Raw genomic sequence first — 57671 nt, 5'->3', positions numbered from 1 at the left:
AGTGCCGACAATCTGACCGCTCGCCTCAATCTGCCGGAAACGCTGCACGCGCCGATCAAGGCAGGGCAGCAGATGGGCACGCTCGAGATCAAATCCGGTGATGAAGTGCTGGGCCAGGAGCCACTGGTGGCGCTCGAGAACGTCGAGGAAGGCAGCATCTTCAAACGCGTGTGGGATTCGATCGTCCTGTTCGTGACCGGGCTGTTCGACTGAGCGCGTCCATCGACGGGTTCGAGCCCTGCAAGCTGAACTGTGGTGCCGCTTGCCGGCGGCGCCCCATTCTCGAGCTTGCCAAAATCCGCCCCGGCTGGCATCAGTTGGTGAGCGGGTTAATGTTGAGTAGAATGGTCGGAAATCGACTGCAGTGCCTGAAATCCCATGACTCGGAAATCCAAGATTCAACAGCCTCAGACCCCAAAAGCCCAGACGCCGAATGATGTCGATCTTCCCCGGCCCAAGGTCGAGTTTCCGTGCGACTACCCGATCCGCGTGGTCGGCGATGCGGCCGAAGACTTCGTCGCGGCGGTCAGCAAGGTGATCGAGCGTCACGCGCCGGGATTCGATCCGGCATCGGTCAAGCTGACCGACAGTCGCAATGCGCGTTTCCAGTCGATCCGGGTCGTCATTCATGCCACCGGGGAGGCGCAGCTGGATGCGCTGTTCCAGGATCTGAAAGCCACCGGCCGCGTCCACATGGTGCTGTGACACCGATGTCGTCACTTCCGCTTTATCGCCTCGGGCGTCAGCCCTACCTGCCGGTGTGGCAGGCGATGTCGCGCTTTACCGACGAGCGTACTGGCGAGACGCCGGATCAGCTATGGCTGGTCGAGCACGAGCCGGTCTTCACCCAGGGGCGGGCCGGCAAGCCGGAACATCTGCTGACCCCGGGAGACATCCCCGTTGTTGCCAGTGATCGTGGCGGGCAGGTGACCTATCATGGCCCCGGTCAGGTCGTGCTCTATCCGCTGCTCGATGTGCGGCGGCGGGGATTGGGGGTCCGAGAACTGGTGACGCTGCTCGAGCATGCCGTCATCGATCTGCTGGCGACACATGGGGTCGACGCCCAAGCCAGAGCGGATGCTCCCGGCGTCTATGTCGGGGCGAGAAAGGTCGCCTCTCTGGGGCTGCGTATTCGGCGCGGCTGCAGCTTTCACGGTGTTGCGCTCAACATCGATATGGATTTGTCGCCGTTCGCGCGAATCAATCCATGTGGCTATGCCGGCCTCGCGATGACCCAGTTACGCGATCAGGTGTCGGGGCCACTGTCATTCGCCCGAGAGGCCGATCGACTGGCGGCGTGTTTCGCGCAGCGGCTGTCCGCGACGCTCGATGTTCAGCAACAGTTGCCACGGGCTTTCGAACCGCCACAGGCTTTTGAACCGTTAGCGACTCTCTAGCTAGCGGCGTTCCACGACTATCAGGAAGGGACCTATGACCGAGACGACCGTCATGCCAACGCCCGAAACCAAGAAGCCGGCCCGCGCCGAGCGCGGCGTCAAGTTGCGGGGTGCCGATAAGGTATCGCGGATCCCCGTCAAGGTCATTCCGACCGAAACGCTGCCGAAGAAGCCGGATTGGCTGCGCGTCCGAATGCCGGTTTCGCCGCAGGTGACCCATATCAAGCAGACGCTGCGCAAGCACGGGCTGCACACCGTCTGCGAAGAAGCGTCCTGTCCCAATCTTGGCGAATGCTTCAGCGGCGGTACGGCGACCTTCATGATCATGGGCGACATCTGCACCCGGCGCTGCCCGTTCTGTGACGTGGCGCACGGGCGGCCCAACGCGCTCAACGAGAACGAGCCCCGCGAGCTGGCCGAAGCCATTGCCGAAATGCGGCTCAACTACGTGGTGGTGACGTCCGTCGATCGTGACGATATGCGCGATGGCGGGGCACAGCACTTTGCCAACTGCATCCGCGAGATTCGCCGTGACAGTCCGAATATCGAGATCGAAGTGCTGGTGCCCGACTTCCGCGGGCGGATGCAGGTGGCTCTCGACATTCTCGAAGGCGAGGCGCCGGACGTCTTCAACCACAACCTGGAAACCGTCCCTTCGCTTTATCGCAAGGTACGCCCCGGGGCGAACTATCAGTGGTCGCTGGACCTGCTGAAAGGTTACAAGGCACGTCGTCCGGAAGTGATGACCAAATCGGGTTTGATGCTGGGGGTCGGTGAAACCGACGAGCAGGTCATCGAGGTGATGCGCGATCTGCGTGCCCACGATGTCGACATGCTGACGTTGGGCCAATATATGCAGCCCTCGCGTAACCATCTGGCGGTCGACCGCTGGGTGCATCCCGATACCTTCGACTGGTTCGCCGAACAGGCCAGGGCGCTGGGTTTCAAGCATGTCGCATCGGGGCCGCTGGTACGCTCTTCCTACCACGCCGACAAGCAGGCGCACGGAGTCCAGGTAAAGTAGACGCCGTGGTCCTGCATTGACCGGAAAACGCGACGGGCCTGCCGAATCACGATCGGCAGGCCCGTTTTGCGTTTGATGGTCATGAACGGACTTCGGGCCAATGCGACCAGGAATGCATCCGATAACGCGCCATCGGCGTATTCATGGAGTCGCTCAGCGAGCGACTCGACGGCTTTTCATTGATCACCCGATGGTTTCCTCGGTTATAAAGAGTTCGCACTATGAATGCACCGGAAATTCCTCGCCAAGAAGCAGAGCGTCTGATCGCCCTGCGGGGTCTGCAGCTGCTCGATTCGAACGCCGACAAGGGGTTCGACCGACTGACCGAGTTGGCGACAAAGATCTTCGATCTACCCATGGCGATGATCACGTTGATCGACGAGGATCGTCAGTGGTTCAAGTCGCATCAGGGGCTCAAGGTCTGCGAGACGCCGCGGCGGATCTCGTTCTGTGGGCATGTCGTCGCCGATGGTCAGCCGATGGTGATCAACAATGCGCTACGGGATCCCCGGTTCTCGGACAACCCACTGGTCACCGGGTCTCCCTTCATCCGGTTCTACGCGGGATTTCCACTATTCGTGGCTCCGGGAGTCTGTGTGGGGACGTTGTGCCTGATAGGGACGCTGCCGCGGGCCTTCGAGGACGCGGAGATGGATCGACTGAGGCTCCTCGCGGCACAGGCCGAAGAGCTGATTGAATTGCATGTACTGCGCGCCCAGGCGCGCCAGCGCGAGACCCTGGCTGGCTCCACCCACTGACGGTTCTCGCTGGCACGGCTTTTTTAACTACCCTCGGCGGGTAGACACAGTAGCGTCGGCGTCTCGATCGGGGCCATCGGTTTGCGGAAGTGCGCGTTCAGTTCCGGCAGCAGCTCGCGTACGAAGCGCAGGAAAAGCTCCGTCACCGGCGTGGGGTAGCGATCCTTGGGGTAGACCGTGCACCACGAGCGTCTCAGCGGGAAGCCGGGAATGGTCGGATTCGCCAGCAGGCCGGATGCCAGCTCCAGTTGCACTGCCAATCGCGGCAATACGGCCACGCCGAGATGCGCCATCACGCCCTGCTTGATGGCCTCGTTGGTACCCAGCTCGATGGTATGGTGCAGGGAAATGCGTTCCCTCGCGGCAAAATCCTCGAACGCCGTCCGCGCACCGGAACCCGGTTCCCGCATCAACAGATAGTGTCGCGCGAAATCCTCGAGCGTCGCCCGATCGGCCGTCACCAGCGGATGGCCCGGCCAGACGACCGGAATCAGCTCATTGTCCAGGATGGGCATGAACACCAGGTTGGGGTCCTCCGGCACCATGCCCATGATCACCAGATCATCCCGCCTCTCCGCCAGCCGTTCCAGGGCCTGGGCCCGATTGCACACGCGCAGCCGAATCTGAACCTCGGGATAGCGAGCCCGAAAGCGTGCCAGGATGTGGGGCACCACATACTGCGCGGTGGAGACGGCCGCCAGGTTGAGCTCGCCGCGAATCGTGCCGGCCAGCTCCGATAACTCCATCTGTAAACTCGAAACCTGTCCGAAGATCGACTGCGTCGACGCCGCCAGCGCGTCGGCGGCCGGCAGGATGTGCAGCGTTTTCCCGGCGTACTTGAACAGCGGCTGGGCGAGTGCCTGCTCGAGCTGTCGAATCTGGGCGCTGACCGCGGGTTGTGTCAGCCCGAGCTGCTCGGCGGCACGCGAGTAGGATTGCTGACGGTGGACGGCCTGGAAGACCTGGAGCTGACGGAACGTCAGTCGATTGAGCAGATTGGGTCGTGACATTCGGCACGCTCTCAGGGACAGGTATAAGGTTGAGCTTATAGGTTGGCAAAGAAATATCAATTTTTCTATTGGATCACGGATGGCTAGCGTAGAAGGAGAGACGAACGACCTGTCCACGCGCAATCCGGAGGCCAAACGGTGTTCAAGAAACTGCTTATCGCCAACCGCGGCGAGATCGCCGTGCGTATTGTACGAGCCTGCGCCGAGATGGGCATCCGGTCAGTGGCAATCTACACCGAGCCCGATCGGTTTTCGCTTCACGTCAAAGGCGCGGACGAGGCCTATTTCATGGGCGACGAGCCGTTGGCGGGCTATCTCGACCCGCGACGCATCGTCAGCCTGGCACGGGAAACGGGCTGTGACGCCATTCACCCCGGCTATGGCTTCCTGTCCGAAAGCGCCGAGTTCGCCCGGATCTGCAGTCAGGCGGGCATCGCCTTCGTGGGTCCCAGCGCCGAAGTCATTGCCAAAATGGGTGACAAGACCGCGGCGCGAGCGGCCATGCGCGAGGCGGGCGTGCCGGTCACGCCGGGTTCCGAGGGGAATCTCGCCGATCTCGACGAGGCGCTGACGGTGGCCGAAGAGATCGGCTACCCGATCATGCTCAAGGCGACCTCCGGCGGCGGTGGGCGCGGCATTCGGCGTTGCGACACGCCGGATCAGCTCGGCCAGGCCTGGGACCGGGTGATTTCCGAAGCGACCAAGGCGTTCGGTAGCGCCGAGGTGTTCATGGAAAAGTGCGTGGTCGACCCGCTGCATATTGAAGTCCAGGTGCTGGCGGACAGTCACGGCGGCGTCATTCATCTGTTCGAGCGCGACTGCTCGATCCAGCGGCGTAACCAGAAGCTGATCGAAATCGCCCCCAGTCCGCAGCTGACGCCTGAGCAGCGCAGCTACGTCGGCAAGATGGCGGTGCGCGCCACCCAGGCCGTGAGTTACGAGAACGCCGGCACCGTCGAATTTCTGGTCAAGGACAACGAAGTCTTCTTCATGGAGATGAATACCCGGGTCCAGGTCGAGCACACCATTACCGAAGCGATTACCGGCGTCGATATCGTCCGCGAGCAGCTGCGCGTCGCCGCCGGGGAGCGCCTGGCCTACCGCCAGGAGGACATTCGGCACCAGGGCTATGCCATCCAGTTCCGGATCAACGCCGAGGATCCCAAGAACGACTTTCTGCCGAGTTTCGGACGCATCACGCGCTATTACGCGCCCGGCGGCCCCGGCGTGAGGACGGATACGGCGATCTATACCGGCTACACGATTCCTCCGTACTTCGATTCGATGTGCCTCAAGCTGATCGTCTGGGGCATGACCTGGGAAGAGACGCTCAACCGCGGGATTCGGGCGCTCAACGATATGCGCCTGCAGGGCGTGAAGACCACGGCACCGTATTATCAGGAAATTCTGCGACATCCCGAATTTCGTGCCGGCCGTTTCGATACCGGGTTCGTTCCCGCCCATCCTGAATTGCTCAACTACTCCGTCAAACGCAATCCGGAAGAGGTCGCATTGGCGATCGCCGCGGCCATCGCCGCCCACGCGGGACTCTGAATCCGTTGAATCACGATAAGCCGAAATCAGAATAGCCGGAATGGACCCGAATCAGGATCAGGAGAAAGACATGAACAACGCCAACGGCTCATCCGTCAGGGTCAGCGACGTCGTCCTGCGCGATGGACATCAGTCGCTGATCGCCACGCGCATGCGAACCGAGGACATGCTGCCGATCTGCGCCAAGCTCGACGCCATCGGCTTTCATTCGCTCGAAGTCTGGGGCGGCGCCACGTTCGACGCCTGCGTGCGCTTCCTCAAGGAGGATCCGTGGGAACGGCTGCAGTCGTTGCGCGAAGCGCTGCCCAATACGCCGTTGCAGATGCTGCTGCGCGGCCAGAATCTGCTCGGCTACCGCCACTATGCCGATGACGTGGTCGAACGTTTCGTGGCCCGTTCGGCCGACAACGGGATCGATATCTTCCGGGTGTTCGATGCGCTGAACGATCTGCGCAATCTGGAAACCGCGATGAAGGCGGTCAAGGCCAGCGGCAAGCACGCTCAAGGCACGATCTGCTACACCGTCAGCCCGGTCCACACGCGTGACATGTATGTGGAGCAGGCCAAGCGGCTGGTCGATATGGGTGCGGATTCTATCGCGATCAAGGACATGGCCGGCCTGTTGACGCCCTACGCCACCGGAGAGCTGGTGGAAGCCCTGGTCGAGGCCGTGGACGTGCCGGTACATCTGCACGCACACGCCACGTCCGGCCTTGCGTCGTTGAGCCAGATGAAGGCGGTGGAGGCGGGGTGCCGGCATATCGATACCTGTATCTCGGCCTTTGCCGGCGGTACCAGTCACCCGTCCACCGAAGCCATGGTCGCGGCGTTCCAGGAAACGCCCTACGACACCGGGCTGGATCTGGTCGCGCTCAAGGAAGTCGGTGATTATTTTCGCGAGGTCCGCAAGAAGTACGCGGCTTTCGAGAGCGAGTACACCCGCGAGGATGTCAGCGTGCAGATCTGGCAGGTGCCGGGCGGCATGATGTCGAACCTGGCCAACCAGATGAAGGAGCAGAACGCGCTGGGCCGGATTCAGGACGTCTTCGACGAGATTCCCAAGGTTCGCGCCGATCTCGGTTATCCGCCGCTGGTCACGCCGACCTCGCAGATCGTCGGGACCCAGGCGGCCATGAACGTGCTGACCGGCGAGCGCTACAAATCGATCACCAATGAGGTGAAGCGTTATCTGCTGGGTGGCTACGGTCAGCCGCCGGCCGCGGTGAATGCGGAAGTGCGGCGCAAGGCGATCGGCAACGAACCCGTGGACGAAGGGCGGCCCGCCGATCAGCTCAAGCCGGAGATGACCAGGCTCAAGGCCGATATCGGCGAACTCGCCAGCTGCGAGGAGGACGTGCTGACATTCGCCATGTTCCCGGACCTGGGACGGGAATATCTGCAAGCACGGCGTGACGGCACCCTGGTGCCGGAGGCGATCCCGGCGCCAGAGGCCGCGGGTGGCGCCAGTCGTCCGGTTTCCGAAGGCGTGCCGACGGAGTTCGTCATCGACGTTCACGGAGAATCCTATGAAGTGCAGATTACCGGCGTCGGCAGCAGCAGTGGCAGCAAGCGTCGCGTCTACCTGACTCTCGATGGCATGCCCGAAGAGGTCGTGTTCGAGGCCAAGGATGAGTTCGTTCAGGAGAACAAGAGCGGTGGACGGGCCAAGGCCAGTTCGCCGGGGCACGTCACCACCTCGATGCCGGGCAATATCGTCGACGTGCTGGTGGCCGAGGGTGACAGCGTCAAGGAAGGCCAGGCCGTGCTGATTACCGAAGCCATGAAGATGGAGACGGAAGTTCAGGCGCGAACCGGGGGCACCGTCAAGGCGGTCCACGTGGCCAAGGGCGATCGCGTCACCCCGGGTGAAGTGTTGATCGAGATCGAATAGTGGGGGGAGACCGAATAGTGGGGGGAGACCGAATAGTGGGGGGAAACCAAAGCACGGGTCGATTCCCCGCTGAGATCGGCGTCATCAGGACAAAAAACGCGGAGCTGGGCTCCGCGTTTTTCGTTTCATTTTATCGTTTCATCGAAGGCCGCCATGGCGCTTACGCTACGGCTTACTCTTCAACCTGAATGATCTTCAGGGTGTTGGTGCCGCCATGGGCGTTCATGTGATCGCCTCGCGTCAGGATGACATGGTCGCCTTTCTTGGCGAGTCCGAGGCTGACCAGCTCCTTGATCGCGCCGGCGTTGATCTCGGTCAGCGGGAAGCGAGAGCTGTCGAAAACCAGTGATACGACGCCGCGATAGAGTGCCATTCGGCGCTGGACCATGGGAGTTTCGGCCAAGGCGACGATGGGTAGCCCGGAACGGATGCGCGAAGCAATCAACGGGGTATAGCCGGAGGCGGTCAAACAGGCAATCGCGACTACGCCTGAGAGGTGGTTGGCGGCATACATCGCCGACAGCGCCAGGGTCTCGTCGACGCGGCTGAAGCCTTCGTGGATGCGGTGCTGCGACTGTTGAGCGGCGCGCTCGCGCTCGGCGCCCAGGCACAGCCGATTCATGGCGCGGATGGTTTCGACCGGGTAGTCGCCGGCGGCGGTTTCCGCCGACAGCATGACCGCATCGGTGCCATCGAGAACCGCATTGGCGACGTCGAACACCTCGGCGCGAGTGGGCAACGGCGACTCGATCATCGACTCCATCATCTGGGTCGCGGTGATGACTACCTTGTTGAGGCTGCGGGCGCGGGAGATGATGCGCTTCTGCACGCCGATCAACTGGGCATCGCCAATCTCGACGCCGAGATCGCCGCGAGCCACCATTACCGCTTCCGAGGCGCGGATGATGTCGTCCAGCGTTTCCGGGTCGGCAACGGCTTCGGCACGTTCGATCTTGGCGACCAGGCCGATCTCCTGACCCGCCTCGCCGAGCAGCTCGCGAGCGTACTGCATGTCGGCGCCGCTACGCGGGAAGGAGACCGCCAGATAGTCGACACCGATATCGATCGCCGTCTTGAGGTCTTCCTTGTCCTTTTCCGTCAGCGCGGCTGCGGAGAGGCCGCCGCCCTGCTTGTTGATACCCTTGTTGTTGGTCAGCTTGCCGCCGACCTTGACCTTGGTGAAGATTTTCGGGCCTTCGATGCGCTCGACTTCCAGGACCAGGCGACCGTCATCCAGCAACAGGGTGTCACCGACGGCGACGTCATCGGCCAGCTCGGCATAGTCGCAGCCCACGCGCTCACTGTCGCCGGCATCGCGATCCAGCGATACGTCGATCAGGAAGGGCTGGTCCTTCTCGAGCTTGACACCGCCTTCGGCGGCAAAGCGGGCGATCCGGATCTTGGGGCCCTGGAGATCGCCGAGCGCCGCCACCGCACGCCCCTGACGTTCCGCGGCTTCACGTACGGCCATGAGCCGGCGACGATGATCTTCGGGATTGCCGTGGGAGAAGTTCAGACGGACGACGTCGACTCCGGCTTCGATGATGGCGTCCAGTACTCCCTCGCGATCCGTGGCGGGACCCAGCGTAGCGACGATCTTGGTGCGACGAATCGGGCCGTGAAACGCTTGCTGCATAGAGATTCTCCTGGTGGCTGAGTGAGTCATCCGGCGCGCCAAAGAAGAGAAATGATCCGCGGCGGAAAGAGGTGGTGATTTTACAACATGGCGATCATCTTGTCCGAAGCGTCACGACTGGTGTGACAGCGATGCGACTGTGGCGCGATGCCGAGGCGACTGCGGTGACAGGGGATCCGCTCAGGTCGTCATAGAGTGATCACGTCAGCATGTCATGCTGATGACGTGCCGTCAGCGGCGCCAATTTAGCCAAGTGTAGCGCGCCTGGCCACGATGTGACATGGACGCAAGGTCGGAGAGGCCCGGGGTCGAGATGCCTTTCCCGGCTTGGAATCTCGGTACAAAGACCCATTATGAAGAGCCAAGGTCGCGCCGCCGCCAGGATCGGGGGAAGTCAAGCTTCGGCTGGCGCGCCGAGAACGGCTAGGGTAGGGTAGGCGCATTTTCCGGCCAGGCTCCGTTTTCTGTCGCCACTTTCCGTCGCTAAACACGTGCCAGCGGCCACTGGCGCCGCATGCTACGAATTTTCGGCACTCAGTGGAATCTGCCGTGTACCCTGTAAAAACACAGTACTTGGTAACATTCGCCGCACTCTATTTATTTAGCCGCACTCTATAAAAGAAGCAGGAGAGCTATGGGCAAGTCACTGGTTATCGTTGAGTCACCGGCCAAGGCCAAGACCATTAACAAGTATCTCGGCAACGATTTCGTGGTGAAGTCGAGTGTCGGGCATATCCGTGATCTGCCGACCAGTGGTTCTTCCAAGCAGGCCAGCGATCCCAAGGAGCGGGCGAGACAGGCGGCGATCACCCGCAAGATGTCGCCGGACGACAAGGCGATTTACAAGAAGCAGAAGCAGTGGGATCAGTTGATTCGCCGCATGGGGATCGATCCCGAGCATGGCTGGCAGGCCAACTACGAGATCCTGCCGGGTAAGGAAAAGGTGGTCGAAGAGCTCAAGAAGCTCGCCGACAAGAGCGACACCATCTATCTCGCAACGGATTTGGATCGCGAGGGGGAAGCGATCGCCTGGCACCTGAAAGAGACCATCGGCGGCGATGACTCGCGCTACAAGCGTGTCGTGTTCAACGAGATCACCAAGAACGCCATTCAGGAAGCGTTCAAGCAGCCCGGCACGCTCAACATCGCCCGGGTCGAGGCGCAGCAGAGTCGTCGCTTTCTCGATCGCGTGGTCGGCTTCATGGTCTCTCCGCTGCTCTGGAGCAAGGTCGCGCGCGGCCTCTCCGCCGGTCGCGTGCAGTCGGTGGCGGTACGCCTGCTCGTCGACCGGGAGCGCGATATCCGCGCGTTCAACCCGGAAGAGTTCTGGGACGTTCATGCCGACATGATCACGCCGGACGGAGAGCCGGTCCGTTTCGAGGTGGCTCGTGAAAAGGGCGAGGCTTTCCGGCCGACCTCCGAGAAGGAAACGCTCGAGCGCATCGCGCCGCTGCGTCGGGAAGCATTCGACGTCACCAGCCGCGAAACCAAGCCGACCAGCTCCAAGCCCAACGCCCCGTTCATTACCTCGACCCTGCAACAGGCAGCCAGTGGCCGCCTGGGGTACTCGGTCAAAAAGACGATGACGCTGGCCCAGCGCCTCTACGAAGGCGGCTACATCACTTACATGCGTACCGACTCGACCAACCTGTCCCAGGATGCGGTCGCCGGCGTGCGTGATTACATCCAGGCGGAATTCGGCGAACGTTACCTGCCGGAGTCGCCGATTCGCTACTCGAGCAAGCAGAACGCCCAGGAGGCCCACGAGGCCATCCGGCCGTCCAACGTCAAGCAGCGGGCCGACGATTTGCCCGTCGAGCGCGACGCTCAGCGTCTCTATGAACTGATCTGGCGTCAGTTCGTGGCCTGCCAGATGGTGCCGGCGCAATATCTCGCCACGACGCTGACCATCGAGGCCGAGGGCTTCGAGCTCAAGGCGCGCGGCCGGGTGCTCAAGTTCGACGGCTACACCCGCGTAATGAAGCCGATGGCGAAAAAGGACGAGCAGGCGCAGCTGCCGGACATCGAGGAGGGCGCGACGCTGCAGGTCGAGCAGATCGATCCGCAACAGCACTTCACCAAGCCGCCGGCACGTTATACCGAAGCCAGCCTGGTCAAGGAGCTGGAGAAGCGGGGCATCGGCCGGCCGTCGACCTACGCGGCGATCATCTCCACGATCCAGGATCGAGGCTATGCCAAGCTAGACAACCGGCGCTTCTACGCCGAGAAACTCGGCGAGATCGTCACTGATCGTCTGGTGGAGTCGTTCAACGATCTGCTCGACTACGGCTTCACCGCCCGGATGGAGGATCGTCTCGATGAAGTCGCCGAAGGACACGAGCAGTGGCAGCAAGTGCTCGACGCGTTCTACGCCGATTTCAAGCAGAAGCTGGAACGCGCCGAGGGCGACGAGGGCATGCGTCCCAACGACCCGGTCGAGACCGATATCGCTTGCCCGACCTGCGGCCGCCCGATGCAGATTCGCATCGCCTCGACCGGCGTGTTCCTGGGCTGCTCCGGCTACAATCTGCCGCCGAAAGAGCGCTGCAAGACCACCATCGACTTGATTCCTGGGGATGAAGCAGTACCGGAGGAGGCCGACGAGGCCGCCGAAACCGACGCGTTGCGCGCCAAGCGGCGCAACCCGAACACCGGTACGGCGATGGATAGCTATCTGATCGACGAGGGTCGCAAGCTCTATCTCAGCAACGATGACGACGGCTATTACGAGATCGAGCAGGGCCGTTTCCGGATCAAGGGCTACGACGGTCCGGTGATCGAGTGCGACAAGTGTGGCTCCGAAATGCAGCTCAAGAGCGGGCGTTTCGGCAAGTACTTTGCCTGCACCAACGAGGCGTGCGGCAATACCCGCAAGCTGCTGAAGAGCGGTGAGGTAGCACCGCCCAAGATGGATCCGATTCCGATGCCGGAACTGGCCTGTCTGAAAGTCGACGATCATTACGTGCTGCGAGACGGCGCCAGCGGCCTGTTTCTGGCCGCCAGCCAGTTTCCCAAGAATCGGGAAACGCGACCGCCGCTGGTGAAAGAGCTCAAGGCACACGCCGATGCGCTGCCCGAGAAGTATCACTTTCTGCTCGAGGCGCCCAGCGAGGATCCGGACGGTCGGCCGGCCCAAATCCGGTTTTCGCGCAAGGCCAAGAGCCAGTTCGTGATGACCGACGAAGCTGGCAAGGCGACCGGCTGGCGCGCGACATTCGAAGACGGCCGTTGGCAGGTGGAGGACAAGCGCAAGTGACGTCTGTGGCCCGTACCAATCAGCTGCTCTACCAGGCTGACCTGTTGCTGGCGCTCGGTGCCGATGCTCGGACCGAGGAGGCGAATCGCGACGAGCATGCGACGGCGCGGCGCATGGCGCTGGAAGAAGCGGCGCTGGGGCAGCTGGAACTGGCCTTGAATGCGCTGCTTCGCGAAGTGACCGAGCATACCGATCTGACTCACGATGATTGGCGAGCCTGGCTGCAGGCCACCTCGGTCCCCGTCGCTGAGCTCGAACGCCTACGCTCGTTGGCCGATGACGCTGAGAGCTGGCTGGCCATGTTGCTGGAACGGTTGCGAGCATTGCATGGTGACGAGGGCGCGGCGCGCCGCGAGGCGCCGCGTCGGCTGATTGCCAGCGCCGGAGAGCCGACGCTCGCCGAGACGTTGCGCTGGTGTCACCGAGAGTTCAGGGCGCTGTTGCCATCGCTGCGTGAGGGCAGCAGCGAATGGTGACCGGCGCGGGGCGGTCGTGCTAGTCTGATCGATAGATGATAACGACCGGGGCTCAGGCTCTGGTCGTTTTTTATTGGTCTCGCCTTTTGCCCGATTCGTGACGGCCAATAGATCGGTGTTTGACTGCCAACGCTCGCTGAGCAACGCGCGGACCGAATAGTACGCAACGAATTTGTCTAGAACGAAACAGCACAGAACGAAAGAGAGAGGTCAGTCGTGTCCGATACCGCGATTCTGGAAATCGTCGAACTTGCCAATGGGGAAGTGGTGCTGCGGCCGGCGGAAGCGACCGGCGAGCCGCTCGTGTCGATCCGCTTTTCCGAAGAGGCCGTCGAGCTGCTGCGCCGCAATCGCTTCGAGGTGGCCCGCGAAATGCTCGATCATGCGATTACCCGCACTCACCTGTGGGAAGGTGATGAAGAGGAGTCGTCGGAAGCCGAATTGGCGACCGTACACTAGCTTCATGACATCCGACGGGACCAGCGAGTCCGGTTCCGTCCTCGAAATGATTTCCCTCCAATTGATTCGATCCTACTCCTCCCGGAGACCCTGCGATGGCTCAGCCGTTAACGACGCCGATCTCGGCCGGTACCATGTCGGATGCTTCCGCTAGCACGGCGTCGGAAGCTTGCGCTAGCACGACGCTCGATCACCGGTCACTGGATAGTGAAGCGATTCGCGAGGCGCGGCGGGATCTCGCCGCCTGTTTCCGGATGGCTGCTGCCCTGGGCATGGGAGAAGGGATCTGCAATCACTTCTCGGTGATGGTGCCGGGATGGAACGATCGCTTCCTGGTCAATCCCTACGGGCTGGCGTTCGAAGAGATCACGGCTTCGAGTCTGCTGATCTGCGATTTCGCGGGGCGGGTGCTCTCCGGGGAGGGGGCGCCCGAGGCGACGGCGTTCCATATTCACGCGCGGTTGCATCTCAACAAGCCCGGCGCGCGGTCGGCGTTTCACACCCACATGCCCAATGCCACGGCGTTGACCATGACGGCTGGCGAGCCGCTGCTGTGGGCGGGCCAGACTGCACTCAAGTTCTATGGTCGTAGCGTGGTGGACGACCACTATAATGGCCTCGCGCTGGATAGCGCGGAGGGCGATCGAATTGCCGCTGCCATGGGCGATGCCGATGTGGTGTTCCTGCGCCATCATGGCGTGATCGTCACGGCGCCGACGATCGCCGAGGCCTGGGACGATCTCTATTTTCTGGAGCGCGCCGCGGAAGTGCAGCTCAAGGCGATGAGTTCCGGCCGGGAAGTGCTGGCGGTGGATCCGGCCGTCGCGGCCACCACGGCGGCACAGATGCGACTGGAAGACCCCGAAAGTGCCCGGCTTCACCTGGCTAGCGTGCGCCGTCGTCTCGAACGTGTCGCCCCGGATTACGCTGACTGAGCGCCACCCCGCAGCGCCAGACCCGCGCTGCAAAAGGCCAGTCCGGCGATCCTACAGCGCCAGACCTGCGATCAGCGCCGCGATCACCGCGATGACAACCGATGTCAGCGCGATCGTCAGCAGGCCGCGCCGGCGTGTAGCGCTGAAGATGAAGAACGTGGGGAAGGCGATGGTCATCGCGAGCATCGAGATTATCCAGGCAAAGTTGGCCATCGAGCTTGCGGCTCCTGCAGCGAAAGGGTGAGCGTCGTTGGGCGGCATTATACAGATCGCGAGCGTCGCTGCGGGTTCTACGTTCACTGACGGTTCGACGGTGCGCGACGTGGGTCGCGGTCAATTCTGGAGGGACACTGATGGCGACTGGCTGGCCAAAGACCGAAAGCGGTGCGCTTCGCCTGTCGACGGCCGTGGCTGCGGCCATTGGCGCGGTGGCGTTGACGGTTTCGGTGCTGTCCGCTTCTCAGGCGATCCTGCTCGATGGCCTGTTCAATGCGATCTACGCCGTGGTCGGGCTGTTCACGCTGCGGGTCGGGCGGCTGGTTATCGCACCGGACGATGACACCTATCCCTTCGGCTATGGCTATTTTGAATCAATGGTCAACGCCTGCAAGGGCCTGCTGATGCTGGGCGTCTCCGCCCTGGCGCTGTTCAATTCCGTCACCGCACTGCTCACCGGCGGCAACACCATCGCCGCGGGTATCTCCATCTTCTACGCCGCTCTGGCGACGGCGGCCTGTACGCTGACGGCTCTCGTGCTGCGTCGAGTCAGTGGTCATGTCCGCAGTCCGTTGCTGGAAGCCGATATCGAGAACTGGCGGGTCAACGCCCTGATCTCGGCGGCGGTGCTGTTGGCTTTCTGCCTGATTCCCGTGGCTCGGGCGCTTGGCTGGCATGCCATCGTGCCCTACGTGGATGCCTGGCTGGTCATCGCCGTCGTGCTGCTGTGCCTGGGGGTACCGGTGCGCGTGGCCAGGACCGCGATTCTGGAGCTGTTGAATCGGTCTCCGCGATCGGCCTTGGTCGATCCCGTGCGGGCGTCGATTTTCGGGGCGTTGGCGCCGCTTCCCACGCGGGCCGTCTATGTCCGCATGGTACGGCCGGGCAGGCTGCTCTATGTCACCGTGCATGTGGTGCTCGACGAGGCCCACCCGTTGACCATCCGGCAGGCGGATGAGTGGCGGGCCACGCTCGACGCCAGGGTACGTGAAGTGTCGGCACCGGTGATCGTCGAGACGCTGTTCACTGCGGAAGAGCGCTGGGCCGCGCCCAGCGCCGGTCACGGTATTGCCGAATCCTGACCCCGTGTCTTCACGCCGTACCGCCCGCTCAGCGCAGTTTGGTCAAGCGTAGCTCGGCGAGCTGGGCCGGGGGCAGAAAGGAGTCCGAACGCGCTTCTTCCCAGTAGTTCTGGAACACCGTGTGCTGACTGTTGCCGTTGAGCAGTTCGTCCGGCTGCAGGAAGGTGAACAGCTTGTCGTAGGACTGGATCTCGTCGGCGGAAACGCGGCGAATGATATGCTCCGGGCCCAGTTCCGATGGATGTTGAAGGCCGGCAGCGGCCAGCATCTCGGCCAGCCCCTTGAGCGTGTTGTGATGGAAGTTGTAGACCCGCTCGGACTTGTCGGCGACGTCCAGGTGACGACTACGACTGGGATCCTGGGTCGCCACGCCGCTGGGGCACTTGTCGGAGTGGCAGTTGAGTGCCTGAATGCAGCCCAGCGAGAACATGAAGCCGCGCGCGGCGTTGCACCAGTCGGCGCCCAGCGCCATAGTGCGGGCGATGTTGAAGCCGGAGGTGATCTTGCCGGCGGCGCCGATCTTGATCTCCTCGCGCAGGCCGGCGCCGACCAGCGTGTTGTGCACCAGCATCAGGGCCTCCGTCAGCGGCACGCCCAGACGGTTGATGAACTCAAGCGGCGCCGCACCCGTACCGCCTTCGCCACCGTCGACGACGATGAAGTCGGGTCGCTGGCCGGTCTCGCGCATCGCCTTGACCATCGCGAACCACTCCCACGGGTGGCCGATCGACAGCTTGAAGCCCACCGGCTTGCCGCCGGAGAGCTCGCGCAGCCGGCCGATGAATGCCATCAGCTCCAGCGGTGTGGAGAAGGCGCTGTGGCCGGCCGGAGAGACCACGTCTTCACCTACCGGCACTTCGCGCGCCTCGGCGATCTCGGCGGTCACCTTGGCGGCGGGCAGGATGCCGCCGTGGCCCGGTTTCGCGCCCTGCGATAGCTTGATCTCGATCATCTTGACCTGTTCGTCGCGGGCGTTGGCGGCGAAGCGCTCTTCGTTGAAGCTGCCGTCGTCATGGCGGCAACCGAAGTAGCCGGAGCCAATCTCCCACACCAGATCTCCGCCGTGAATCCGGTGATAGCGGGAGATCGAACCTTCGCCGGTATCATGATAGAACCGGCCTTTGCGGGCGCCAGCGTTGAGCGACTCGATGGCATTGCCGGAAAGCGAGCCGAAACTCATCGCCGAGACATTGAACACGCTGGCGGAGTAGGGCTGGCTGCAAAGGCTGCCACCGATCTGGACGCGGAAGTCGCTGTCGTCGATGTGGGCAGGTCGTAGAGAATGGTTGATCCATTCGTGGCCCGGGGCGTACATGTCTCTCAGTGACCCGAACGGCTTCTTGTCGCTCTCGTTCTTGGCCCGCTGATAGACCACGGCGCGCTGTTCCCGGGAGAACGGGCGCTCGTCGAGATCGGACTGGATAAAGTATTGACGAATTTCGGGGCCGATCGATTCGAGGATGTAGCGGCAGTGGGCCAGAATTGGATAGTTGCGGCTGACGGTGCGGCGTTTCTGACGGGTATCGTGAAACCCGAGCCATGAAAGACCGCCGAAGACGACGATGCCCCACCACCAGTTCGATGAAAATGCTAGCCCAATCACGGAAACGACCAGCAGGCAGAGGCTGGCGATGAAAGCGGCGTTGCGTAACGGTAGGCGCGAAAGGCCAGTGGCATAGCTCATGCGGACATCGGCTCCAGGCAGGTGAAATCGCGGTGGCACGGGTCGCCACCGCGGCCATGGAGGATAGCGCAACGCCCGGCGTTGCGGCCAACGCCACCGACGGCTATTTTGGAGAGCCGCTTCGGCCTCGCCGAGACATCGCCTTGCGATCGACGCCGCTCGTCGAATGACTCAGCGCTTTCCTGGTTGAGGCACGGGCCGGCCCAACGGATTCCGGCATGCCTGATTTTTCGCCCTTTTGATACTTTGCCCTTTTGATACAAGGAATGCCTGAGCTTGCGACATCACCGATCCTTTCTGCGGTTGCGACTGCTCCTGCTGGTGCTTCACGGCTACATTGGCTGGCGGTTGCTGCCGGACCTGTCGGCGGGAGTCTGGGGCTGGCTGGTCGGCGGCGGCTATTTGCTGGCCAGCGCCATCATGATTCCGCTGGTGGTGAGAGTGACCTGGCTCAACGGGCGCTGGCTGGCGTGGCCCGTGGCACTGATGGCCGGCGTGTTCTCGTTTCTGCTTCAGCTCACGCTGTTGCGCGACATTCTGCTGGTTGGCTGGAGTCTGGTCGCCGCTTTATCGGCGCTGACGGTTCACGTCAGCGTCTGGGTCGTGCTGGCGGCGACGCTTCTGCTCTCCGGCTATGCCCTGTGGCAGGCGAGGCGGGTGCCGCGCACGGTCGAGATATCGGTGCCGCTGGCCGATCTTCCGCCCGCGCTGGAGGGATTCGTCATCGTTCAGCTCAGTGACTTGCACGTCGGTCCGACGATCAAGCGCAACCACCTGCAGCGTATTGTCGAACGGGTCAATTCGCTGGCGCCCGATCTGGTCGCGATCACCGGCGATCTGACCGATGGCCGTGTGGCGGAGCTGGAGAATGACGTGGCGCCATTGGCGAGCTTGAACGCGCGGCACGGCACTTTCTGCGTGACCGGCAACCACGAGTACTACAGTGAAGCGGAGGCGTGGATCGCGGCGTTTCGACGGCTGGGAATGCGCGTACTGATCAACGAATCCGACTATGTCGAGCATGACGGCGCGGCACTGGCCGTCGCCGGTATCACGGATCTGTCGGCGGGTTATTATGTCGCCAGTCATCGAAGTGATCCCGCGGCGGCCGCCCGGGATATTCCCACGGGCATGACGCGGATATTGCTGGCACATCAGCCCAATTCAGCCCCCCAGGCCGCGGAGGCGGGATTCGACCTCCAGCTTTCCGGTCACACCCATGGCGGTCAGCTGTGGCCGTGGAGCCTGCTGGCCCGACGCGCCAACCGATTCCTGGCGGGGCTGGGCAAGGAGGGTCGGATGTGGATCTATACCAGTCGCGGTACCGGATATTGGGGGCCGCCGATGCGCTTTGGCGCACCAGCGGAGATCACCCGGATTCGGCTGACGGCGGCATAGGCCCGGATTCGGGGCAGGTAGACGAGTCCGGATTTCGGCCGTAAAAGGCCGCGATAAAAAAACCAGCGATACGATCGCTGGCTTTCTAATGGTGCCCCGTAGTGACGCTTCAGGCCGCCTTGGCTCTGCGGTTGAGGGTTTCCAGCAACCCGTCGATACGCTTGAGGCGATCTTCTGCTTTCTCCATGTCGCCATGGAAGCGTAGCGTGTCGGCGCCGTCGAGCTTGTACTCGCCGGGATGGCGCTGGATCAGTTCGACCAGCGTCATCGGGTCGACCTGCGGGTCCGGGCCGAAAATCACCCGGCCGCGCTCGGCTCCGGCTTCGAGCTTGGCGATGCCGAGCCGTTCGGCACGCTGGCGCAGTCGGGTCTGTCGGAACAGCGTCTTGAGCGGCGGCGGGAGCAGGCCGAAGCGATCGATCATCTCCACCTGCAGCTCCTTGAGCGCGCCTTCGTCAGCCGCACTGCTGATGCGCTTGTACATGATCAGGCGCTGCTGGATGTCCGGCAGGTAGTCGTCCGGAATCAGCGCCGGCAGATTGAGGCTGATCTCGGTGCCTTCGTCGAGCGGAGCTTCGATATTGGGGGTCTTGCCCGCGCGGATCGCCTTGACCGCGCGGTCCAGCATCTGCATGTAAAGGCTGTAGCCGACGGTTTCCATCTGGCCGCTCTGCTCGTCGCCGAGCAGCTCGCCCGCACCGCGAATTTCCATGTCGTGACTGGCGAGCGTGAAACCGGCGCCGAGATCGTCGCTCTGGGTGATGGCCTCGAGTCGCTTGATCGCATCCCGGGTCATGGCCTTGGGCGGAGGGGTCAGCAGATAGGCATAGGCCTGATGGTGGCTGCGCCCGACGCGGCCGCGCAGCTGGTGCAGCTGGGCCAGACCGAACTTGTCGGCTCGCTCGATGATGATGGTATTGGCACTGGGAACGTCGATGCCGGTTTCGATGATGGTCGAACACATCAGCACGTTGAAGCGCTTGTGGTAGAAGTCGGACATCACCCGCTCCAGCGCCCGTTCGGGAAGCTGACCGTGGGCAACGCCGACGCGGGCCTCGGGCACCAGCTCTCGAATCTTCTCGGCGCTGGCCTCGATCGATCTGACCTCGTTGTGCAGAAAGTAGACCTGACCGCCACGCAGGATTTCACGCAGCAGCGCTTCCTTGACCACCGGCTCGTTGCGCTGCTGGACGAACGTCTTGACCGACAGCCGGCGCGCCGGCGGCGTGGCGATGATCGATAGATCACGAATGCCGTTCATCGCCATGTTGAGCGTACGCGGGATCGGCGTTGCCGTCAGCGTCAGGATATCCACCTCGGCACGCAGCTGCTTGAGGCGCTCCTTCTGAGCGACACCGAAGCGGTGCTCTTCGTCGATGATCATCAAGCCCAGGTTGGAGAGCTTGACCGATCTGGAGAGCAGCTTGTGCGTGCCGATCACGATATCGGCACGACCTTCGGCCATGCGCTTCAGCGCGTCGGTTTCTTCCTTGGCGCCGGTGAAGCGAGACAGCATCTCGATCTGCACCGCGGTGTCGGCGAAACGATCGCGGAAGTTGTCGTAGTGCTGCTGGGCCAGCAGGGTGGTGGGGACCAGCACCACCACCTGGCGGCCGGAATTGACGGCGAGGAACGCGGCGCGCATTGCGACTTCGGTCTTGCCGAAGCCGACATCGCCGCAGACGACTCGATCCATCGGCCGCGGCGCGGTCATGTCGTCGATCACCGCCTCGATGGCAGCGTGCTGATCCGGCGTCTCCTCGAATGGAAAGCTGGCCGCGAAGCGCAGATACTCATCGCCGGGCATATCGCTGGCGAAACCCTCTCTGGCTTCCCGGCGGGCGTAGATATCGAGCAGTTCGGCAGCGGTGTCGCGAATTTTCTCGGCGGCTTTCTTGCGGGCCTTGTCCCAGGTATCCGAGCCCAGTTTATGCAGCGGGGCGAGCTCGTCGCTGGCGCCGGCATAGCGGGAAATGAGCTGCAGATTGTCGACCGGGACGTAGAGCTTGGCGCCGCCGGCGTACTCCAGCGCCAGGAACTCTGCCGCCTGACCGCCGGCAGTGATCATTTCCAGCCCCATGTAGCGGCCGACGCCGTGATGCTGGTGCACCACCGGCGACCCGGGGCGTAATTCGGAGAGATGACGCACGGCCAGTTCGTTGTCGTCGGTTACCTTGGCGCGACGACGCGTCTGGCGCACTACGTCGCCGTAGAGTTCGGTTTCGGTGACGATCGCGACGTTGGGATCGCCAAGCCACAGCCCTTCGTCCAGGGCGCCCTCGGCGATCGCGAAAGACTGATCGCCGTCCAGAAAATCCTGCCAGCCATCGATATGGGGCATATCCCGATGGAGCGGCGCCAGGGCTTCGTCGAGCGCCTCTCGGCGCCCGCGAGACTCGGCGACGAACAGAACGCGCAGATCGCGGTGGGCGTCGAGGAACGTCTCCAGCGTCGCCAGCGGGCGTTGGGCCCGAGCATTGATCGCCACCGCCGGGGGCGGCTGCGTCGCGCTGGCGATGGCGTGACGCGTTTCCGGATCGGTGACGAATTCGACACGCGGGTGCTGCTTGATCGCGGCGAACACTTCGGCCGCGGGCACGAACGCCTTCGCCGGCGGCAACAGCGGGCGAGTGGGATCGACGCCAAGGTTCTCGTAGCGACCCTCGATCGAACCCCAGTGGTGCTCGGCGGCTTCGAACACGTCGGGAAGCATGGCGATGCGGGTCTCGCTGCCTAGATGCTCGAACAGCGTGGCGGTCTCCTCGAAGAACAGCGGCAGGTACTGCTCGAGTCCGGGAGAGGGGATGCCCTTGATCGCATCGACATACAGCGGGCACTGCCGCGGATCGACGTCGAACAGCGTCTCGAAACCTTCGCGAAAGCAGGCGATCGCCGAGCGTGACAGCGAGTACTCGTGCGCCGGCAGCAGGTCGATGCGTTCGATCTTGTCCTGGGTGCGCTGGGTGTCCGGGTCGAAGCGCCGGAGCGTGTCGATCTCGTCGTCGAACAGGTCGATGCGCAGCGGCGCGCTCGTGCCCATGGGGAAGAGGTCGATCAGCGAGCCCCGCATGGCGTACTCGCCGGGTTCGTAGACGGTTTCCACCGCCCGGTAGCCCGCCCGCGAAAGACGCTCGCGAAAGCTTTCCCGATCGAGTCGGTCACCCGTGGCCAGCGTCAGCACGCGACCGGCCACGTATTCCCGCGGCGGCAGGCGCTGCATCAGGGTATTGACCGAAACCAGCACGATGCCCTGGGTGCCCTCCTGCAGTTCCCGCAGCGTTCTGAGGCGCTCGGAAACGATGTCCTGATGGGGCGAGAAGCTGTCGTAGGGCAGCGTTTCCCAGTCAGGGAACGGCATCACCGGCACCCGGGCGAAGAAGCGCAGGTTGCTTTCGAGACGCTGGGCGCTAGCCGTATCCGGGGTGACCACCAGAAGCGGGGCGTCGTCTGCCAGACGTGCCAAGGTCAGCGCGATGGCGCTTCCCTGGGGCAGTTGGCAATAGCGGGTTTCGCGCGTGCCAGTCGGCAGAGGCGGGGTGAGCGGTGTGTAGTGCGACATGAGCCTTTCGAAGAACGAATTTGCGTGAGGGGATGATAGCAGGCTGGGGCTGAGCCGGGGACGTCGCGCCCGATTTCTTGTTGTTGACTCGGCCATTCCGGCTGCCGTCGTGGTTTTCCCGCCGTGGTCGTTCACTTCGACTTTTGTAGTGAAACTACAGCTTCTGCGACTACGGGGAGATTGCGGTGTGTTCTGTAGAGTGCGGATAATAATCGGGTTTTTAGCCAGCTCGACGCTTCCGGCAAGGATTGGTCAACGGCCCGATCGATCAATTCGACCCCCAAAATTCGACCCGCCCATTCGACCAGAGAGGCCCGCTTGTGAGTCAGGAACAGCTCGATAACGTCTTCCAGGAGTGGCAGGACAACGAAGCTCGCGCGGAAGAGATGATTCCGCTACTCGGCAAGCTCTATCGTCAGTACAACGTCATTCCTTCGCTATTCGGACGTTCGTTGATCAATCGCTCCGTCACTCGGATCCTCAAGAATCACCGTTATGTCCGCAAGGTCGAGGGAACCGAGCTCTCCATCGCTGAGACGCTGCCGATGGTGCGCGCCATGAGCGAAATGGAGCTGGGGCCGGCGCATATCGATATCGGTCGGCTGGGCGTGGCGTTCAAGAATTCCGGTGAAACCGACGTCGTGGCGTTTCTCGAGCGCGAGCTGGCCGATATCGTCGGCGGGCACGACAGCGGCGGCATGGGCGGCGAGCCACAGGACGTGGTGCTCTACGGCTTCGGACGTATCGGCCGTATTCTGGCGCGGATCATGATCGAGAAGGCCGGCGGCGGAAATCTGCTGCGGCTGCGGGCCATCGTCGTACGCGGCAGCGGCGACGACCTCGAAAAACGGGCCAGCCTGCTGCGCCGCGATTCGGTCCACGGTCCGTTCTCCGGCTCGATCGATATCGATCATGACAACCACGCACTGATCGCCAACGGCCATTATATCCGGATCATCTATGCCGATTCGCCGGCCGAGATCGACTACACCGTTTATGGCATCGACAACGCGATCGTGGTCGACAACACCGGCAAGTGGCGCGACCGGGAAGGGCTGGCACAGCACCTGGAGTGTAAAGGCGTGGCCAAGGTGCTGCTGACGGCACCGGGCAAGGGCGATCTCAAGAACATCGTTCACGGTATCAACCACCAGGCCATCGGCGAAGACGACCGCATCGTCTCGGCGGCATCGTGCACGACCAACGCTATCGTGCCGGTGCTGAAAGCGATCGACGACGAGTTCGGCATCTTGCACGGCCACGTCGAGACCGTGCACTCCTATACCAACGACCAGAACCTGATCGACAATTACCACAAGGGTGATCGTCGCGGCCGCAGCGCGCCTCTCAACATGGTGCTGACCGAGACCGGTGCGGCCAAGGCGGTCGCCAAGGCGCTGCCGGCGCTGGCGGGCAAGTTGACGGGGAACGCGATTCGGGTGCCGACACCCAATGTCTCGATGGCGATTCTGAACCTGTCGCTGGAGAGGGAGACCGACCGCGTGGCGCTCAACGAGTACCTGCGCCAGATGGCGCTGCACTCGCCGATGCACAAGCAGATCGACTACGTCGATTCGCCGGAAGTGGTGTCATCGGACTTCGTCGGCAACCGTCATGCGGGGATCCTGGACGCCAAGGCGACCATCGCCGACGGCAAGCAGGCGGTGCTCTACGTGTGGTATGACAACGAGTTCGGTTACAGCTGCCAGGTGGTGCGGATCCTGCAGTACATGTCGCGCGTCTGCCACCGGTATCTCCCCGCCACGGCTTGACTCGTCCATTAAACTTTAGTCTAAAAAGTCTCGGCGATGTCGAGACTTTTTCGTTATCTGGCAGCCGGGGTGGCGTGTGGGCGAGTAGTCTTCCGCGGCCCGGATCATTATACTGGTGCGCGTTTTTCGGCGTGGTCCATCGAGTTCCAGGACCATGGAAGTCACCCTTTCTGATAAGAAAAGTCTTCGGATTCCGTGAGGTCTTCTCCTGTTGCCGCTTCCTTGGGTGCCGCTGAGAGGACATGCTTGACGTCCGTCGAACCTTTTTCCTTATTGCCATCAGATTCGACAACTGGGCGAGACTATGATCGAAGTCAAACGAGGCCTGGACCTTCCCGTCGCCGGGGCGCCCGAACAGCGTCTCGACGAGGGGCGCGCCGTGCGCCACGTCGCGCTGCTCGGGTCCGACTACGTCGGCATGAGGCCGACCATGGAGGTCCGCGAGGGCGATCGCGTAAAGCGGGGCCAGGTGTTGTTCAGCGACAAGAAAGTGGCGGGCGTTCGCTTTACCGCGCCGGGCGCTGGAGAAGTGGTCGCCATCCATCGTGGCGAGAAGCGTCGCCTGTTGTCGGTGGTCATCAAGCTCGACGAGGAAGAGCAGAGCGAGACGTTCACGGCCTACGGGGCGGACGGGCTGTCCTCGCTCTCGAGGCAGCAGGTCGTCGATCAACTGGTCGAATCCGGCTTCTGGACGGCGCTGCGCACTCGGCCTTTCTCGCGGGTGCCGGCACTCGACGCGGTGCCTGCGGATATCTTCGTGACCGCGATCGACACGCACCCGCTGGCGGCCGACCCCAAGCTGATCATCGATGCCGACAGTGACGCTTTCCGCCACGGACTCGAGGTGATCCGCCATCTGACGCCGGGCAAGGTTTTCGTGACTCGCCGTGGCAACGCTCAACTGCCGGGCGACGATCTGGAAGGGGTGCAGGCCGAGGGCTTCGAAGGGCTACATCCGGCGGGGCTGGTGGGTACGCATATCCACTATCTGTCGCCGGTCGGTCTGCAGCGTCAGGTGTGGCATCTCGACTGCCAGGACGTGATCGCCATCGGCAAGCTTTTCGCCGAAGGTCGTTTCGATCCGACCCGCGTGATCGCCATCGGCGGCCCGCGAGCTACCAATCCGCGCCTGGTGCGGACGCGTCTGGGCGCCAGCAGCGAAGAGCTGCTCGAAGGCGAGATCGAGAAGCCGGAGGATACGCGCGTCATCTCCGGGTCCATCTTCGGCGGTACCCAGTGCGAAGGTAGTCGTCAGTTTCTGGGCCGTTTCCATCGCCAGTTCTCGCTGCTGGAAGAGGGCAACAAGCGCGCGTTCATGGGCTGGCTGTCGCCAGGTCGCAACCGCCATTCGGTCATGGGAATCTATGTTTCTCAATTCCTGGGCCTGCCCAACTACGCGCCCAATACGTCGACCAACGGCTCCGAGCGTGCGATGGTGCCGATTGGCGCCTACGAGAAGGTGATGCCGCTGGACATCATGCCGACGCAGCTGTTGCGTGCCCTGATCGTCGGCGATATCGAAGCGGCCATGGAGCTCGGCTGCCTGGAGCTGGATGAGGAAGACCTTTCGCTGTGCACCTATGTGTGCCCGGGCAAGTACGAGTACGGTCCCATCTTGCGCGACAACCTGACCATGATCGAGAAAGAGGCCTGATGATGGGGATTCGCAATACGCTCGACAAGCTGGAGCCTCATTTCGAGAAGGGCGGCAAGTACGAGAAGTTCTATGCCCTGTATGAGGCGGTCGATACGATTTTCTATTCGCCGCCCAGCGTCACCAAGAGCATGACCCACGTGCGCGACGGGATCGACCTGAAGCGCATCATGATCACGGTCTGGGCCTGCACGTTCCCGGCGATGTTCTTCGGCATGTACAACGCCGGCTACCAGGCCAATCTGGCCATCGCCGACGGCTTCAGCGCCATTGGCGGCTGGCGTGAAGTCCTGACCATGGCGTTGGCGGGAAGCCATGATCCCGGCAGCATCTGGGCCAACTTCGTGCTGGGGGCGACCTACTTCCTGCCGATCTATCTGGTGACCTTCCTGGTCGGTGGTTTCTGGGAAGTGCTGTTCGCCGTCAAGCGTGGCCACGAGGTCAACGAGGGGTTCTTCGTCACCTCGGTGCTCTTTGCGCTGACGCTGCCGGCGACGATCCCTTTATGGCAAGTGGCGCTTGGCATCAGCTTCGGTGTGGTGATCGGTAAGGAAATCTTCGGTGGCACCGGCAAGAACTTCCTCAACCCGGCACTGACCGGACGGGCCTTCCTTTACTTCGCCTACCCGGCGCAGATCTCCGGTGACAGCGTATGGGTGCCCGCCGACGGCTTTACCGGTGCCACGGCACTGTCCAACGCCTCGCTCAACGGCATGGACGGGCTCCACCAGCAGTACAGCTGGTGGGATGCTTTCTTCGGTTTCATCCAGGGCTCCGTGGGGGAAACCTCGACGCTGGCGATCCTGATCGGCGCGGCGGTGCTGCTGCTGACGCGGATCGCATCCTGGCGCATCATGGCGGGTGTCATGCTCGGCATGATCTTCACTGCCTCGCTGTTCAATCTGGTTGGCTCCGACAGCAATCCGATGTTCGCGATGCCGTGGTACTGGCATCTGGTGCTGGGCGGATTCGCCTTCGGCATGGTGTTCATGGCGACCGATCCGGTGTCGGCGTCGATGACCAATCGTGGCAAGCTGATCTTCGGTGCGCTGATCGGCGTGATGACGATACTGATTCGCGTCGTCAATCCGGCCTTCCCCGAGGGCATCATGCTGGCCATCCTATTTGCCAATCTGTTCGCGCCGCTGATTGATCACATCTTCGTGCAGGCCAACGTCAAGCGTCGTCGCAAACGCCTGGCCGCGCTGGCGCCCGCCGAGAAGGAGGCTGTCTGATGGCGAGCAACAACTCGATCAAGAAGACGCTGATCGTCGCGTTCTCACTCTGTGTGATCTGCTCGGTGGTCGTCTCTTCTGCTGCCGTGGTTCTCAAGCCGAAGCAGGTGCAGAATCAGGAGCTCGATCGCAAGAGCAACATTCTACAGGTGACCCAGCTTTACAAGCCGGGTGACGACGTCGAAGAGAAGTACGCCGAGCTGATCACGCCGCGCGTGGTCAATCTCGAGACCGGCGAATATTCCGAGGATCTGGATCCGGGCAGCTACGATCAGTTCGATGCCGCCAGGGATCCGGCCACCTCGCGCACGCTGTCGGGCGACGACGATATCGCCGGTATCGGCCGTCAGGAGAATTTCTCCACGGTTTATCTGGTCGGCAACCCCGATGACCCGGAGCAGATCGTCATGCCAATTCGCGGCCAGGGGCTGTGGGGGCTGATGGAAGGCTTCTTGTCCGTGCGGGGTGATGGCAATACCATCGTGGGTCTATCCTACTACGACCAGTCGGAGACGCCGGGACTCGGCGGCGAGGTCGACAATCCGCGCTGGAAGGCCAAGTGGGAAGGCAAGAAGATCTACGAGGACGGCGATTTCCAGGATCCTCAGATCCAACTCGTGAAAGGCGGTGCCAGCGGCGAATATGAAGTCGATGCGCTGTCCGGAGCCTCGCTCACCAGTCGAGGTGTCACCAACATGTTGCGGTTCTGGCTGAGCGAAGGCGGCTATGCCCCCTATCTCGCCCGATTCCACGGCGATTCCCAAGGAGGAGCGTGAAGATGGCTACGGACTCCGTAAAAGACATCGTCCTGTCACCGGTCTTCAAGAACAACCCCATTGCCCTGCAGGTGCTGGGGATCTGTTCGGCCCTGGCGGTGACCAACTCGATGAGCGTGTCGCTGGTCATGGGGCTGGCGGTGATTGCCGTCACGGCCTTTTCCAGCATGTTCGTCTCGCTGATCCGCAATCACATTCCCTCGTCGATCCGGATCATCGTGCAGATGACCATCATCGCCTCGCTGGTCATCGTGGTCGATCAGGTCCTGCGGGCCTATGCCTATGACATGTCCAAGCAGCTGTCGGTGTTCGTCGGGTTGATCATCACCAACTGTATCGTCATGGGGCGCGCCGAAGCCTACGCCATGCAGAACGGCCCGGTGATGAGCTTCCTGGACGGTGTCGGCAACGGCCTCGGTTATGCGGTGATTCTGCTGATCGTCGGCTTCATCCGCGAACTGCTGGGTTCCGGTAGCGTGTTCGGTCTGACGATTCTGCCGACCGTCCAGAATGGCGGCTGGTACGTGCCCAACGGACTGATGCTGCTGCCGCCGTCCGCGTTCTTCGTCATCGGCCTGCTGATCTGGATTTTGCGTTCGCTCAACCCGGAGCAGGTCGAGAAGACCGAGTACCGAATCGTTGCCAACAGCAAGGCCAAGATCAAGGAGACCGCTAATGTTTGAGCACTATCTCAGCCTGTTCGTGAAGGCGGTTTTCGTCGAGAACATGGCGCTGGCGTTCTTCCTCGGCATGTGTACCTTTCTGGCCGTTTCCAAGAAGATATCTTCGGCTATTGGCCTGGGTATCGCGGTCGTGGTGGTGCTGACGATCACCGTGCCGGTCAACAACCTGATTCTGACCTATCTGCTGAAAGCGGGCGCTCTCACCTGGACCGGTCTCGAGGGTGCCGAGAATATCGATCTCAGCTTTCTGGGGCTGTTGAGCTATATCGGTGTCATCGCGGCGATCGTCCAGATTCTGGAGATGTTCCTCGATAAGTTCGTGCCCTCGCTCTACAACGCGCTGGGTGTATTCCTGCCGTTGATTACCGTCAACTGCGCGATCATGGGCGCATCGCTGTTCATGGTGCAGCGCGACTACACCTTCGGCGAGTCGGTGGTCTACGGTGCGGGCGCCGGTGCCGGCTGGGCGCTGGCGATCATGGCGTTGGCGGGCATCCGTGAGAAGCTCAAGTACAGCGATGTGCCGGGTAGCCTGCAGGGCCTCGGCATCACCTTCATCACGGCGGGTCTGATGTCGTTGGGCTTCATGTCCTTCTCCGGCATTCAGCTCTGAAGTCAAGGCAGCGCTTGGCTCGGGGCAACGACGTCAACGCAACAAGGAAATAGGAATCCGACATGGTCGATACATCCATCATCGTGCTCGGCGTCGTCATGTTCACCGTGATCGTGCTGGGGTTGGTAGCGGTCATTCTGGCCGCGCGCAGCCGGCTGGTCAGTAGCGGTGACGTGGCGATCGAGATCAACGGCGATCCCGACAATACGGTAACGACTCAGGCCGGAGGCAAGCTGCTCCAGACCCTGGCAGCCAACGGCATCTTCCTCTCGTCGGCATGCGGCGGCGGCGGTTCCTGCGCCCAGTGCAAGTGTCAGGTGAGTGACGGCGGCGGCTCGATTCTGCCGACCGAAGAGTCGCACTTCACGCTGCGCGAGAGAAAGGAAGGATGGCGTCTCTCCTGCCAGGTGCCGGTCAAGCAGGACATGAAGATCCGCGTTCCCGACGAGGTCTTCGGCGTCAAGAAGTGGGAGTGCGAGGTTACCGAGAATCCCAATGTCGCCACGTTCATCAAGGAGCTGAACCTCAAGTTGCCGGAAGGTGAAGAAGTGGCGTTCCGTGCCGGTGGCTACGTCCAGCTGGTGGCGCCGCCCTACGACGTCAAGTTCTCCGACTTCGATATCGAGGAGGAGTATCGCGGCGACTGGGAGAAGTTCGGCCTGTTCAATGTCTCCCACAAGAGCGACGAAGAGGTGATCCGCGCCTATTCGATGGCGAACTATCCCGAGGAGAAAGGGCTTCTCAAGTTCAATATTCGTATCGCGACGCCACCGCCGAAGTCGAGCCATCCGCCGGGGCTGATGTCGACCTACGTGTTCGGTCTGAAGCCGGGTGACAAGGTCACTGTGATGGGGCCGTTCGGAGAGTTCTTCGCCAAGGATACCGAGGCAGAGATGATCTTCATCGGTGGCGGTGCGGGCATGGCGCCGATGCGCAGCCACATCTTCGACCAGCTCAAGCGGCTTGAGTCTTCGCGCAAGATGTCGTTCTGGTACGGCGCGCGCTCCTGGCGGGAGACGTTCTACAACGAAGAGTACGATCAGCTCGCCGAGGAATTCGAGAACTTCGAATGGCACCTGGCACTGTCGGACCCGCAGCCGGAAGACAACTGGGAAGGTGCTACCGGGTTCATCCACAACGTGCTCTACGAGAACTATCTCAAGGATCACCCGGCTCCCGAAGACTGCGAGTACTACATGTGCGGGCCGCCGATGATGAACGCCTCGGTGATCAAGATGCTGACCGATCTGGGCGTCGAACCCGAAAACATCATGCTGGATGATTTCGGCGGATGATCCCACGGCTCGAGCGCCGAGTAACAGGGCCGATCCTTCTGGGATTGGCCCTGTTGCTATTCGTACTGCTGACCGGGTGCGAGCGCGAACCTCAGTCCTATCGGCTGGAAGGCCCGATCTTCGGCACCGGCTTCCATATCACCTTCTATGGTGATTACGACGATGAGCAGCTGGCCCGGATCGAGCAGTCGGTCAAGGATGCGCTGCACCATGTCGACCACCTGATGTCGACCTACAAACCCGATTCCGAACTGTCCCGCTTCAATCAGTCGCCGGTGGGGAAGCCTTTCGAGCTGTCTCCGCAGACGGCAGAAGTCGTCCGAGAGGCGATTCGCGTGGGCGACATGTCCAATGGCGCCTTCGATGTCACGGTCGGCGCTGCGGTCAATCTGTGGGGTTTCGGGCCGGACCGGCACCCTGATCGAGTGCCCGCCGACGATGATATCGCCAAGGCGTTGAAGGAAGTCGACTACAAGGCGCTCGAACTCGATGGCAATCGGCTGACCAAGACCAAGCCGGTCTACGTCGATCTATCCGGCATCGCCAAGGGTTACGGCGTCGATGCGGCCGCCCGGGCGCTGGACGATCTCGACGTGGATCGTTACCTGGTCGAAGTCGGCGGCGAGATTCGAACGCGCGGCGATAAGCCAGGTAATGAGAAGTGGCGAATCGCGGTGGAAAAACCGGTCTCGAATGAACGTAGCGTGCAGCGTATCATTGAACTTGACGACTCGGCGGTGGCGACCTCGGGCGACTATCGCAACTATTTCGAAAGCGATGGCAAGCGCTACTCGCACACCATCGATCCGCGAACCGGGCGGCCGATCACGCACCATCTGGTTTCGGTGACGGTCATCACTTCGGATTGCATGACGGCCGATGCGCTGGCCACGGCAATCGACGTGTTGGGTCCCGATGCGGGCTACGCCCTGGCGGAGCGCGAGAACCTGGCGGTCTATCTCGTCGTCAAGACGGCGGAAGGCTTCGAAACGCGGGTCTCCACGGCGTTTCAAGGTTATTTCAAAGATTCGGATAAGGAGAATCAGTCATGACGATCTGGATTCTGGCCTTTGCCATCATGCTGCTGCTGGTAGCCGGCATGGCGATTGGCGTCATCCTCGGGAACAAGCCCATCGCCGGATCCTGTGGCGGTCTCAATACGCTCGGACTCAAGAGTGGCTGCGAGATCTGCGGCGGTAACGACGAAGTCTGCGAGGAAGAGAGCCGCAAGAATGTCGTCGGCGCTCGTCGCCGCAGCGATGAAAACCGCGGCGCGGACCTGGGCTACAACGCCGTCAAGCGTTGAGCGCCGGAAAGACCGGGGGCGCTTGTTGACGTCACGAGCTCATAAGATCGTACCAGCCATCGGGTAAGGAGTAGGCGAAGCAAATGGCAGTTCACAACTATGACCTCGTGGTCATTGGCTCGGGCCCCGCGGGCGAAAGCGCCGCGATCAATGCGGCGAAGCACGGCAAGCGCGTCGCGATCATCGAAAAGCAGTCTTCGGTCGGCGGCAACTGCACCCACTGGGGCACTATTCCTTCCAAGGCCCTGAGACATCAGGTCAAGCAGATCATGCAGTTCAACACCAACCGCATGTTCCGCGATATCGGCGAGCCGCGCTGGTTCTCGTTTCCCAAGGTGCTGGAGCGTTCGCGCGTGACGATCGACCAGCAGGTCGAGCTGCGTACCAAGTTCTACGCCCGTAATCGGATCGATCTATTCTTCGGCGTCGCGCATTTCCGCGACGAGCATACCGTGGTGATCCGGGACAACCATGAGGGATCGGAAGAGCTCAGCGCGCCGCAGTTCGTGATTGCCACCGGTTCGCGGCCGTACCGTCCGGCCGACGTCAATTTTCGCCATCCGCGAATCTACTGCTCGGACACCATTCTGGGGCTGTCACACACGCCGCGAACACTGATCATCTATGGTGCCGGCGTGATCGGCTCGGAATATGCCTCGATCTTTTCCGGTCTCGGCGTCAAGGTCGATTTGATCGATAACCGCGACCGTCTGCTCTCCTTTCTCGACGACGAGATCAGCGATGCGCTCTCCTATGAGCTGCGCAATTACGGCGTGCTGATTCGCCACAACGAGGAGTACCAGAGCGTCGAAGGCGACGAGGCAGGGGTGGTGGTCAACCTCAAGTCGGGCAAACGCCTGCGTGCCGATGCTTTTCTGTGGGCCAACGGGCGTACCGGCAACACCGACGAACTGGGACTGGAGAACATCGGGCTGGAGGCCAACGGTCGCGGCCAGCTCCAGGTCGACGATCACTATCGCACGGCGATCCCGCATATCTACGCGGTTGGGGACGTGATCGGCTGGCCGAGTCTGGCCAGTGCAGCCTACGATCAGGGTCGCAGCGCCAGCGACGAGTTCCTGGGCGAGGACTTCCGGTTCGTCGACGATATTCCCACCGGGATCTACACGATTCCCGAGATCAGCTCCGTGGGCAAGACCGAGCGCGAACTGACCGAGGCCAAGGTGCCTTACGAAGTGGCCCAGGCGTTCTTCAAGGATACCGCGCGTGCGCAGATCACCGGCGATACCGCCGGGATGCTCAAGATTTTGTTCCATCGCGAGACACTGGAAATCCTGGGTATCCACTGTTTCGGCGATCAGGCTTCGGAGATCGTGCATATCGGTCAGGCGATCATGCAGCAGAAGGGCAAGGCCAACACGCTGCGCTACTTCATCAATACGACGTTCAATTACCCCACCATGGCCGAGGCGTACCGAATCGCCGCCCAGAACGGCCTGAATCGCCTGTTCTGAATCGAGCGGTCTGAGTCGAGCGTTCCCAGTCGAACACTCTGAGTTAATCTCCCGCCGCTCCTGAATCGGACGCCTTCACCCAAGCGTTGGATTCAGGGGCTAGATTTCAGGGTCGGATTCCAAGGCTGATCATATCGTCGGCACCCTGTATGTCATATCTATGCGGCCTATCGTTCGCGACGGCTGCAATCATCCCCGATCGATAGCCTCGTCTTTTCGTTGATGGTCGATGGCGATCTGCTGCGCTGGATCACGGTAGCGGTAGACCCGCAGGCTCTTCAGAAAGACATCATCCTCGAGGCGTTGATCGGAGCGTTTGGCGCGGGTCCGGGTGGTCGGCGGTTTGACCGGCGGATCATTGAGGTGGGGCAGCTTCAACGCCGGATCCGGAATGAACAGCGGCAGCGGCAGGTTCATGGCCCGCCGCATGCGACCATCTTCCAGCGCCTCACGGAAAAACAGATTGGCTCGCATCACCGGCGCCTGCTGCTGGATCTGGGCCAGAGGCTCGCTATCCGGGATATCGCCGAGTTTGCGCAGCTGAATCTGGATGTGCGCGGCCGATGTGTCCATCTGTTTGAGCTTGGCCTCTGCTTCGGCAACGCTCAAGCGTTTGATCGAGCGCCCGCTGGTGTACCACGCCAGCCGGACGCGGGAGAGCGGGGCGTCGGCGACCGGAAGCTGGCGCCAGCACTGTTTGAGATGCAGGCGAGCCAGCCCCTGGCCGCGCAGATGATCGTGCAGGACCGGATGCCGGAAGGGCAGCACGGCCTTGATTTCGGGAATCAGTCGGGGCGCGGACTGGCGTATGTGCTTGAGTGTCGCGCCAAAGCGAGCTTTACCGAGATTCACCGCGGCAACGGCTTCCATGAGCGCCGGGCCGGCGGCGATCACGCCGATGTAGTTGCGTGTCTCGCGCCCGTCCTGCCCATCCTGGTACCAGAAGTCGGTCAATGCGCGACGCAACCAGGGTGCGTCGACGCTCGACTCGCCCAATGCCCAGGCAGGCGTCGGCCGCTCGGCGTACGTCGTTGCCAGATGCTCGACGGCATCGATCAACCGATCGAAGTCGGATTCCAGCTCGGCCAGCAAGCGATACTGCAGTTCCATGATGAGCCCCCGAAAGTGAACGCCATTTTATACCGTTATCTTGGCTATTTTGTCCAGTCGGTCCTGGCTAGCTATTTCTGCCCGATGCTCGGGGAATCGTTGGGCAAGGGGATGCAAGGCGCCCCGACGCCATCCCGGCAGAGGCAGGGACGACGTCGGCGTTGCCGCAAGTGCGACTCGACCTAGAAGTCGGTATCGCAGGCCTAGCGGTCGCGGTAGCGGCGGGTCAGGTCGCCGTAGGCATCGATGCGGCGATCTCGCAGGTAGGGCCAGGTGCGGCGGACGTCTTCGCTACGTGCCAGATCGACCTCGACGAGCCGGTTTTCACTCGCCTCGCCGGCATGAGCCAGCAGCTCGCCCTGAGGGCCGCAGACGAAGCTGCCGCCCCAGAAGTCGATGCCTTCGCCGACGCCGGAAAGGTCGGGTTCGTGGCCAACACGATTGGCAACGATGACCGGCAGGCCGTTGGCGACACCGTGGGAGCGCTGGATCAGTGTCCAGGCATCTTTCTGGCGCTGTTTTTCCGCCGGCTCGTCGGATGGCGTCCAGCCGATCGCGGTGGGGTACAGCAACAGCTCGGCACCCGCCAACGCCATCAGACGTGCGGCTTCCGGGTACCACTGATCCCAGCACACCAGTACGCCGAGGCGGCCGACGGAGGTATCGATCGGTTCGAACCCCTGCTCGGCATCCTCGTCGCCGGGCGTGAAGTAGAACTTTTCGTAGAAGCCCGGATCATCGGGGATGTGCATCTTGCGGTAATGGCCGACCCGACCCTTGGCACGATCCAGCACGATGGCGGTGTTGTGATAGAGACCGGCAGCGCGACGCTCGAAGATCGAGCCGACGATGACGATATCGAGCTCGCGGGCGAGTCCGGCCAGCTTCTGTCCGGTGGGCCCGTCCAGCGGCTCGGCGAGATCGAAAAGATCGGTGTCTTCGCACTGACAGAAGTAGTGGGTCGCGTGCAGTTCCTGCAGCAGAACCAGCTCGGCGCCCTGGGCGGCGAGCTCGCGGATACCGGCTTCGCTGGCTTCGAGGCTACGCTGTTTTTCCGGCCAGGCCTGCTGTTGTACCAGACCGACCTTGAGTGTCTTGGACATCGTCTCTCCTTAATCCTGGAACGGCGCGGGGTTCAGCGCACCGCGCGGCAGCTGCATGGTCAGGCAATGGAGGCTGCCATGCTGACGAATGACGGCGCGGCAGTCGATCGGTATCACCTCGCGATCCGGGAAGGCACTGGCGATTACCTGCAGCGCCCGGAAATCGGCCGCGTCAGCGTAGGTGGGCACGAGCACGGCGCCGTTGATGATGAGAAAGTTGGCATAGGTCGCCGGCAGCCGACGTCCGTCGTCCGGATCGAAACACGCCCGGGGCCAGGGTAGTGGCAGCAGGCGATAGGGCGAACCATCCTCCCGCCGGAAAGCCTTGAGTTCGGCTTCCATCGCGCAGAGCGCCTCGTAATGCGGGTCCTGAGGGTCGTCGCAACGAACGTAGGCGATCGTCGCCGGATCGCAAAACCGCGCCAGCGTGTCGATGTGGCTATCGGTATCGTCGCCCTCCAGATGGCCGTGCTCGAGCCACAGCACACGGGATATACCCAGTCGTTGTGCGAGGTGGTCTTCGATGGCCTCGCGGTCCAGGCTCGGGTTGCGATTGGGATTGAGCAGGCAGGCGCTGGTGGTGAGCAGCGTACCTTCGCCATCGGTGTCGATGGCGCCCCCTTCGAGTATCAAGTCCTGAGAGACTACCGGCGCGGCGAAGACCTGCTGCGCAGCCAGTGCCCGGGTCAGGGCATCGTCGCGCGCGGCGGCGAACTTGCCGCCCCAGCCGGTGAAGACGTAGTCGAGCAGTTCGATCGAGCCGTTGCGCTCGATGGCGATCGGGCCATGATCTCGTGCCCAGGTATCATCGCTGGCCACCACCATCAGATGGCGTCGCTCGGCCTCAGCACCGAGCGCCTGGAAACGCGCGCTCAAACGTTCGCGCTGCGCTTCATCGTGCACGCCGATCAGCACCGGCTGATAGCGGGTGATCGCCACGACCATCGCTTCAAGCGTCGCCTCGATCTGCTCGAGCAGCGGCGCCCAGTCACTGGTCGGGGTCGGCCAGGTCAGTTGAATGGCATCTTGCGAGTGCCATTCGGGGAACAGACGCAGGGTCATGGTGTCTCCATTGCGCATTAGGGCCGGTGTGCGCCAGGGCCGATGGCGAGGACGCGGCATTGTAGGGCCTGGTTACGGCAATGCAAGCCAGCGTTCGGTGCCGTCCGACAGCGGTTTCGAGGCCCGCCCGTCGCCGATTTCCGTTGGTCGCCAGTGTAGCGTGGCTCTGCCGGCTGGCAAGCAGCGAGTGACCCGGCAAACTAGCGTTTTCGGGAATCGCCAAAAACCCGTAACATGAGCCGCTGCTGACAAGGAACCAAACCTGATGCTCGACCGTTTACCCTTTCTGGTGGGCCTGCGATACGTCCGGGCCAAACGACGTAATCACTTCATATCCTTCATTTCACTGACCTCGATGCTGGGTCTGGCCCTGGGCGTGGCCGTACTGATACTGGTGCTATCGGTCATGAACGGCTTCGACCACGAGCTGCGGACTCGCGTGCTGGGGATGGTGCCGCATACCCGTATCGAACAGCAGGGCGGCATGCAGGACTGGAAAGCGCTGGCCGAGAAGGTCGATCAGCACAAGGACGTGATCGCCTCGGCACCCTACGTGCAGCAGCAGGGCATGTTCTCGGCGAGCGGGCGCACCCAGGGGGCGATGGTCACCGGGGTACAGCCGGACTACGAGCGCCACGTCTCGATCATCGACCAGCACATGCAGGCCGGTTCGCTCGACGACCTCTCTCCGGGAAGCTGGCACGTGGTGCTGGGCTCGCTGCTGGCGCGCAATCTCGGCGTCGGCGTCGGTGATCGCGTGACGCTGCTGGTGCCGGAAGCCTCCATCACGCCGGGCGGCGTCTTCCCACGGCTGAAGCGCTTCACCGTCAGTGGCATCTTCAAGGTCGGGGCCGATCTGGATGCCAACCTGGCCTATGCCAACATCGAGGACATGCAGACGCTCGCCCGTCTCGGCGACAAGGTCGACGGACTGCGTCTGGAGCTCGACGATCTGTTCAAGGCGGGGCCGGTGACCCGGGATATCGTCTCGAATCTGGGGTCGGGCTACCGGGGAATGGACTGGACCTATACCCACGGCAATCTGTTTCAGGCGATCCAGATGGAAAAGCACATGATCGGCCTGTTGCTGATGGTGATCGTGGCGGTGGCGGCGTTCAATATCGTCTCGACGCTGGTGATGGTGGTCACCGACAAGCATGCGGATATCGCCATCCTGCGCACGATCGGCGCCAAGCCGAAATCGATCATGGGCATCTTCGTGGTTCAGGGGCTGGCGATCGGCATCATCGGAATCGTGATCGGCGTCGTTGCCGGGGTGATTCTGGCGCTGACGGTATCCGATATCATTGCCTGGGTGCAGGCGGTCACCGGGATTCAGTTTCTCGATCCCAACGTCTATTTCATCAGCTATCTGCCGTCGCGGCTCGAGATGAGCGATCTGGGTGTCATCATCTCCAGTGCGTTCGGGCTGACCTTCCTGTCGACGCTCTATCCGGCCTGGCGAGCGGCGCGTATTCAGCCGGCCGAGGTGCTGCGTTATGAGTGAACTCAAATTCCGGTCATCGTCCGCCAGCGGAGACAACGTCATGCTCGACTGCCGTCAGCTCACGCGAACCTACAGCGAAGGGCCGCAGGATCTCACGGTGCTGGACCATCTGGATATGCAGGTGCGGGCGGGAGAGCGGGTGGCCGTCGTCGGCAGCTCGGGTTCCGGCAAGACCACGCTGCTCAATCTGCTGGGCGGCCTCGACCGTCCCAGCGGCGGCGAGGTCATCATCGGCGGGCAGTCGTTGGCCGGGCTGGGTGAGGCGGCGCTGGGCAGTTTCCGCAACCGCTATATCGGTTTCGTCTACCAGTTCCACCATCTGCTGGCGGAGTTCACCGCGGCGGAAAACGTCGCTCTGCCGCTGATCATTCGCGGCCAGAGCCGCAAGGTCGCCGTCGACAAGGCCCAGCAGCTGCTGGATCGCGTCGGCATGGCACCGCGGGGCGCGCACAAGCCGGGTGAACTGTCTGGCGGCGAGCGCCAGCGCGTCGCCATCGCCAGAGCGCTGGTCACCGATCCGAGCCTGGTGCTGATGGATGAGCCGACGGGCAACCTCGACCAGACCACCGCAGGCAACATTCTGGCGATGATGGACGAACTGGCAGCGACCACCGACTGCGCCTTCGTGGTAGTCACCCATGACATGTCGTTAGCGGCCCATCAGGATCGCATGATGCGTCTCGACAAGGGTCAGTTGACCGCTGTCGACGCGGTGTGACCTAACGCCGATAATTTCTGCAGCCGCTAAAGCTGACGCCGCCCTGGACGATCAACAGTCCAGGGCGGCATTTTTTTGCGTTCCCGCCATGCGTCGAAATGGCGCTCGACAGGCAGAAGGCAGAGGAGCCGTGGCTCGGGGGAAGGTCGAACTCGATGAAATCACGGTTTCTGGCGGCGCTGGCGTCGTTTCGCCCGGCGACGCCAGCTGCGGGAGATCTGTAAGCGCCAGATCAGCCGTACCAGCACGTTGCTGGCGATGGCCAGCACCAGGCCGACGACGACCGAGCCGACGGCCAGCGGCAGAATGATGTTGGCCATCTGTTCGGCAATCCACATCGTGGTGATGTGGTCCGGTACCTGGCGCGCCGGGTAATTCAGGATCCAGGCCCCGACCCGGTAGTTGAAGTAGAACACCACCGGCATCGTCAGCGGGTTGGTCAACCAGACCAGACTGACGGACAGCGGAAGATTGCCGCGAAAGCAGTAGGCACCGAAAGCGGCCAGCAGCATCTGACAGGGGATCGGCAGCATGGCCGCGAACAGACCGACCATGCAGGCGTTGGCAACGCTGCGACGCGAGAGTATCCACATCGCCGGATCGTCCAGCATGGGTTGCATGAAACGCAGAGAGCGAGTGCGCTGCAGCCTCTCCTGGCTGGGAATGTAGCGTTGTAACCATCGACGAGACATGAGGCCGCTCGCTGAACGAAGAAGGCCCATTATCCATACAACTCCAAGGCCCCGCCATGTTAAGTCCGTCGTTAGATCGCCATCCCGAGACTTCGCTCGTTGGCGGCCGCTAATGTTCGGCGCTTGATCGAAGCGCTACCGGGACGCCTGGGCTGGGGGATGCCGCTGGCCATGGCGGCGATAGGCGGGTCTTTCCTGGGCTCACGTCTCGGTTCTCCCGTCGGCTATCCTGGCGGTGATGCCAGCACTTTAGGGTGGAGCGTGTACGGCGGCGCCGTCCTGCTGTTGGCAATCTCGGCATGGCGACGTTCGCTATGGGCGGGCGCCGTGATGCTGGCACTGCTGGCCTGTGCTCATGGCGTTGGCCAGCAGCGTGAGGGAGTGTTGCCATCGGCACTTGCCGGGCACGAATTCACGCTGTCCGGTCGAATTCAGACGCTGGACGTCGATGCGCGGCGGGCCCGCTTTCGATTCCAGATCGATGACTGTCGCCCCCGAAGGGCCGGTGACAGCTGTCCCGATAGTCGCAGGGTCAGGCTCTCGTGGTACGGCGCCCCCGAACTCGAGCGGGGAGAGCGTTGGGAGCTCACCGCGCGGCTACGCCAGCCGATAGGATTCGCCAATCCCGAGACGTTCGATTATGGGGCCTGGCTCTGGCGCGAGGGCATCCAGGCCCTCGGCTATGTTCGCGACGGTGCGCCGCGACGACTCTCCGAGGCGCCATTTTCCCTTCGTCAGTCGGCGCTCGCGCGGCTGGACGCGGTGGACATCTCGCCGCTTGGCAAACGCTGGCTGAGCGCCTTGACCCTGGGCGCCGGTGACCGTCTTGACGATGATGACTGGCAACTGCTGAATGCCACCGGGACGACGCATCTGATGGTCATCTCCGGCCTGCATATCGGACTGATTGCCGCGCTGTTTCTGTGGCTTCTGAGGCGGCTATCGCGCTGGCTCCAACCCCTGGCCTGGCGGATGACGATCTGGCCCTGGCTGGGCGCCGGCGCGGCCGCTTTTGCCTATGCGGGGCTTGCCGGCTTCGAGCCGCCCGCCGTACGCGCCTCGATCATGGTCGCGGTGGGATTGTGGGCGGCGAGCGGGCGTCATGCGCCGGGGTGGTGGCAAGCCTGGTGGCTGGCCTTGGCACTGGTGGTGATCTGTGACCCTCTGGCGCCGTGGCGACCTGGACTGTGGCTCTCGTTCGCCGCGGTGGCGGTGCTGATCCTGGCCTGGTCGGGGCGCCCAAGGCCTATCGGGTGGCGAGGTGGCTGCATCGCGCTGCTTCGCAGTCAGTGGCTGCTGGCACCGATCATGGCTGCTGCGGTCCTGCTTGCTTTCGGACGCCTGTCGCCGTTGGCGCCGGTGATCAACCTGTTTGCCGTTCCGCTGGTCGGTAGCGTCATGGTACCGCTCGGCTTTCTGGGATGGCTGTTCGCGCCCTGGCCGACCCTGGCCAGCTGGGCCTGGTGGCCTTTCGATCACCTTGCCAACACCCTGGCGTTCCTGCTGGCCGGCGCGTCCGATCTCCTGCCGCTATGGACGCCCGACTCCTGGTGGCGATGGCCGGTCTCTCTCGCCCTGCTGCTGTGGGGCATGATCTGGCTACTGCCGGGCGTGGAGCGTACGACGCGGCTATGGGGTTGCCTGCTGCTGGCGCTGCTCGTATCGCTGCTTCACCGCCCTGAACTGGATGAGGGTCAGTTGATCGTCACCGTCTACGACGTCGGTCAGGGCCAGCTGGTCCAGCTCGAGACCCGGGATCGCCGAGTACTGATGGATACCGGTCCTCGTTTTGCGTCGGGCTTCATGCCGGCAGCGCTGCTTTGGTCGCCGGGGCAACGATTCGACGACGTGATCGTCACCCACAGCGATACCGATCACGCGGGCGGTATCGCCGCGCTACGCCAGGACCATCGCGTCGAGCACTGGTGGGCGCCTCGGGGAAACGAGCTGGCGCTACCGTCGCGTCCGTGCGAGGCGGGCGACGAGTGGCATGATGGCAGCGTCACCTGGCGGTTTCTGTCGCCACCAGCGGGTGACGTCGCGGCGAATCGCAACGATCGATCCTGCGTGTTGCTGGTGACCTCGGGCGAGCGGCGGGTACTGATTACCGGCGATGCCAGCGCGGATCGCGAACGCGCGTTCGCGGGGGCGTTGACGCAGGGGCCGCTGGGCGCGCGACCCGTCGACGTGCTGGTGGCAGGCCATCACGGCAGCGCAACGAGTTCATCCCGGGCGTTGATCGCCGCCGCCCATCCTGACGACGTGATCTTCAGCAGCGGGCGCGGTAATCCGTTCGGCCATCCGGCGCCAGCGGTCGTGCAGCGCTTCATCGATGCCGGCAGTCGAGTCTGGAATACCGCCTACGACGGCGCCGTGCGGATCACGCTGTCGTCCTCCGGCGTCGTGGTTCATGCCCAGCGGCATCCGGGATGGTCGCGGCGGTCGGCTGTCGACCGCGAGCATGTTGGGGTAGAATCCAGCCCCTGAATGCGCCCGAGCCGCGTGGCGGAACCGCATGGCCGCGAGCGTCCGTCCGGCCTTGCGCTGTCTGGCTGTCGCTACGCCCGCGTCGGGTCTCGGTCTTTCCCAGTCGAACGGAGTCAACGTGTCACAAGCTTCCAGTTGGGAACTCTATCGACGTCTTCTCGAATACGTCCGCGTCGAGTGGCGCTCATTCGCCCTGGCGGTGGTCGGCTACGCGATCTATGCGGCCTCTAGCACCGCATTGGCAGAGATGATGAAGCGGCTGATCGACGGCATACAGAATCCCGACGCCTCGTTTCGCCTTTTTTTGCCGCTGTTCGTGATCGTGATGTTCGCTGCCCGCGGTGTGGGTACCTTTCTTGGCACTTACTTCATGAGCAACGTGTCTCGAAACGTCGTGCACCGGCTGCGCTGCAACGTCTTCAATCACATGTTGCATATGCCGGGACGATTCTTCGACATGCACTCCAGCGGACACCTGATTTCGCGAGTGACCTATCACGTCGAGCAGGTCACCGGAGCGGCCACCAATGCGGTGACCACCATCCTGCGAGAAGGCCTGTTCGTGATCGGCCTGATTGGCTATCTGTTCTGGACCAACTGGCTGCTGACACTAATCTTCATGGGCGTCACGCCGCTGATCGGACTGGTAGTGCGCTACACCAGCAAGCGCTTCCGCAAGATTTCCGGACGCATTCAGAACTCGATGGGCGAGGTGACGCATGTCGCGTCCGAGGCCCTGAGCGGCTACCGAGTGGTGCGCACTCACGGTGCGGAAGAGTACGAGAAGAAACGCTTCGAGGCGGCGAGCAACTACAACCGCGAGCAGAGCATCAAGGAGGCGATGACCAAGGCGACCAGTACGCCGATCATCCAGCTGCTGGTGGCACTGGCACTCGCCGGGCTCGTGTGGCTGGCGATGGCGCCGGAGCTGATGAACGCGATGACGCCAGGCGAATTCGTGGCATTCATCACCGCAGCATCGCTGATGGCCAAGCCAATCCGGTCGCTAACCGACGTCAACAGCATCATCCAGAAAGGGCTGTCGGCATCCCAGGAGCTGTTCGGTCTGCTGAGCCAGCCGACGGAGCGCGACGAAGGGACGCGCCTGCCTCAGCGGCTGGCAGGGGGCGTGCGCTTTGAAGATGTGCGGTTTGCCTACGGCGACGACCAGCCCGAGGTGCTCAAGGGTATCGATCTCGAGGTCCCGGCCGGGCAGATGGTGGCCATCGTGGGGCGTTCGGGAAGCGGGAAGTCGACGCTGATGGGGCTTTTGCCGCGATTCTATCGGCCTACCGCGGGCCGCATTCTGGTCGATGATATCGATATTCAGGAGTATCAGCTGTCACCGTTGCGCCAGCAGATCGCGCTGGTCTCTCAGCAAGTCACGCTGTTCAACACCACCATCGCCGACAACATCGCCTACGGCGTGCCCGAGGCCGGCCGGGAACAGGTCGAGTCCGCGGCGCGAGCGGCCTACGCCCATGAGTTCATCGAGCAGCTGCCGAACGGCTACGACACTGTTGTCGGCGATAACGGTGTCATGCTCTCCGGCGGCCAGCGCCAGCGCCTGGCAATTGCTCGCGCCATCTTCAAGGATGCACCGGTGCTGATTCTGGACGAGGCGACCTCGGCGCTGGATACCGAATCCGAGCGTTACATTCAACGCGCGCTGGAGGTCGTGTGCCGCGGTCGTACCACGTTCGTCATCGCTCACCGGCTGTCGACCATCGAGCGCGCCGATCGCATCGTGGTCATGGAGCAGGGTAATCTGATCGAGAACGGCACGCACGCCGAGCTGCTGGCCAAGGGCGGCGCTTATGCCTCGCTCTATCAGCTGCAGTTCCAGGAGCAGGCGTGACGCCCATCGAGCGCGCCTGGTATCGGGGGGCGCGCTGGCTGAGTCTGCTCGGCCCGCTCGAGGCCCTTTACCGCCGTATGGTAACGCGACGACGCGAGGCCTACCGCTCCGGCCGCCGTGAGGTATGGCAGCCGTCGGTACCGGTGGTCGTGGTGGGCAATCTATCGGTCGGCGGCACGGGCAAATCACCGTTGGTGGCCTGGTTGGTGCGCTGGCTCGAAGCGGACGGCTGGCGGCCGGGCATCGTGTCGCGAGGCTACGGTGGCAGGGCCGGCGCCTATCCGCTGTCGGTCTCGTCAGAGACGCCGGTCGTTCAGAGCGGTGACGAACCGCTGATGCTGGCTCAGCAGACCGGGGCACCCGTGGCCGTCGATCCCGATCGCCCACAAGCGGCGCGCTGGCTTCTCGAGCATGCTCGTTGCGATATCCTGATTGCCGACGATGGCCTGCAGCACTACGCGCTGGGAAGGGCGCTGGAGCTGGTGGTGATCGACGGGAAGCGAGGGTTCGGAAACCGTCACTGTCTTCCGCGGGGGCCGCTGCGCGAGCCGCTTGAGCGTCTGACGGAGGTCGACGCGCTGATCGGTAACGGCGGGTTCCAATCGCTGTCGGCTGCCGATGCAAAAGGCGTTCCGCGGTTCACGATGACGATTTCGCCCAAGGTCTGGCGTCACCTGAGCAGTGGTGCCCGCTACCCCGTCGACTCGGCGCCTTTTGCGCTGGATACCCCCGTCGCGGCGGTGGCCGGCATCGGTCACCCGCAACGCTTTTTTACCACTCTCGATGCTTTGGGAATCCCTCATACGGAGCATGCCTTCGGCGACCATCACAGTTTTTCGGCCACCGATCTGCCTGCTGCGCCGACGATCGTGGTCATGACGGCCAAGGATGCGGTGAAGTGTGCCGGTTTCGCGGATGACCGCTGCTGGGTGCTGGATGTCGAGGCGTCGCCGGAAGCCGCGTTCGTCGATTGGTGGCGTGCGCGGGTCGAGCAGTGGAGGCCGCGCTCGCAGTAGGGCGTCTCGCTCCGGCTTCGTTCTGCGCGGGTTTCGTTCTGCTCTAGAATAACAGCGGTGATGGCGCGATCATGGCGCCAGACTGTCGCGTCGGTTCATCGGACGCATCAATGGCATAAACAGGAATTGTCGAGGAGAAGTGGCCATGGATAAGGAATTGATAGCGATGCTGATCTGTCCGGTCAGTCACAGCGAGCTGACTTACGATCGCGAGCGCAAGGAGCTCAAGAGCTCGGTCAGCGGGCTGGCCTATCCGGTTCGAGACGGTATCCCTGTGATGCTGGAGAACGAAGCTCGGGTCATGCCCACCGAGGAAAAACTCGGCAAGGCAGCGCCGGCGCCATGAATGATTTCGTCGTCGTGATTCCGGCTCGGTACGGCTCCAGCCGGCTTCCGGGCAAGCCGCTGATGGAGATCGATGGCTTGCCGATGGTTCAGCATGTCTGGCTGCGGGCCAAGGAAAGTGGCGCGTCCCGGATCGTGATCGCCACCGACGACGTCCGGATCGAACGCGCCGCTCAGGCTTTTGGGGCTGAAGTGGTGATGACGCGTAGCGATCACCCCTCCGGCACCGATCGGCTGGCTGAAGTCGCCGAAGCGTTGCAGCTGGCGGCGGAGACCATCGTGGTCAATGTCCAGGGTGACGAGCCACTGCTGCCCGCCAGCGCGATCGACCGCGTGGCCGAGCGACTGGCTTCCGATGCGCAGGCCTCCATTTCGACGCTCGCTGAACCGATCCATGATGTCGATACGCTGTTCAATCCCAACGTGGTCAAGGTCGTTACCGACCTGACGGGGCGCGCGCTCTATTTCTCGCGGGCGCCGATCCCGTGGGATCGCAATGCCTGGAAAACGCAGCCGCCGACCCTGCTCGAGACCGATGCGTGGCTACGCCATATCGGCCTTTACGCCTATCGCGTCGGATTTCTGGCCGACTACGTCAGCTGGCTGCCGGCCCCGCTCGAGCAGCTCGAACAGCTCGAGCAGCTACGGGCGCTTCAGCACGGCCATCGCATTCAGGTGGCGACCGTCTCCTCGTCGCTGCCTGGCGGCGTCGACACGTTGGAGGACCTGGAACGCGTACGCCGACATTTTCTACAGCGGAGCGAGGCATGAATCAGTCGCGATTCGAATGGCGAATTCTGTTCGTGTGCATGGGCAACATCTGCCGCTCACCGACGGCGGAAGGCATGCTGAGAAAGCGTCTCGATGAGGCGGGGCTCGCGGATCGCGTTGAGGTCGACTCCTGTGGAACGGGCGACTGGCACGTCGGCGCTCCCCCGGACAGTCGCGCCATCCAGGCCGCCGCCGATCGAGGTGTCGATCTTGGCGGACTGCGCGGGCGCCAGCTGGCCCTCGAGGACTTCACCTATTTCGACGAGATTCTGGTGATGGATGCCGACAATCTCGAGCGGGTACTCGATCGGGAACCGGCCGGCAGTCGTGCGCAGGTGGCCCGCCTGCTTCACTATGCCGGCCAGCCGGGTCAGGATGTGCCGGATCCCTATTTCGGCGGCGAGGCGGGCTTCCAGCAAGTGCTGGATCAGCTGGAGCTCGGGGTGGAAGGGCTGCTGGTCTCGTTGCGGCAACGTCTGGGCATGACCTGATGTCGACAGGGCTGGACGTGGCTGGCGGGGTCGAGATCGATCGTGATCTCTCCCATGCCAATACGCTGGCGTTGCCCAGCCGGGCGGAGCGCTTCTGGCACGCCCGCTCCGAATCGGATGTCGTCGACGGGTTGAAACTGGCCAATGCAAGCGGCTGGCCGATCACGGTGCTGGGAGGCGGCAGCAACCTGCTGTTGCCGCCGACGGTCGGGGGACTCACGTTGCGGGCGGATATCGAGGGTGTGACGTTTCGCCAGGGGCGCGGCGACACGGTCCACGTGGAGGTCGGAGCCGGCGTCGGCTGGCATGCGCTGGTCGAGGCCTGCGTTGCGCGTGAACTGTGGGGAATCGAGAATCTGGCGCTGATCCCCGGTCTGGCCGGTGCCGCTCCGATCCAGAACATCGGTGCGTACGGCGTCGAACTGGCCGACGTGATCGACTGGGTCGAGCTGGTGGATCGGCGTGATGCCCGTGTGCAGCGGCTGGATCGAGACGCCTGCGCTCTGGGTTACCGCGACAGCGTATTCAAACGGGAATTGGCCGATCAGGTCGTCATCACGCGGCTGGGACTGACGCTGTCGACGCGCCCGCGTCCGCAGCTCGATTACGGAATCCTGCGGGAGCGCGTGTCGGCTTCGCCGAGTGCGCGGGAGGTGTTCGAGGCGGTCTGCGCCATCCGCCGGGAGAAACTTCCCGATCCGATTTGGACTCCCAACGCGGGCAGCTTCTTCAAGAATCCGCTGGTCACCGCGGCGGTCGCTGCGCGGTTAATGCAGCAGTCGCCGTCCATGCCGCACTATCCGCAGCCCGGTGGGCAGGTCAAACTGGCCGCCGGCTGGCTGATCGATCAGTGCGGGCTGAAAGGGCACCGTGAGGGGGCCTTCGGCGTACATGATCGTCAGGCTCTGGTGCTGGTTCACTTCGGAGGCGGGACGCTGGAAGGGTTGCTGGCATTCGCTGACACGCTGGTCGCTGCCGTCCAGGCGCGTTTCGGCGTGGTGCTCGAGCGCGAACCTCGTTGTGTCGAGGCACCTGGCATCGACACTTCAAAGAGCGATGCGTCGGATGGATAGCGGCTGATTCGATTCCAGACCACGAATAGTCAGCCGACAGTGGCGAACCGTTGGTCAAACTTAACGGTGGATCGAACCGTCAAGGGCAAACCGCCTAGGGCAGTGGATCGAATCGGCGCTAGTAACCCGAAACGGCAACCAGAGCCGTTAACCAAGAGCCAGCAGCCAAATCAGTAGACAAGAAAAAGCCCAGACAACTGTCTGGGCTTTTTCGTTTGCGGGGCGTCGCGTCGGCCGATCAGCTGTCGCTCTGACCGCCTTCACGACGACGCTTTTCACGCGGGTCGTTGTGAGCCCGACGCCGTGGCCGGCTCGGCTCACCATCGCTTTCGGCAGTGGTGGTCGTGGCCTGGCTCGTTGACTCCGTCGTTGACTCGGCCGTCGAATCGACCTTCTGCGCTTCCGACGTCGGCACTGCCGATGTCTTGTCGCTGGACTCGACGCTGGCGAGTTCCGGCGAATGCTCACTGACGTCGCTTGGGCGAGTCTGCTCGGCCGTCGCGTGCTCCGTCTTCGGTGCGACCTCGGTCTGCGGGGCAGGCGTCGCTTCCGGCGTTACGCTCTCCGCCATCGGCTCGATCTTGGCATCCTGCGTGGCAGACGGCTTGTCGGTCGTCGGCGAAAAGGCGATACCGGCGGCGGGCGACGATGCCTGGTCAGCGGCCAACGTTTCGTCGCTGGAGACTTCAGCTGGTGACGCCTTCACCGATGACGAAGCGGCGGCGGGCGTGGCGCTCGGCGTCGCCTCATCGCTGACCGGCGTCTCGTTGATCGAGGACTCGCTGACTGGCGCTTCGGCGGGACGCTCGGCAGACGCGGCGGTCGCTTCGACGACCTGGCTTTCCTCGACCGATGGTTCGGCCGGTTTCGGCGTCGATTGAGCCACGTCCGCGGCAGCAGGCGCCGCGCTGTCCACGTCGGTCTGACGGTCGCTTCTATCGTCCTGAGACGGAGTAGACGGTACATCAGGCTTTTTGACGCTATCGTCGGTCGCCGTTGCAGGCGTTGAAGTCGGCTTGTCCTGCGCCGCCTTCTTTGGCGCCGTCTCGGCCTTGTCCACCTTCGCTTTGCTCGCTTTTGCCTCGGCGGCTTTGACTTCAGAGCCGCTGGTCTCGGAGGCCCCGGCTTCCGTCGGCTTCGCTTCAGACCGCTTGGTTTCGGACTGCTTGGCTTCGGACGGCTTGGTTTCAGACGGCTTGGCTGCGGTCGCTGGCGTATCAACCGATCCGGTCTCGGAGGGCTTGGTGCTTTCGCCAGTCTGAGGGGCGGTCATTACGCTATCGGCATCAGCATCGATAGCCGGTGTCGCTGCGTCCGTTTCCTGGGCTGTCGCCGTCTGCAGCCGCTGCTGCTCTTCGGCTGCCTTCGGGTTCAGGGCGTGCTTGCGTGAGCGGTTGCGTGGATTGTTGCGCGTGCGCTTCGGCTTGCTGTCGACGTTCTCTTTCGAAGCACTCTCGTTCGAAGCGCTTTGGGCCGCGACGGTCTCTTTGGCTACGGACGGCGTGTCGGCAGCGTCGGAACGTGACGGCTTGTTATTGCCGGGCTGGCTACCGCTGTCAGATTTGGTCGGTTCCTGACTGGCGTCATTCCCGGCCTTGTCCGCCTTGCCGTTACGATTGTCCTGACGCGGCTGACGGTTCTGGCTCTGACGATTGTCGCCACGCGAATCACTGCCGTTCTGACGATCATCCTGGCCTCGACGGCGACGATTATTGCCCTGACGGTTGCCGTTATCGCCTCGCGAATTGTTATCGCCGCGAGAACCGCTGTCGCCGCGAGAACTGCTGTCGCTGCCGTTACGCGGGCCGCCGTCATTACGCGCATTGCTGTCCGCGGAACGCGCGTTGCCATCGTTACGCTTGGCGCCGGCGTCGCTACGCTGACTGTTGCGCTGAGACGAGGAGCGTGACGAACGCGAGTTGCCGGAACCGTTGCCCCCGCCATTGCCGTTGCGGGATTCACCTGCCGACGAATTGCCGTTGCCACTGTCTTGACCACGTTGGCTGGGCGTCGTGCTCGGCTGCGGCACTTCTTCATCGGCCCGCCGGCGTCCGAACAGCCCTCGGAAGAGCTGCATCAGTCCGCCGTTGGCATGGGACTGCTGAGCTGCGGCGGGTGTCGCCGGCTTGGCGCTGGACGAATTGGCCTGGCCGGGCTGACGCGTCTGACCGGAACCAGTGCTGGAGCTGGGTTCTGCCGCGGGCGCCGGCGCGGGTTTTTCAGGTTCCTGATGCAGCGAGTCCGGCGCGGGGGCCGTGTGCTGAACGGTCTGTACGGCGGCCTGGGTGCGCTGGATCGGTTTGGCGAGCGTCGTCTCCGGTTCCTTGAGCAACTCGCTGTCGACGGAGATCTCGAAACTCGACTTGATTTCGTCGCCATCTTCGGAGACATGGTCGTCGCGGAAGCGCAGCACCTCGTAGTGCGGCGTATCCATTTCGGGGTTCGGCAGCAGCAGCACCTTGACACCCTGGCGACGCTCGACGTCGGAGAGCACGTTGCGCTTTTCATTGAGCAGATAGGTCGCCACCGGTACCGGCAGAATGGCGCGAATCTGGGCGCTGCGTTCCTTCATCGCCTCTTCTTCGATCAGGCGCAGGATCGACAGAGCGATCGAGCGCACGTCGCGAATGGTGCCCTGGCCGTCACAGCGCGGGCAGACGACACCGCTGGTTTCGCCGAGAGAAGGGCGCAGACGCTGGCGCGACATTTCCATCAGACCGAAACGGGAGATTCGACCGATCTGGACGCGAGCGCGATCGAGCTTGAGCGCATCGCGCACCCGATTCTCGACATCGCGCTGATTGCGCGCCGGTGACATGTCGATGAAGTCGATGACCACCAGCCCGCCGATGTCGCGCAGACGCAGCTGGCGGGCGATCTCGTCGGCCGCTTCCAGATTGGTCTGCAGCGCGGTCTCTTCGATATCGGCGCCGCGGGTGGCACGTGCCGAGTTGATGTCGATCGAAACCAGAGCTTCGGTGTGGTCGATGACCACCGAGCCGCCGGAGGGCAGCTTGACCTCACGCTGGTACGCCGTCTCGATCTGGGACTCGATCTGAAAACGCGAGAACAGCGGTACATCGTCAGTGTAGAGCTTGATCTTCTGCTGGTAGGAAGGCATCACCTGGCGGATGAAGCTCAGGGCCTCCTCGTGCACGTCCTTGCTGTCGATCAGGACTTCGCCGATGTCCTGACGCAGGTAATCGCGCATGGCGCGAATGATGACGTTGGACTCACGATAGATCAAAAACGGGGCAGGGCGCTTGACCGCTTCGGTGGTGATCGCTTCCCACACCTGCACGAGGTAGTCGAGATCCCACTGCAGTTCTTCCGGCGAGCGGCCGATACCCGCGGTGCGCACGATCACGCCCATCTTGTCGGGCAGGGTCAATTGACCCATGGCTTCCTTGAGCTGGCTGCGCTCTTCACCTTCGATGCGGCGAGAGATACCGCCCGCACGAGGGTTGTTGGGCATCAGTACCAGAAAGCGCCCGGCCAGGCTGACGAAGGTGGTCAGCGCCGCGCCCTTGTTGCCGCGCTCTTCTTTGTCCACCTGGACGATGACTTCCTGGCCTTCCTTCAGGACTTCCTTGATGTTCGGTCGACCTGACGGATCCTTGGAGAAGTATTCGCGGGAGATTTCCTTGAGCGGCAGAAAACCGTGACGCTCGGCACCGAAGTCGACGAAAGCGGCTTCGAGGCTGGGTTCGACCCGGGTGATCTTGCCCCGGTAGATGTTGGCCTTTTTCTGTTCCCGAGCACCGGATTCGATGTCCAGATCGTAAAGGCGTTGTCCTTCGACGAGTGCGACACGCAGCTCTTCCGGCTGTGTCGCATTGATGAGCATTCTTTTCATACGGTCTCGCTAATTGAGCGTGCCGGTGGAAGGCGTGCTGCAATTGGCGACGACGAACCGCTAGCGGTCGTGCTGTGCTCGCGCACATGGATGAAGCGACCCGGCAGGATAGACCAGCGTGGCGTGTACCGTAACGAACTCAGCGTGAAACACGTGCGAGAACCGCGTCCGGGACTCGAGGGAAATCTGCGAAAATCGCGTATCGCAGGGCCTGAAACGGCCATCGATACGCGTTCCGGTCGACGCTCGTCGGGCCCAGTGGCGTGCCTGTTCGTTACTATCTACATCGTTGCTTTCAAGACCTGCTTTTTTACGGGTGCTACACGAACATGGGTTGAGTACGAAACGGTGGCAGGACATGTCACGGTGCGCTTTCGTCGACGCATCCGGTCCTGCAGACTGCCGTCTATATCACTTGGCATTGTTCGGTTCGGCGACGCCTTCCACTGGTACCTGTGGATTTCCCGCGAGCAGAACGCTGTGGGTAACAGTCGTGCTCTCGATTCGGGGCCTGGCGTTCCAAACGTGTTTTGATCATTCCAGCAGCCGTGAGCGGTTGGCTTCATTAACTCTCTGGAAGATCGAGACATTTATTCACTTTGGCCAGCATAGTCAGTGGCTGGCGCCTGAATGGGCATTCGCCCATCGAGTGAGTTCGCAATATAACAGTAATGCCGAGGCAGCGGCAATTGAGCTCGCGCTGCCGGTTCCGTGCGTTAGAATGGCCGCCGCAGCGGCGTGGAAGGCGCCGCTGCGTTTCCGAGTCGCGCCATCCAGGGAGTCGAGCATGGCCGAAGGCCAGGAAGTTCAGTTTATCGAGGTCAGCGAGTCGCAGCAGGGGCAGCGCATCGACAATTTCTTGCGTACCCGGCTCAAGGGTGCGCCGAAATCGCTGATCTACCGTATCGTTCGCAAGGGCGAAGTGCGGGTCAACAAGAAACGGATCAAGGCGGACTATCGCGTCCAGGCCGGCGATCTGGTGCGGGTGCCGCCATTGCGGCTGGCCCCCGAGAGTGCGGTCAAGGAGGCCAGCGAGGGTCTGCGCAATCTGCTGGCCGGCAGCGTCGTCATCGAAGGTCCGGACTGGCTGGTCATCAACAAGCCGTCCGGGTTGGCGGTGCACGGGGGGAGCGGCGTCAAGATCGGATTGATCGAGGCGCTGCGTCAGGTGCGCGAGGATCTGGATTTTCTCGAGCTGGTGCATCGACTCGATCGGGATACCTCCGGCTGCCTGCTGCTGGCCAAGAATCGGGACTCGCTCCTCTCTCTCAATACCGCGTTGCGCGAGCGTCGGGTGGATAAAGGCTATCTGGCGCTGGTGCAGGGCCGGTGGCCGGCGCGGCGCGACTATGTCAGCGCGCGGCTGGATCGCTACGATGCCGGCAACGGTGAGCGCCGTGTCCGGGTGGACGATAACGGTAAGGTCTCGCGGACCCGATTCGCGGTGCGTGAAACCTTCCCGAAAGTGACGCTGATCGAGGCGGAGCCGGTCACCGGCCGAACTCACCAGATTCGAGTGCACGCCGCCCACGCCGGTCACGCCCTGCTGGGCGACGACAAGTACGGCACCGCGGAAGGCGGCTATCTGGCGCGATCGCTGGGTCTCGACCGGCTGTTTCTGCACGCCTTGACGCTGACGTTCCCCGATCCCAAGAGCGGGCGTCCCGTGCAGGTAAGGGCACCGCTGGAGCCGGGACTGGAAAAGGTGCTGGAGCGTGCTCGCCGTGGCCAGTGAGATGACGAAGGCAGAGGCAAGCGCCGATCGTTGGGGGCTGGCAGTCCCTCGCTGTCGTTACCGGTTGGTCATCTTCGACTGGGACGGCACCCTGATAGACTCGGCGGAGCGGATCGTTGCCTGCATGCAGACGGCCGCGCGGGAGCTGCAGTGGGGCGTGCCGAGTGCCGCCGCGGTACGCGATATCATCGGCCTGGGGCTGCCCGAGGCGATGGACCGGCTCTTCCCGGGGATCACCTCCGACGAGCAGGATCGCCTACGCGAGACCTACGGTCATCAGTTCCGTCTGGCCGATCGTATCCCGGCGCCATTTTTCCCCGGCGTCGTCCAGGGGATCGAACGTCTGCGGCTGGACCCGACTTGCCGCTTGGCGGTGGCCACCGGGAAGAGTCGTCGAGGTCTGGATCGCGCTCTGAGTCATGACGCCTGCGGCGACTGGTTCGTTGCCAGCCGGACCGCCGATCTCACACGTTCGAAACCGCATCCGCAGATGCTCGAAGAGTTGCTGGTCGAATGTGAAGTGACGGCGGAGGAGGCGGTGATGATCGGCGATACCGAATATGATCTGGAAATGGCCCGGGCGATCGGCATGGATCGTGTCGCGGTGACCTACGGGGTGCACGAGCGGGAGCGCCTGTTACGCAGTGAGCCGCGTTTCGTTGCCGAGGACTTTCCCTCACTCGTCGAATGGCTGTTGGTCTGACGGTGCGTGGGCAGACCCTGAGTGTTGAAAATCAGTAAGGAGAGGGTGGTGAGGGACGATCGACGCGATGACTGGACCCAGGGGCCTGAGCTGACACGGGAAAACGCCGAGCGGCGCAAGGCGGCGCACTCGGGTGACGGCGAATCAACCGGAGCGGATAGCGATCCCGATACGGTGCGCTTGGCTGAAGTGCGGATGATGGACCGTTGGATCGGCGGGGTGCTGGCCGAGCAGCGGCGTTCCCGGCGCTGGAAAATTTTCTTTCGTCTGCTGTTCGCTCTGCTCGTGATTGCCGGGCTCTGCCTTAGCGCCTATACCCTGTTCCTGGCGCAGGGCGACGGGATGTCGGCCGGCAAGCGCCATCTTGGCATCGTCGATGTCAGCGGGCCCATCGATGCGAACGGTCAGGCCAACGCCGAGCGCATCATCGAAGGTCTGCAGCAGGCGTGGCAGGATCCGGGCGCGGATGCGGTGGTGTTGCATATCAATAGCCCCGGCGGCAGTCCGGTGCAGTCGCAGCGTGTCTACGACGAGATTCGCTATCTGCAAGAGCAGGGCGACAAGCCGATTCTGGCGGTGATCGAGGATATCGGTGCCAGCGGCGCCTACTATATGGCATCTGCGGCGGATCGGATCTACGCCTCGCCGGCGAGTCTGGTCGGATCCATCGGCGTCATCAGTGCGGGCTTCGGTCTGCAGGGCGCGATCGACAAGGTCGGCGTCGAGCGGCGCGTGTTCACGGCCGGCGAGAACAAGGCGTTCATGGATCCGTTCTCCGAGATATCTCCGTCGCAGCGGGCCTTCTGGCAGTCGGTCCTGAATACCACGCATCGCCAGTTCATCGATGCGGTCAAGGCCGGGCGCGGGGATCGTCTCAGCGACGATCCCGAGCTGTTTTCCGGGCTGATCTGGACCGGCGAGCAGGCGAAGTCGCTGGGCCTGATCGATGACATCGGCAATCTCGAGCAGCTGTCGAGAGCGCGTCTCGGGGAAGTGAGTCTCAGAGATTACACGCCGTCGCTGGATCCCTGGTCGCTGGTCTCCAACAAGCTCACCAGCGCGGCGGCCCACTGGCTGGGACTGAGTAGTCCCGCATCGCTGGTGCGCTATCAGCTACCTTGACCGTTTCCCTGATGGCCTGCCAACGGATTCATGCCTGCCTCTCTCAGCAGCTCGCACAGCTTGATGAGAGGTAGACCTATCAGGGTGTTGGGATCATCGCCTTCGAAACGTTCGAACAGGGCAATGCCCAGGCCCTCCATGCGAAAGCTTCCCGAGCTGTCGTAAGGTCGGTCGCGCGATACGTAGCTCTCGATCTCGGCGTCGCTCAGTTCCCGAAATCGGACGTGATAAGTCTCGTGAACGACCCGATGGCGCCCCGCCCCGGTGTCGATCAGCGCAAGGCCGGTCATGAAGCTTACCCGGTGGCCCGAGAAACGGCGCAAATTGGCGCAGGCGGTCTCGAAGTTGCCGGGTTTGCCCAGGATGTCGCCGTCGAAGAGCGCCAGCTGGTCGGAGCCGATGACGAGATGATCCGGATAGTCTGCAGACACCGCCTGCGCCTTTGAGAGCGCGAGGCGGTGAGCCAGAGTGACGGCGTCTTCTCCCTCGCGTCGGCTCTCGTCGATCTCGGGGGCGGCCCATTGATAGGGAATTTCCAGGCGATCCAACAGCTGTCGCCGGTAGCGGGAGCTTGAGGCAAGTACCAGTCGAGACATGGACATCCTTATCTTGTCGGTCAGTGAAAGCCGGTCTTGTCGGGCAGTGACGCCGGCGGTGCCAGCAGTTCGAGTACGATATGTGGCATGGCCCGTGGGAGACTCGAGTCAGATCCCGTCGGAGCCTTGCCCGATGCCGGTTCGAGCCGGGGTTCTTGAACATGGCCCTGGGCCTGGTTTTCGAGCTCGGCTTTTGAGCCTGATTTTAAACACGGGTTTTAAGCCTGCCTTTTAAACAATAGGATAGCGCGATCCAAGCGCTTTGACAGGGACCCGGCAAATCCCTATGATGTCGCGCCTATGTTGACCAGACGACTTCCCCCGACCGTCGAGCCCTACCGGGCAGCGGCAAACCAAGAAACCATCGAGGGTCTCGTTGACCTCGAGAAATTGACGCGCCTGAAAGACGAGGTTGGGCCGCAGCAGGGCAGTGCAATCGTCAAGCTGCAGTTCGATGTCGATACACAGCGTCGTCATCTCATCGATGGGGAGCTGGAGGCGGATCTCATGGTCCCTTGCAGGCGCTGTCTGCAGCCCATGCCGGTGTCCGTTACGAGCCACTTCAAGCTCGCGGTCGTCAGCGATGACGCCTCGGCGGCGGAGGTGCCCAGCGACTATGAGCCGGTGCTGGTCAACAACGAACAGCTGGACCTGCTGGGGGCGGTGGAGGATGAGTTGATTCTCAGCCTGCCCCAAGTGGTCTATCACGATGAAGCCGATTGCGCGGTTTCTCGTGAGCAGATGAGCAGCGGTGACGCTTCGATCGAAAAAGCGGCCCGCCCTGACAATCCCTTCGACGTCCTCAAGTCGTTGAAGGGAAAAATTTGAACCTGAAAGACATTGACGTTGGAGTCATATCATGGCCGTTCAAAAAAACCGTAAGACCCGTTCCAAGCGTGGCATGCGTCGCGCTCACGATGCCCTGACCTCACCGGCTCTGTCTAAGGATCCGGAAACCGGTACTACGCACCTTCGTCACCACGTGGCGCCGGACGGTTATTACCGTGGCCGCAAGGTCGTCGAAGTTTAACGAAACCTCAGGCGTTTCGTCAGGCAGTGCGCATCGCCATCGATGCCATGGGCGGGGACTTCGGTCCCCGCGCCACTATTGGCGGATTGTTATTGGCGCTGGCCCGTCATCCTGAGCTGGAGCCGCTGGTCTTCGGGCCGCGAGAAGAGCTCGAAACGCTGATCGGAGAGCTGGCTCGTGCCCCGCAGGAAGCCGCCAGCGTCAAGCGCATCACGATCGTCGACGCGCCACGGGTGGTGCTGCAATCCACTCCGCCCATGGAAGTTTACGAGGATCCGACGGCAACCAGTCTCTATGGCATGCTGGAAGCGGTGCGCGAGCAGCGGGCTGTCGCCGGCATTACCTGCGGCAATACCGGCGCGCTGGTCGCGCTGGCCCGACGTGAGCTGGGTAGTGTTCCGGGTATTTCGCGCCCGGCGATCAGTTCGGCAGTGCCGACTCGCAAGGGTGGGCGCTGCTATCTGCTCGATCTCGGTGCCAGCGTCGACGTCCATGCCCGGCATCTGGTCGATTTCGCCCACATGGGGGCGCTGATGGCGCGTGTGGTAGATGGCGTGGCGGTGCCGCGCGTCGCGCTGCTCAATATGGGTATCGAGGCGAACAAGGGTGTCGCTCGCGTGCGCGAGGCGGATGCACTGTTGAGAGCGCGGGGCAGTAGCGACTTCGAATATATCGGCTATCTCGAAGGAGATGGAATCTTCTCCGGGCAGGCCGATGTCGTCGTCTGCGACGGCTTCGTCGGCAACGCCGTGCTCAAGGCAAGCGAGGGGGTGGCTCAGATGCTGCTCAAGCGGTTGCAGGCGAACTTCGACTCTCACTGGTCGACGCGTCTGGTTACGATGCTGGCACGACCCGCGCTGATGCGTTTCAAGGCGCAGCTCGACCCCGTGCGCCATAATGGCGCGAGTCTGCTCGGGCTCAATCGTATCGTGGTCAAAAGTCACGGCAACGCCGGGGCGCAGGCTTTTGCCTTTGCCATCGATCGTGCAGTGCGTGAAGTGGAAGTCGGGCTGCCGGAGCATTTTCGCGCTGCATGGTCTCAGGACGCAGCGACGCCCGTTATCTCGTCGACCGTCAGCGACGGCCGAGTGGATAGCGGGTCTCGTGATTCGACGAGATCCGACGATTCATCACTTCAAGGGTGAGCGCGATGACGCAATCACTGGCTTTGGTCTTTCCGGGGCAGGGCTCGCAGCAGATCGGCATGCTGCGAGAGCTGGCCGAACGTTACAGTGTCGTACGCACGACCTTC

General features: G+C 62.7%; 50 protein-coding genes (2 of these 50 cut by a window edge). 39 read left to right on the top strand and 11 right to left on the bottom strand.

Annotation, left to right across the window (positions count from 1 at the left end; all coding sequences use genetic code 11):
• The 5 genes from DOM58_RS04730 to DOM58_RS04710 form a co-directional block, all read left to right on the top strand.
• Positions 1 to 213, top strand: partial view of a D-alanyl-D-alanine carboxypeptidase family protein gene (locus DOM58_RS04730; RefSeq protein ID WP_075561246.1) — the 3' portion only. 1008 nt of this gene lie to the left of the window's left edge; 213 of the gene's 1221 nt are visible here — the last part of the coding sequence; its start codon lies off the left edge, out of view; its stop codon occupies positions 211 to 213.
• Between the two features lie 165 nt (positions 214 to 378).
• A complete protein-coding gene (locus DOM58_RS04725) occupies positions 379 to 705 on the top strand; it encodes an HP0495 family protein (RefSeq protein ID WP_083627672.1) in 327 nt (108 codons plus the stop codon).
• A gap of 5 nt (positions 706 to 710) precedes the next feature.
• Positions 711 to 1397, top strand: a complete 687-nt coding sequence (gene lipB / locus DOM58_RS04720; protein WP_083627678.1) for a lipoyl(octanoyl) transferase LipB — start codon at positions 711 to 713, stop codon at positions 1395 to 1397.
• 34 nt (positions 1398 to 1431) lie between these two features.
• The gene (gene lipA / locus DOM58_RS04715; protein WP_223162128.1) at positions 1432 to 2421 is read left to right on the top strand and encodes a lipoyl synthase; all 990 of its coding nucleotides are present in this window, start codon (positions 1432 to 1434) and stop codon (positions 2419 to 2421) included.
• A 221-nt stretch (positions 2422 to 2642) separates the two neighbouring features.
• Complete coding sequence (locus DOM58_RS04710) at positions 2643 to 3179, top strand: GAF domain-containing protein (protein WP_110691933.1); 537 nt, start codon at positions 2643 to 2645, stop codon at positions 3177 to 3179.
• A 23-nt stretch (positions 3180 to 3202) separates the two neighbouring features.
• Here the strand turns inward: DOM58_RS04710 and DOM58_RS04705 are convergent, their stop codons facing one another.
• A complete protein-coding gene (locus tag DOM58_RS04705) occupies positions 3203 to 4189 on the bottom strand; it encodes a LysR family transcriptional regulator (RefSeq protein ID WP_110691932.1) in 987 nt (328 codons plus the stop codon).
• A gap of 138 nt (positions 4190 to 4327) precedes the next feature.
• Here DOM58_RS04705 and DOM58_RS04700 point away from each other — a divergent pair, with 138 nt between their 5' ends.
• Positions 4328 to 5743, top strand: a complete 1416-nt coding sequence (locus DOM58_RS04700; RefSeq protein ID WP_110691931.1) for an acetyl-CoA carboxylase biotin carboxylase subunit — start codon at positions 4328 to 4330, stop codon at positions 5741 to 5743.
• A 70-nt stretch (positions 5744 to 5813) separates the two neighbouring features.
• Positions 5814 to 7634 (top strand): sodium-extruding oxaloacetate decarboxylase subunit alpha, encoded by a 1821-nt coding sequence (oadA, locus tag DOM58_RS04695; RefSeq protein ID WP_110691930.1) that lies wholly within the window; start codon positions 5814 to 5816, stop codon positions 7632 to 7634.
• Between the two features lie 172 nt (positions 7635 to 7806).
• Here oadA and pyk read toward each other — a convergent pair whose 3' ends face one another.
• Positions 7807 to 9270, bottom strand: coding sequence for a pyruvate kinase (pyk, locus tag DOM58_RS04690; RefSeq protein ID WP_110691929.1), 1464 nt, complete (start codon positions 9268 to 9270; stop codon positions 7807 to 7809).
• A gap of 634 nt (positions 9271 to 9904) precedes the next feature.
• Here pyk and topA point away from each other — a divergent pair.
• From topA to DOM58_RS04670, 4 genes are all read left to right on the top strand, one after another.
• Positions 9905 to 12526 carry a type I DNA topoisomerase gene (gene topA / locus DOM58_RS04685; protein WP_110691928.1) on the top strand — a complete coding sequence of 874 codons (2622 nt, stop codon included), beginning with the start codon at positions 9905 to 9907 and terminating at the stop codon, positions 12524 to 12526.
• Positions 12523 to 13002 carry a DUF6586 family protein gene (locus DOM58_RS04680; protein ID WP_110691927.1) on the top strand — a complete coding sequence of 160 codons (480 nt, stop codon included), beginning with the start codon at positions 12523 to 12525 and terminating at the stop codon, positions 13000 to 13002. Before topA ends, DOM58_RS04680 begins: the two co-directional genes overlap by 4 nt.
• A 216-nt stretch (positions 13003 to 13218) precedes the next feature.
• Entirely contained in the window at positions 13219 to 13461 is a 243-nt protein-coding gene (locus DOM58_RS04675; protein ID WP_075561254.1) for a hypothetical protein, read from the top strand.
• Positions 13462 to 13556: 95 nt separating this feature from the next.
• Positions 13557 to 14396: an aldolase gene (locus tag DOM58_RS04670; RefSeq protein WP_223162127.1), complete on the top strand. Its 840-nt coding sequence runs from the start codon at positions 13557 to 13559 to the stop codon at positions 14394 to 14396.
• A 51-nt stretch (positions 14397 to 14447) separates the two neighbouring features.
• On the opposite strand, the gene DOM58_RS17435 is transcribed toward DOM58_RS04670, so the two are convergent.
• Positions 14448 to 14609, bottom strand: coding sequence for a hypothetical protein (locus DOM58_RS17435; RefSeq protein WP_157957485.1), 162 nt, complete (start codon positions 14607 to 14609; stop codon positions 14448 to 14450).
• Positions 14610 to 14749: 140 nt separating this feature from the next.
• Here DOM58_RS17435 and DOM58_RS04665 point away from each other — a divergent pair, with 140 nt between their 5' ends.
• Complete coding sequence (locus tag DOM58_RS04665; RefSeq protein ID WP_110691926.1) at positions 14750 to 15694, top strand: cation efflux transmembrane domain-containing protein; 945 nt, start codon at positions 14750 to 14752, stop codon at positions 15692 to 15694.
• Between the two features lie 28 nt (positions 15695 to 15722).
• On the opposite strand, the gene DOM58_RS04660 is transcribed toward DOM58_RS04665, so the two are convergent.
• Positions 15723 to 17378 (bottom strand): FMN-binding glutamate synthase family protein, encoded by a 1656-nt coding sequence (locus DOM58_RS04660; RefSeq protein ID WP_110691925.1) that lies wholly within the window; start codon positions 17376 to 17378, stop codon positions 15723 to 15725.
• 276 nt (positions 17379 to 17654) lie between these two features.
• Between DOM58_RS04660 and DOM58_RS04655 the strand changes: the two genes are divergently transcribed.
• Positions 17655 to 18776: a metallophosphoesterase gene (locus DOM58_RS04655; protein ID WP_223162126.1), complete on the top strand. Its 1122-nt coding sequence runs from the start codon at positions 17655 to 17657 to the stop codon at positions 18774 to 18776.
• A gap of 109 nt (positions 18777 to 18885) precedes the next feature.
• Here the strand turns inward: DOM58_RS04655 and mfd are convergent, their stop codons facing one another.
• Positions 18886 to 22335, bottom strand: a complete 3450-nt coding sequence (gene mfd, locus DOM58_RS04650; protein ID WP_110691924.1) for a transcription-repair coupling factor — start codon at positions 22333 to 22335, stop codon at positions 18886 to 18888.
• Positions 22336 to 22655: 320 nt separating this feature from the next.
• On the opposite strand from mfd, the gene DOM58_RS04645 reads away from it, so the two are divergent.
• The 10 genes from DOM58_RS04645 (at position 22656) to sthA (ending at position 33144) form a co-directional block, all read left to right on the top strand.
• Positions 22656 to 24107 carry a glyceraldehyde-3-phosphate dehydrogenase gene (locus tag DOM58_RS04645; RefSeq protein WP_110692061.1) on the top strand — a complete coding sequence of 484 codons (1452 nt, stop codon included), beginning with the start codon at positions 22656 to 22658 and terminating at the stop codon, positions 24105 to 24107.
• A gap of 304 nt (positions 24108 to 24411) precedes the next feature.
• Positions 24412 to 25761 carry a Na(+)-translocating NADH-quinone reductase subunit A gene (locus tag DOM58_RS04640; protein WP_075561261.1) on the top strand — a complete coding sequence of 450 codons (1350 nt, stop codon included), beginning with the start codon at positions 24412 to 24414 and terminating at the stop codon, positions 25759 to 25761.
• Entirely contained in the window at positions 25761 to 26996 is a 1236-nt protein-coding gene (locus DOM58_RS04635; RefSeq protein WP_075561262.1) for an NADH:ubiquinone reductase (Na(+)-transporting) subunit B, read from the top strand. Before DOM58_RS04640 ends, DOM58_RS04635 begins: the two co-directional genes overlap by 1 nt.
• The gene (locus DOM58_RS04630; protein ID WP_110691923.1) at positions 26993 to 27772 is read left to right on the top strand and encodes a Na(+)-translocating NADH-quinone reductase subunit C; all 780 of its coding nucleotides are present in this window, start codon (positions 26993 to 26995) and stop codon (positions 27770 to 27772) included. The genes DOM58_RS04635 and DOM58_RS04630 overlap by 4 nt, the downstream gene beginning before the upstream one ends.
• Positions 27773 to 27774: 2 nt before the next feature.
• Positions 27775 to 28455 carry an NADH:ubiquinone reductase (Na(+)-transporting) subunit D gene (locus DOM58_RS04625; protein ID WP_075561264.1) on the top strand — a complete coding sequence of 227 codons (681 nt, stop codon included), beginning with the start codon at positions 27775 to 27777 and terminating at the stop codon, positions 28453 to 28455.
• Positions 28448 to 29068 (top strand): NADH:ubiquinone reductase (Na(+)-transporting) subunit E, encoded by a 621-nt coding sequence (gene nqrE, locus DOM58_RS04620; RefSeq protein ID WP_075561265.1) that lies wholly within the window; start codon positions 28448 to 28450, stop codon positions 29066 to 29068. Before DOM58_RS04625 ends, nqrE begins: the two co-directional genes overlap by 8 nt.
• Positions 29069 to 29130: 62 nt before the next feature.
• Positions 29131 to 30363 (top strand): NADH:ubiquinone reductase (Na(+)-transporting) subunit F, encoded by a 1233-nt coding sequence (gene nqrF / locus DOM58_RS04615; RefSeq protein ID WP_110691922.1) that lies wholly within the window; start codon positions 29131 to 29133, stop codon positions 30361 to 30363.
• Positions 30360 to 31415 (top strand): FAD:protein FMN transferase, encoded by a 1056-nt coding sequence (locus DOM58_RS04610; RefSeq protein ID WP_110691921.1) that lies wholly within the window; start codon positions 30360 to 30362, stop codon positions 31413 to 31415. The genes nqrF and DOM58_RS04610 overlap by 4 nt, the downstream gene beginning before the upstream one ends.
• Positions 31412 to 31669, top strand: coding sequence for a (Na+)-NQR maturation NqrM (gene nqrM, locus DOM58_RS04605; RefSeq protein ID WP_075561268.1), 258 nt, complete (start codon positions 31412 to 31414; stop codon positions 31667 to 31669). The genes DOM58_RS04610 and nqrM overlap by 4 nt, the downstream gene beginning before the upstream one ends.
• A gap of 83 nt (positions 31670 to 31752) precedes the next feature.
• Positions 31753 to 33144, top strand: a complete 1392-nt coding sequence (gene sthA / locus DOM58_RS04600) for a Si-specific NAD(P)(+) transhydrogenase (protein ID WP_110691920.1) — start codon at positions 31753 to 31755, stop codon at positions 33142 to 33144.
• 189 nt (positions 33145 to 33333) lie between these two features.
• Here sthA and DOM58_RS04595 read toward each other — a convergent pair whose 3' ends face one another.
• The 3 genes from DOM58_RS04595 to DOM58_RS04585 form a co-directional block, all read right to left on the bottom strand.
• The gene (locus DOM58_RS04595) at positions 33334 to 34254 is read right to left on the bottom strand and encodes a DNA replication terminus site-binding protein (RefSeq protein ID WP_110691919.1); all 921 of its coding nucleotides are present in this window, start codon (positions 34252 to 34254) and stop codon (positions 33334 to 33336) included.
• A gap of 203 nt (positions 34255 to 34457) precedes the next feature.
• Positions 34458 to 35357 (bottom strand): carbon-nitrogen hydrolase, encoded by a 900-nt coding sequence (locus DOM58_RS04590; RefSeq protein ID WP_110691918.1) that lies wholly within the window; start codon positions 35355 to 35357, stop codon positions 34458 to 34460.
• A 9-nt stretch (positions 35358 to 35366) separates the two neighbouring features.
• Positions 35367 to 36419, bottom strand: coding sequence for an agmatine deiminase family protein (locus DOM58_RS04585; protein ID WP_110691917.1), 1053 nt, complete (start codon positions 36417 to 36419; stop codon positions 35367 to 35369).
• 265 nt (positions 36420 to 36684) lie between these two features.
• On the opposite strand from DOM58_RS04585, the gene DOM58_RS04580 reads away from it, so the two are divergent.
• Positions 36685 to 37926 (top strand): lipoprotein-releasing ABC transporter permease subunit, encoded by a 1242-nt coding sequence (locus tag DOM58_RS04580; RefSeq protein WP_110691916.1) that lies wholly within the window; start codon positions 36685 to 36687, stop codon positions 37924 to 37926.
• Positions 37919 to 38644: an ABC transporter ATP-binding protein gene (locus tag DOM58_RS04575; RefSeq protein ID WP_110691915.1), complete on the top strand. Its 726-nt coding sequence runs from the start codon at positions 37919 to 37921 to the stop codon at positions 38642 to 38644. Before DOM58_RS04580 ends, DOM58_RS04575 begins: the two co-directional genes overlap by 8 nt.
• Before the next feature lie 161 nt (positions 38645 to 38805).
• Here the strand turns inward: DOM58_RS04575 and DOM58_RS04570 are convergent, their stop codons facing one another.
• Positions 38806 to 39336 carry a DUF2062 domain-containing protein gene (locus DOM58_RS04570; RefSeq protein WP_075561275.1) on the bottom strand — a complete coding sequence of 177 codons (531 nt, stop codon included), beginning with the start codon at positions 39334 to 39336 and terminating at the stop codon, positions 38806 to 38808.
• A 99-nt stretch (positions 39337 to 39435) separates the two neighbouring features.
• On the opposite strand from DOM58_RS04570, the gene DOM58_RS04565 reads away from it, so the two are divergent.
• The 7 genes from DOM58_RS04565 (at position 39436) to murB (ending at position 47377) form a co-directional block, all read left to right on the top strand.
• On the top strand, positions 39436 to 41823 hold the full coding sequence (locus DOM58_RS04565) for a DNA internalization-related competence protein ComEC/Rec2 (protein WP_245392150.1): 2388 nt from the start codon (positions 39436 to 39438) through the stop codon (positions 41821 to 41823).
• Between the two features lie 118 nt (positions 41824 to 41941).
• On the top strand, positions 41942 to 43681 hold the full coding sequence (gene msbA / locus DOM58_RS04560; RefSeq protein ID WP_075561277.1) for a lipid A export permease/ATP-binding protein MsbA: 1740 nt from the start codon (positions 41942 to 41944) through the stop codon (positions 43679 to 43681).
• A complete protein-coding gene (gene lpxK, locus DOM58_RS04555) occupies positions 43678 to 44697 on the top strand; it encodes a tetraacyldisaccharide 4'-kinase (RefSeq protein ID WP_110691913.1) in 1020 nt (339 codons plus the stop codon). Before msbA ends, lpxK begins: the two co-directional genes overlap by 4 nt.
• Positions 44698 to 44842: 145 nt before the next feature.
• A complete protein-coding gene (locus tag DOM58_RS04550; protein WP_075561279.1) occupies positions 44843 to 45043 on the top strand; it encodes a Trm112 family protein in 201 nt (66 codons plus the stop codon).
• Positions 45040 to 45813, top strand: a complete 774-nt coding sequence (gene kdsB / locus DOM58_RS04545; RefSeq protein WP_110691912.1) for a 3-deoxy-manno-octulosonate cytidylyltransferase — start codon at positions 45040 to 45042, stop codon at positions 45811 to 45813. Before DOM58_RS04550 ends, kdsB begins: the two co-directional genes overlap by 4 nt.
• Positions 45810 to 46304: a low molecular weight protein-tyrosine-phosphatase gene (locus tag DOM58_RS04540; RefSeq protein ID WP_110691911.1), complete on the top strand. Its 495-nt coding sequence runs from the start codon at positions 45810 to 45812 to the stop codon at positions 46302 to 46304. Before kdsB ends, DOM58_RS04540 begins: the two co-directional genes overlap by 4 nt.
• Positions 46304 to 47377, top strand: a complete 1074-nt coding sequence (gene murB, locus DOM58_RS04535; RefSeq protein WP_110691910.1) for a UDP-N-acetylmuramate dehydrogenase — start codon at positions 46304 to 46306, stop codon at positions 47375 to 47377. Before DOM58_RS04540 ends, murB begins: the two co-directional genes overlap by 1 nt.
• Before the next feature lie 238 nt (positions 47378 to 47615).
• Here the strand turns inward: murB and rne are convergent, their stop codons facing one another.
• Entirely contained in the window at positions 47616 to 51233 is a 3618-nt protein-coding gene (gene rne, locus DOM58_RS04530; protein WP_188113770.1) for a ribonuclease E, read from the bottom strand.
• Positions 51234 to 52020: 787 nt separating this feature from the next.
• Between rne and DOM58_RS04525 the strand changes: the two genes are divergently transcribed.
• From DOM58_RS04525 to sppA, 3 genes are read left to right on the top strand one after another with little or no spacing between them, the layout of a single operon-like run.
• Entirely contained in the window at positions 52021 to 52968 is a 948-nt protein-coding gene (locus DOM58_RS04525; RefSeq protein ID WP_075561284.1) for an RluA family pseudouridine synthase, read from the top strand.
• A 1-nt stretch (position 52969) separates the two neighbouring features.
• Positions 52970 to 53671, top strand: coding sequence for an HAD-IA family hydrolase (locus tag DOM58_RS04520; protein WP_110692059.1), 702 nt, complete (start codon positions 52970 to 52972; stop codon positions 53669 to 53671).
• A gap of 48 nt (positions 53672 to 53719) precedes the next feature.
• Entirely contained in the window at positions 53720 to 54793 is a 1074-nt protein-coding gene (gene sppA, locus DOM58_RS04515) for a signal peptide peptidase SppA (RefSeq protein WP_110691909.1), read from the top strand.
• On the opposite strand, the gene DOM58_RS04510 is transcribed toward sppA, so the two are convergent.
• Positions 54781 to 55389 carry a Maf family protein gene (locus DOM58_RS04510; RefSeq protein WP_110691908.1) on the bottom strand — a complete coding sequence of 203 codons (609 nt, stop codon included), beginning with the start codon at positions 55387 to 55389 and terminating at the stop codon, positions 54781 to 54783. The two genes, sppA and DOM58_RS04510, sit on opposite strands and share 13 nt — an antisense overlap.
• Positions 55390 to 55689: 300 nt before the next feature.
• On the opposite strand from DOM58_RS04510, the gene DOM58_RS04505 reads away from it, so the two are divergent.
• The 4 genes in view from DOM58_RS04505 to fabD are tightly spaced (at most 31 nt apart) and all read left to right on the top strand, a layout consistent with a single transcriptional unit that may run on beyond the window.
• Positions 55690 to 56217, top strand: a complete 528-nt coding sequence (locus DOM58_RS04505) for a YceD family protein (protein ID WP_110691907.1) — start codon at positions 55690 to 55692, stop codon at positions 56215 to 56217.
• Between the two features lie 31 nt (positions 56218 to 56248).
• Positions 56249 to 56419, top strand: a complete 171-nt coding sequence (rpmF, locus tag DOM58_RS04500) for a 50S ribosomal protein L32 (protein ID WP_075561288.1) — start codon at positions 56249 to 56251, stop codon at positions 56417 to 56419.
• 26 nt (positions 56420 to 56445) lie between these two features.
• On the top strand, positions 56446 to 57564 hold the full coding sequence (plsX, locus tag DOM58_RS04495) for a phosphate acyltransferase PlsX (RefSeq protein WP_110691906.1): 1119 nt from the start codon (positions 56446 to 56448) through the stop codon (positions 57562 to 57564).
• 5 nt (positions 57565 to 57569) lie between these two features.
• Positions 57570 to 57671 carry the 5' portion of an ACP S-malonyltransferase gene (gene fabD, locus DOM58_RS04490; RefSeq protein WP_110691905.1) on the top strand. It continues 867 nt past the right edge of the window, so the window shows 102 of its 969 coding nt (coding positions 1-102); it begins with the start codon at positions 57570 to 57572; the stop codon falls past the right edge of the window.

Source organism: Salinicola halophyticus (assembly GCF_003206695.1).
In the GTDB taxonomy this organism is placed as follows: domain Bacteria; phylum Pseudomonadota; class Gammaproteobacteria; order Pseudomonadales; family Halomonadaceae; genus Salinicola; species Salinicola halophyticus.
Note: the sequence above shows the minus strand (reverse complement) of the source record. Positions and strands in the feature narration are given on the sequence as shown.

Coding starts and splice junctions, on each gene's coding strand:
- DOM58_RS04665 (WP_110691926.1), top strand. CDS start 14,750: ATGGCGACTGGCTGGCCAAAGACCGAAAGCGGTGCGCTTCGCCTGTCG.
- rpmF (WP_075561288.1), top strand. CDS start 56,249: ATGGCCGTTCAAAAAAACCGTAAGACCCGTTCCAAGCGTGGCATGCGT.
- DOM58_RS04725 (WP_083627672.1), top strand. CDS start 379: ATGACTCGGAAATCCAAGATTCAACAGCCTCAGACCCCAAAAGCCCAG.
- topA (WP_110691928.1), top strand. CDS start 9,905: ATGGGCAAGTCACTGGTTATCGTTGAGTCACCGGCCAAGGCCAAGACC.
- DOM58_RS04585 (WP_110691917.1), bottom strand. CDS start 36,419: ATGACCCTGCGTCTGTTCCCCGAATGGCACTCGCAAGATGCCATTCAA.
- DOM58_RS04710 (WP_110691933.1), top strand. CDS start 2,643: ATGAATGCACCGGAAATTCCTCGCCAAGAAGCAGAGCGTCTGATCGCC.
- nqrM (WP_075561268.1), top strand. CDS start 31,412: ATGACGATCTGGATTCTGGCCTTTGCCATCATGCTGCTGCTGGTAGCC.
- mfd (WP_110691924.1), bottom strand. CDS start 22,335: ATGTCGCACTACACACCGCTCACCCCGCCTCTGCCGACTGGCACGCGC.
- DOM58_RS04660 (WP_110691925.1), bottom strand. CDS start 17,378: ATGAGCTATGCCACTGGCCTTTCGCGCCTACCGTTACGCAACGCCGCT.
- DOM58_RS04580 (WP_110691916.1), top strand. CDS start 36,685: ATGCTCGACCGTTTACCCTTTCTGGTGGGCCTGCGATACGTCCGGGCC.
- rne (WP_188113770.1), bottom strand. CDS start 51,233: ATGAAAAGAATGCTCATCAATGCGACACAGCCGGAAGAGCTGCGTGTC.
- lipA (WP_223162128.1), top strand. CDS start 1,432: ATGACCGAGACGACCGTCATGCCAACGCCCGAAACCAAGAAGCCGGCC.
- sthA (WP_110691920.1), top strand. CDS start 31,753: ATGGCAGTTCACAACTATGACCTCGTGGTCATTGGCTCGGGCCCCGCG.
- pyk (WP_110691929.1), bottom strand. CDS start 9,270: ATGCAGCAAGCGTTTCACGGCCCGATTCGTCGCACCAAGATCGTCGCT.
- lipB (WP_083627678.1), top strand. CDS start 711: ATGTCGTCACTTCCGCTTTATCGCCTCGGGCGTCAGCCCTACCTGCCG.
- DOM58_RS04670 (WP_223162127.1), top strand. CDS start 13,557: ATGGCTCAGCCGTTAACGACGCCGATCTCGGCCGGTACCATGTCGGAT.
- DOM58_RS04540 (WP_110691911.1), top strand. CDS start 45,810: ATGAATCAGTCGCGATTCGAATGGCGAATTCTGTTCGTGTGCATGGGC.
- DOM58_RS04595 (WP_110691919.1), bottom strand. CDS start 34,254: ATGGAACTGCAGTATCGCTTGCTGGCCGAGCTGGAATCCGACTTCGAT.
- DOM58_RS04640 (WP_075561261.1), top strand. CDS start 24,412: ATGATCGAAGTCAAACGAGGCCTGGACCTTCCCGTCGCCGGGGCGCCC.
- DOM58_RS04510 (WP_110691908.1), bottom strand. CDS start 55,389: ATGTCTCGACTGGTACTTGCCTCAAGCTCCCGCTACCGGCGACAGCTG.
- DOM58_RS04520 (WP_110692059.1), top strand. CDS start 52,970: ATGACGAAGGCAGAGGCAAGCGCCGATCGTTGGGGGCTGGCAGTCCCT.
- DOM58_RS17435 (WP_157957485.1), bottom strand. CDS start 14,609: ATGGCCAACTTTGCCTGGATAATCTCGATGCTCGCGATGACCATCGCC.
- oadA (WP_110691930.1), top strand. CDS start 5,814: ATGAACAACGCCAACGGCTCATCCGTCAGGGTCAGCGACGTCGTCCTG.
- murB (WP_110691910.1), top strand. CDS start 46,304: ATGTCGACAGGGCTGGACGTGGCTGGCGGGGTCGAGATCGATCGTGAT.
- DOM58_RS04625 (WP_075561264.1), top strand. CDS start 27,775: ATGGCTACGGACTCCGTAAAAGACATCGTCCTGTCACCGGTCTTCAAG.
- nqrE (WP_075561265.1), top strand. CDS start 28,448: ATGTTTGAGCACTATCTCAGCCTGTTCGTGAAGGCGGTTTTCGTCGAG.
- DOM58_RS04570 (WP_075561275.1), bottom strand. CDS start 39,336: ATGTCTCGTCGATGGTTACAACGCTACATTCCCAGCCAGGAGAGGCTG.
- kdsB (WP_110691912.1), top strand. CDS start 45,040: ATGAATGATTTCGTCGTCGTGATTCCGGCTCGGTACGGCTCCAGCCGG.
- DOM58_RS04635 (WP_075561262.1), top strand. CDS start 25,761: ATGATGGGGATTCGCAATACGCTCGACAAGCTGGAGCCTCATTTCGAG.
- nqrF (WP_110691922.1), top strand. CDS start 29,131: ATGGTCGATACATCCATCATCGTGCTCGGCGTCGTCATGTTCACCGTG.
- DOM58_RS04505 (WP_110691907.1), top strand. CDS start 55,690: ATGTTGACCAGACGACTTCCCCCGACCGTCGAGCCCTACCGGGCAGCG.
- DOM58_RS04525 (WP_075561284.1), top strand. CDS start 52,021: ATGGCCGAAGGCCAGGAAGTTCAGTTTATCGAGGTCAGCGAGTCGCAG.
- DOM58_RS04590 (WP_110691918.1), bottom strand. CDS start 35,357: ATGTCCAAGACACTCAAGGTCGGTCTGGTACAACAGCAGGCCTGGCCG.
- DOM58_RS04705 (WP_110691932.1), bottom strand. CDS start 4,189: ATGTCACGACCCAATCTGCTCAATCGACTGACGTTCCGTCAGCTCCAG.
- DOM58_RS04575 (WP_110691915.1), top strand. CDS start 37,919: ATGAGTGAACTCAAATTCCGGTCATCGTCCGCCAGCGGAGACAACGTC.
- DOM58_RS04610 (WP_110691921.1), top strand. CDS start 30,360: ATGATCCCACGGCTCGAGCGCCGAGTAACAGGGCCGATCCTTCTGGGA.
- DOM58_RS04550 (WP_075561279.1), top strand. CDS start 44,843: ATGGATAAGGAATTGATAGCGATGCTGATCTGTCCGGTCAGTCACAGC.